Annotated in this window: 56 protein-coding genes and 1 tRNA gene (2 of these 57 running past the window's edge); 34 read left to right on the forward strand and 23 right to left on the reverse strand. The window is 59.5% G+C overall.

Annotation, left to right across the window (positions count from 1 at the left end; all coding sequences use genetic code 11):
* The 7 genes from gltS to glmM form a co-directional block, all read left to right on the forward strand.
* Nucleotides 1–363 carry the 3' portion of a sodium/glutamate symporter gene (gltS, locus tag ACR3E4_RS14660; protein WP_480533050.1) on the forward strand. It extends 846 nt beyond the left edge of the window, so only the last 363 of its 1,209 coding nucleotides appear in the window; its start codon lies off the left edge, out of view; its stop codon occupies nt 361–363.
* Nucleotides 364–372: 9 nt separating this feature from the next.
* The gene (gene glyS, locus ACR3E4_RS14665) at nt 373–2,592 is read left to right on the forward strand and encodes a glycine--tRNA ligase subunit beta (RefSeq protein WP_480533048.1); all 2,220 of its coding nucleotides are present in this window, start codon (nt 373–375) and stop codon (nt 2,590–2,592) included.
* Nucleotides 2,593–2,628: 36 nt separating this feature from the next.
* Nucleotides 2,629–5,190 carry a putative PEP-binding protein gene (locus ACR3E4_RS14670; RefSeq protein WP_480533046.1) on the forward strand — a complete coding sequence of 854 codons (2,562 nt, stop codon included), beginning with the start codon at nt 2,629–2,631 and terminating at the stop codon, nt 5,188–5,190.
* Between the two features lie 186 nt (nt 5,191–5,376).
* A complete protein-coding gene (locus ACR3E4_RS14675; protein WP_480533044.1) occupies nt 5,377–6,015 on the forward strand; it encodes a cell wall hydrolase in 639 nt (212 codons plus the stop codon).
* A gap of 139 nt (nt 6,016–6,154) precedes the next feature.
* Nucleotides 6,155–7,075 (forward strand): dihydroneopterin aldolase, encoded by a 921-nt coding sequence (locus tag ACR3E4_RS14680; protein WP_480533042.1) that lies wholly within the window; start codon nt 6,155–6,157, stop codon nt 7,073–7,075.
* Nucleotides 7,072–8,070, forward strand: a complete 999-nt coding sequence (gene folP / locus ACR3E4_RS14685) for a dihydropteroate synthase (protein WP_480533040.1) — start codon at nt 7,072–7,074, stop codon at nt 8,068–8,070. Before ACR3E4_RS14680 ends, folP begins: the two co-directional genes overlap by 4 nt.
* A 34-nt stretch (nt 8,071–8,104) precedes the next feature.
* A complete protein-coding gene (gene glmM / locus ACR3E4_RS14690) occupies nt 8,105–9,448 on the forward strand; it encodes a phosphoglucosamine mutase (protein ID WP_480533038.1) in 1,344 nt (447 codons plus the stop codon).
* Here the strand turns inward: glmM and ACR3E4_RS14695 are convergent.
* On the reverse strand, nt 9,445–10,347 hold the full coding sequence (locus ACR3E4_RS14695; RefSeq protein ID WP_480533036.1) for a DMT family transporter: 903 nt from the start codon (nt 10,345–10,347) through the stop codon (nt 9,445–9,447). The genes glmM and ACR3E4_RS14695 overlap by 4 nt on opposite strands.
* Before the next feature lie 78 nt (nt 10,348–10,425).
* Here ACR3E4_RS14695 and ACR3E4_RS14700 point away from each other — a divergent pair, with 78 nt between their 5' ends.
* Both ACR3E4_RS14700 and ACR3E4_RS14705 read left to right on the forward strand, forming a co-directional pair.
* Nucleotides 10,426–10,737, forward strand: a complete 312-nt coding sequence (locus ACR3E4_RS14700) for an ArsR/SmtB family transcription factor (protein WP_480533034.1) — start codon at nt 10,426–10,428, stop codon at nt 10,735–10,737.
* Nucleotides 10,734–11,189 (forward strand): SRPBCC domain-containing protein, encoded by a 456-nt coding sequence (locus ACR3E4_RS14705; RefSeq protein ID WP_480533032.1) that lies wholly within the window; start codon nt 10,734–10,736, stop codon nt 11,187–11,189. The genes ACR3E4_RS14700 and ACR3E4_RS14705 overlap by 4 nt, the downstream gene beginning before the upstream one ends.
* Nucleotides 11,190–11,235: 46 nt before the next feature.
* Here the strand turns inward: ACR3E4_RS14705 and ilvC are convergent, their stop codons facing one another.
* Nucleotides 11,236–12,258 carry a ketol-acid reductoisomerase gene (ilvC, locus tag ACR3E4_RS14710; RefSeq protein ID WP_480533030.1) on the reverse strand — a complete coding sequence of 341 codons (1,023 nt, stop codon included), beginning with the start codon at nt 12,256–12,258 and terminating at the stop codon, nt 11,236–11,238.
* Between the two features lie 131 nt (nt 12,259–12,389).
* Between ilvC and ACR3E4_RS14715 the strand changes: the two genes are divergently transcribed.
* Nucleotides 12,390–12,845 (forward strand): Lrp/AsnC family transcriptional regulator, encoded by a 456-nt coding sequence (locus tag ACR3E4_RS14715; protein ID WP_480533028.1) that lies wholly within the window; start codon nt 12,390–12,392, stop codon nt 12,843–12,845.
* Nucleotides 12,842–13,300 carry an Lrp/AsnC family transcriptional regulator gene (locus ACR3E4_RS14720; RefSeq protein ID WP_480533026.1) on the forward strand — a complete coding sequence of 153 codons (459 nt, stop codon included), beginning with the start codon at nt 12,842–12,844 and terminating at the stop codon, nt 13,298–13,300. The genes ACR3E4_RS14715 and ACR3E4_RS14720 overlap by 4 nt, the downstream gene beginning before the upstream one ends.
* Before the next feature lie 6 nt (nt 13,301–13,306).
* Here ACR3E4_RS14720 and ACR3E4_RS14725 read toward each other — a convergent pair whose 3' ends face one another.
* Complete coding sequence (locus ACR3E4_RS14725) at nt 13,307–14,008, reverse strand: GntR family transcriptional regulator (RefSeq protein ID WP_480533024.1); 702 nt, start codon at nt 14,006–14,008, stop codon at nt 13,307–13,309.
* A 232-nt stretch (nt 14,009–14,240) separates the two neighbouring features.
* On the opposite strand from ACR3E4_RS14725, the gene ACR3E4_RS14730 reads away from it, so the two are divergent.
* Entirely contained in the window at nt 14,241–15,368 is a 1,128-nt protein-coding gene (locus ACR3E4_RS14730) for an aminotransferase class V-fold PLP-dependent enzyme (protein ID WP_480533022.1), read from the forward strand.
* Nucleotides 15,369–15,379: 11 nt separating this feature from the next.
* Here ACR3E4_RS14730 and ACR3E4_RS14735 read toward each other — a convergent pair whose 3' ends face one another.
* The 3 genes from ACR3E4_RS14735 to ACR3E4_RS14745 form a co-directional block, all read right to left on the reverse strand.
* The gene (locus ACR3E4_RS14735; protein WP_480533020.1) at nt 15,380–16,576 is read right to left on the reverse strand and encodes a UbiH/UbiF family hydroxylase; all 1,197 of its coding nucleotides are present in this window, start codon (nt 16,574–16,576) and stop codon (nt 15,380–15,382) included.
* Nucleotides 16,577–16,648: 72 nt separating this feature from the next.
* Complete coding sequence (locus ACR3E4_RS14740; protein ID WP_480533018.1) at nt 16,649–16,897, reverse strand: hypothetical protein; 249 nt, start codon at nt 16,895–16,897, stop codon at nt 16,649–16,651.
* Between the two features lie 87 nt (nt 16,898–16,984).
* On the reverse strand, nt 16,985–17,629 hold the full coding sequence (locus ACR3E4_RS14745; protein WP_480533016.1) for a pyrimidine 5'-nucleotidase: 645 nt from the start codon (nt 17,627–17,629) through the stop codon (nt 16,985–16,987).
* Between the two features lie 100 nt (nt 17,630–17,729).
* On the opposite strand from ACR3E4_RS14745, the gene ACR3E4_RS14750 reads away from it, so the two are divergent.
* The gene (locus tag ACR3E4_RS14750) at nt 17,730–18,377 is read left to right on the forward strand and encodes a GntR family transcriptional regulator (protein ID WP_480533014.1); all 648 of its coding nucleotides are present in this window, start codon (nt 17,730–17,732) and stop codon (nt 18,375–18,377) included.
* Here ACR3E4_RS14750 and ACR3E4_RS14755 read toward each other — a convergent pair.
* Both ACR3E4_RS14755 and carA read right to left on the reverse strand, forming a co-directional pair.
* Nucleotides 18,334–20,244 carry a glycosyltransferase gene (locus ACR3E4_RS14755; RefSeq protein WP_480533012.1) on the reverse strand — a complete coding sequence of 637 codons (1,911 nt, stop codon included), beginning with the start codon at nt 20,242–20,244 and terminating at the stop codon, nt 18,334–18,336. The genes ACR3E4_RS14750 and ACR3E4_RS14755 overlap by 44 nt on opposite strands.
* A gap of 80 nt (nt 20,245–20,324) precedes the next feature.
* Nucleotides 20,325–21,491, reverse strand: a complete 1,167-nt coding sequence (carA, locus tag ACR3E4_RS14760; protein WP_480533010.1) for a glutamine-hydrolyzing carbamoyl-phosphate synthase small subunit — start codon at nt 21,489–21,491, stop codon at nt 20,325–20,327.
* A gap of 183 nt (nt 21,492–21,674) precedes the next feature.
* Here carA and ACR3E4_RS14765 point away from each other — a divergent pair, with 183 nt between their 5' ends.
* Entirely contained in the window at nt 21,675–22,157 is a 483-nt protein-coding gene (locus ACR3E4_RS14765) for a GatB/YqeY domain-containing protein (RefSeq protein ID WP_480470127.1), read from the forward strand.
* Here ACR3E4_RS14765 and ACR3E4_RS14770 read toward each other — a convergent pair whose 3' ends face one another.
* From ACR3E4_RS14770 to ctaD, 3 genes are all read right to left on the reverse strand, one after another.
* Nucleotides 22,158–22,643, reverse strand: a complete 486-nt coding sequence (locus ACR3E4_RS14770; protein ID WP_480533008.1) for a DUF2244 domain-containing protein — start codon at nt 22,641–22,643, stop codon at nt 22,158–22,160. It abuts the gene before it with no gap.
* A gap of 46 nt (nt 22,644–22,689) precedes the next feature.
* Nucleotides 22,690–23,289 (reverse strand): DsbA family protein, encoded by a 600-nt coding sequence (locus ACR3E4_RS14775; protein WP_480533006.1) that lies wholly within the window; start codon nt 23,287–23,289, stop codon nt 22,690–22,692.
* A 147-nt stretch (nt 23,290–23,436) separates the two neighbouring features.
* Complete coding sequence (ctaD, locus tag ACR3E4_RS14780) at nt 23,437–25,095, reverse strand: cytochrome c oxidase subunit I (RefSeq protein ID WP_480533004.1); 1,659 nt, start codon at nt 25,093–25,095, stop codon at nt 23,437–23,439.
* A 280-nt stretch (nt 25,096–25,375) separates the two neighbouring features.
* On the opposite strand from ctaD, the gene ACR3E4_RS14785 reads away from it, so the two are divergent.
* Nucleotides 25,376–25,795 (forward strand): HIT family protein, encoded by a 420-nt coding sequence (locus ACR3E4_RS14785; protein ID WP_480533002.1) that lies wholly within the window; start codon nt 25,376–25,378, stop codon nt 25,793–25,795.
* Between the two features lie 402 nt (nt 25,796–26,197).
* Here ACR3E4_RS14785 and lipB read toward each other — a convergent pair whose 3' ends face one another.
* Together lipB and ACR3E4_RS14795 are read right to left on the reverse strand one after the other, a co-directional pair.
* A complete protein-coding gene (gene lipB, locus ACR3E4_RS14790; protein ID WP_480533000.1) occupies nt 26,198–26,854 on the reverse strand; it encodes a lipoyl(octanoyl) transferase LipB in 657 nt (218 codons plus the stop codon).
* A gap of 39 nt (nt 26,855–26,893) precedes the next feature.
* On the reverse strand, nt 26,894–27,553 hold the full coding sequence (locus ACR3E4_RS14795; protein ID WP_480532998.1) for a DsbA family oxidoreductase: 660 nt from the start codon (nt 27,551–27,553) through the stop codon (nt 26,894–26,896).
* A 129-nt stretch (nt 27,554–27,682) separates the two neighbouring features.
* Here ACR3E4_RS14795 and ACR3E4_RS14800 point away from each other — a divergent pair.
* The 4 genes from ACR3E4_RS14800 (at nt 27,683) to ACR3E4_RS14815 (ending at nt 31,983) form a co-directional block, all read left to right on the forward strand.
* Nucleotides 27,683–27,769, forward strand: a tRNA-Leu gene (locus ACR3E4_RS14800).
* A gap of 499 nt (nt 27,770–28,268) precedes the next feature.
* A complete protein-coding gene (locus ACR3E4_RS14805) occupies nt 28,269–29,231 on the forward strand; it encodes a sulfotransferase (RefSeq protein WP_480532996.1) in 963 nt (320 codons plus the stop codon).
* Between the two features lie 462 nt (nt 29,232–29,693).
* On the forward strand, nt 29,694–30,755 hold the full coding sequence (locus ACR3E4_RS14810) for a hypothetical protein (RefSeq protein WP_480532994.1): 1,062 nt from the start codon (nt 29,694–29,696) through the stop codon (nt 30,753–30,755).
* Nucleotides 30,756–30,918: 163 nt separating this feature from the next.
* Nucleotides 30,919–31,983: a DegT/DnrJ/EryC1/StrS family aminotransferase gene (locus ACR3E4_RS14815; RefSeq protein WP_480532992.1), complete on the forward strand. Its 1,065-nt coding sequence runs from the start codon at nt 30,919–30,921 to the stop codon at nt 31,981–31,983.
* Nucleotides 31,984–32,059: 76 nt separating this feature from the next.
* Here the strand turns inward: ACR3E4_RS14815 and ACR3E4_RS14820 are convergent, their stop codons facing one another.
* From ACR3E4_RS14820 to ACR3E4_RS14845, 6 genes are all read right to left on the reverse strand, one after another.
* The gene (locus ACR3E4_RS14820) at nt 32,060–33,055 is read right to left on the reverse strand and encodes an ABC transporter ATP-binding protein (protein ID WP_480532990.1); all 996 of its coding nucleotides are present in this window, start codon (nt 33,053–33,055) and stop codon (nt 32,060–32,062) included.
* Nucleotides 33,052–34,086 carry a Gfo/Idh/MocA family protein gene (locus ACR3E4_RS14825; RefSeq protein WP_480532988.1) on the reverse strand — a complete coding sequence of 345 codons (1,035 nt, stop codon included), beginning with the start codon at nt 34,084–34,086 and terminating at the stop codon, nt 33,052–33,054. Before ACR3E4_RS14825 ends, ACR3E4_RS14820 begins: the two co-directional genes overlap by 4 nt.
* Nucleotides 34,083–34,922, reverse strand: coding sequence for a carbohydrate ABC transporter permease (locus ACR3E4_RS14830; RefSeq protein ID WP_480532986.1), 840 nt, complete (start codon nt 34,920–34,922; stop codon nt 34,083–34,085). Before ACR3E4_RS14830 ends, ACR3E4_RS14825 begins: the two co-directional genes overlap by 4 nt.
* A gap of 10 nt (nt 34,923–34,932) precedes the next feature.
* Nucleotides 34,933–35,847 carry a carbohydrate ABC transporter permease gene (locus ACR3E4_RS14835; protein ID WP_039534942.1) on the reverse strand — a complete coding sequence of 305 codons (915 nt, stop codon included), beginning with the start codon at nt 35,845–35,847 and terminating at the stop codon, nt 34,933–34,935.
* A 67-nt stretch (nt 35,848–35,914) separates the two neighbouring features.
* Nucleotides 35,915–37,165: an ABC transporter substrate-binding protein gene (locus ACR3E4_RS14840; protein ID WP_480532984.1), complete on the reverse strand. Its 1,251-nt coding sequence runs from the start codon at nt 37,163–37,165 to the stop codon at nt 35,915–35,917.
* Complete coding sequence (locus ACR3E4_RS14845) at nt 37,162–38,085, reverse strand: N-acetylmuramic acid 6-phosphate etherase (RefSeq protein ID WP_480532982.1); 924 nt, start codon at nt 38,083–38,085, stop codon at nt 37,162–37,164. Before ACR3E4_RS14845 ends, ACR3E4_RS14840 begins: the two co-directional genes overlap by 4 nt.
* Before the next feature lie 147 nt (nt 38,086–38,232).
* On the opposite strand from ACR3E4_RS14845, the gene ACR3E4_RS14850 reads away from it, so the two are divergent.
* Genes ACR3E4_RS14850 through nagA form a run of 4 tightly spaced genes read left to right on the forward strand, consistent with a single transcriptional unit; the run spans nt 38,233 to nt 42,022 of the window.
* Nucleotides 38,233–39,120, forward strand: coding sequence for a glucosamine kinase nucleotide-binding domain-containing protein (locus ACR3E4_RS14850; protein WP_480532980.1), 888 nt, complete (start codon nt 38,233–38,235; stop codon nt 39,118–39,120).
* Complete coding sequence (locus ACR3E4_RS14855) at nt 39,107–39,862, forward strand: GntR family transcriptional regulator (RefSeq protein WP_480532978.1); 756 nt, start codon at nt 39,107–39,109, stop codon at nt 39,860–39,862. Before ACR3E4_RS14850 ends, ACR3E4_RS14855 begins: the two co-directional genes overlap by 14 nt.
* Nucleotides 39,863–39,875: 13 nt before the next feature.
* On the forward strand, nt 39,876–40,904 hold the full coding sequence (locus ACR3E4_RS14860) for an SIS domain-containing protein (RefSeq protein ID WP_480532976.1): 1,029 nt from the start codon (nt 39,876–39,878) through the stop codon (nt 40,902–40,904).
* Nucleotides 40,901–42,022, forward strand: a complete 1,122-nt coding sequence (nagA, locus tag ACR3E4_RS14865; RefSeq protein WP_480532971.1) for an N-acetylglucosamine-6-phosphate deacetylase — start codon at nt 40,901–40,903, stop codon at nt 42,020–42,022. The genes ACR3E4_RS14860 and nagA overlap by 4 nt, the downstream gene beginning before the upstream one ends.
* Here nagA and ACR3E4_RS14870 read toward each other — a convergent pair.
* Complete coding sequence (locus ACR3E4_RS14870; RefSeq protein ID WP_480532969.1) at nt 42,019–42,321, reverse strand: DUF6476 family protein; 303 nt, start codon at nt 42,319–42,321, stop codon at nt 42,019–42,021. The genes nagA and ACR3E4_RS14870 overlap by 4 nt on opposite strands.
* On the opposite strand from ACR3E4_RS14870, the gene ACR3E4_RS14875 reads away from it, so the two are divergent.
* The 5 genes from ACR3E4_RS14875 (at nt 42,320) to ACR3E4_RS14895 (ending at nt 46,760) form a co-directional block, all read left to right on the forward strand.
* Nucleotides 42,320–43,354: an RluA family pseudouridine synthase gene (locus ACR3E4_RS14875; RefSeq protein ID WP_480532967.1), complete on the forward strand. Its 1,035-nt coding sequence runs from the start codon at nt 42,320–42,322 to the stop codon at nt 43,352–43,354. The genes ACR3E4_RS14870 and ACR3E4_RS14875 overlap by 2 nt on opposite strands.
* 147 nt (nt 43,355–43,501) lie before the next feature.
* The gene (gene rpoH / locus ACR3E4_RS14880; RefSeq protein ID WP_480532965.1) at nt 43,502–44,398 is read left to right on the forward strand and encodes an RNA polymerase sigma factor RpoH; all 897 of its coding nucleotides are present in this window, start codon (nt 43,502–43,504) and stop codon (nt 44,396–44,398) included.
* 149 nt (nt 44,399–44,547) lie between these two features.
* Complete coding sequence (locus tag ACR3E4_RS14885) at nt 44,548–45,522, forward strand: Gfo/Idh/MocA family protein (RefSeq protein ID WP_480532963.1); 975 nt, start codon at nt 44,548–44,550, stop codon at nt 45,520–45,522.
* A gap of 56 nt (nt 45,523–45,578) precedes the next feature.
* Nucleotides 45,579–45,848, forward strand: coding sequence for a DksA/TraR family C4-type zinc finger protein (locus tag ACR3E4_RS14890; RefSeq protein WP_480532961.1), 270 nt, complete (start codon nt 45,579–45,581; stop codon nt 45,846–45,848).
* 15 nt (nt 45,849–45,863) lie between these two features.
* The gene (locus ACR3E4_RS14895; RefSeq protein WP_480532959.1) at nt 45,864–46,760 is read left to right on the forward strand and encodes a DMT family transporter; all 897 of its coding nucleotides are present in this window, start codon (nt 45,864–45,866) and stop codon (nt 46,758–46,760) included.
* 28 nt (nt 46,761–46,788) lie between these two features.
* On the opposite strand, the gene ACR3E4_RS14900 is transcribed toward ACR3E4_RS14895, so the two are convergent.
* The 3 genes from ACR3E4_RS14900 to ACR3E4_RS14910 all read right to left on the reverse strand — a co-directional run bounded on the left by ACR3E4_RS14900 (nt 46,789) and on the right by ACR3E4_RS14910 (nt 49,950).
* Nucleotides 46,789–48,609: a M3 family oligoendopeptidase gene (locus ACR3E4_RS14900; RefSeq protein WP_480532957.1), complete on the reverse strand. Its 1,821-nt coding sequence runs from the start codon at nt 48,607–48,609 to the stop codon at nt 46,789–46,791.
* A 79-nt stretch (nt 48,610–48,688) separates the two neighbouring features.
* Complete coding sequence (locus ACR3E4_RS14905; RefSeq protein WP_480532955.1) at nt 48,689–49,660, reverse strand: alpha/beta fold hydrolase; 972 nt, start codon at nt 49,658–49,660, stop codon at nt 48,689–48,691.
* A complete protein-coding gene (locus ACR3E4_RS14910; protein ID WP_010439389.1) occupies nt 49,660–49,950 on the reverse strand; it encodes an SCP2 sterol-binding domain-containing protein in 291 nt (96 codons plus the stop codon). Before ACR3E4_RS14910 ends, ACR3E4_RS14905 begins: the two co-directional genes overlap by 1 nt.
* A gap of 30 nt (nt 49,951–49,980) precedes the next feature.
* Here ACR3E4_RS14910 and ACR3E4_RS14915 point away from each other — a divergent pair, with 30 nt between their 5' ends.
* The 6 genes from ACR3E4_RS14915 to ACR3E4_RS14940 form a co-directional block, all read left to right on the forward strand.
* On the forward strand, nt 49,981–50,589 hold the full coding sequence (locus tag ACR3E4_RS14915; RefSeq protein ID WP_480532953.1) for a tetratricopeptide repeat protein: 609 nt from the start codon (nt 49,981–49,983) through the stop codon (nt 50,587–50,589).
* A 23-nt stretch (nt 50,590–50,612) separates the two neighbouring features.
* Nucleotides 50,613–53,420 (forward strand): helicase-related protein, encoded by a 2,808-nt coding sequence (locus ACR3E4_RS14920; RefSeq protein ID WP_480532951.1) that lies wholly within the window; start codon nt 50,613–50,615, stop codon nt 53,418–53,420.
* Between the two features lie 6 nt (nt 53,421–53,426).
* Nucleotides 53,427–53,792: an RNA-binding S4 domain-containing protein gene (locus tag ACR3E4_RS14925; protein WP_480532949.1), complete on the forward strand. Its 366-nt coding sequence runs from the start codon at nt 53,427–53,429 to the stop codon at nt 53,790–53,792.
* A 65-nt stretch (nt 53,793–53,857) separates the two neighbouring features.
* Complete coding sequence (fdxA, locus tag ACR3E4_RS14930) at nt 53,858–54,196, forward strand: ferredoxin FdxA (protein WP_010439399.1); 339 nt, start codon at nt 53,858–53,860, stop codon at nt 54,194–54,196.
* Between the two features lie 285 nt (nt 54,197–54,481).
* The gene (locus ACR3E4_RS14935) at nt 54,482–54,991 is read left to right on the forward strand and encodes a CarD family transcriptional regulator (RefSeq protein ID WP_170792284.1); all 510 of its coding nucleotides are present in this window, start codon (nt 54,482–54,484) and stop codon (nt 54,989–54,991) included.
* A gap of 121 nt (nt 54,992–55,112) precedes the next feature.
* Nucleotides 55,113–55,507, forward strand: partial view of an ion channel gene (locus ACR3E4_RS14940; protein ID WP_480532947.1) — the 5' portion only. 367 nt of this gene lie beyond the right edge of the window; the window shows 395 of its 762 coding nt (coding positions 1–395); it begins with the start codon at nt 55,113–55,115; its stop codon lies beyond the right edge, outside the window.

Below are 55,507 nucleotides of genomic sequence, written 5' to 3' on the forward strand. Positions count from 1 at the left end.
CTGATCTCGGAATTTGCGCTGGGGGCATTTCTGGCGATGTCGCTGATGAGCCTGCAATTGTGGACCATTGCCGAGCTTGGCCTGGCGATAGCGGTGATCATGACCGCCCAGACCCTGTTCGCGGTGGTGTTCGTGCTGTGGGTCCTGTTCCCGCTGATGGGTGCGAATTACCGCGCTGCCGTGCTGGCCGCCGGTTTTGGCGGCTTCGCTTTGGGCGCAACCCCGACCGCGATTGCAAATATGACCGCTGTGACCAAGCGATATGGCCCATCGCCTATTGCCTTTATCGTGCTGCCCCTTGTATCCGCCTTCTTCGTGGATATCGCCAATGCCATCGTCATTCAGGCGATTGTGAATTTCTAAGGACCGACTATGCCCGACCTGCTGATCGAACTGTTTTCCGAAGAGATCCCCGCGCGCATGCAAGCCCGCGCCGGGGAAGACCTGAAAAAGCGGATCACCGACGGTCTGGTCGAGGCTGGTCTGACCTACGCCCACGCCGCCGCTCTGACTACGCCGCGCCGCCTGACACTGGCCGTCGAAGGGTTATTGGCAGAAAGCCCCACCATCCGCGAGGAACGCAAAGGCCCCAAGGTCGGTGCGCCGGACAAGGCCATCGAAGGCTTTCTACGTGGCGCGGGCCTGACCCGCGATCAGTTGGAAGAGCGTGAGACGCCCAAAGGCGCGGTCTATTTTGCCACCATCGAAAAGGCAGGGCGCCCGGCGGCTGAGATCATTGCCGAGGTGCTGGACGCCACAATCCGCAATTTCCCTTGGCCCAAGTCGATGCGCTGGGGCAGTGGGTCGATGCGGTGGGTGCGGCCTCTGCATTCGATCCTGTGTATCCTGAGTGATGAGGCAGGCGCGCAGGTCGTGCCGCTTGAGGTCGAAGGCATCACATCCGGCGACACCACCGAGGGGCACCGTTTCATGGCCCCAAACCGGTTTTCTGTCACCTCTTTCGAGGATTATGCCGCCAAGCTGAAGCGCGCCTTTGTGGTGCTGTCGCCCGAAGAGCGCGCCGAGCATATCTGGAATGACGCCCAGAACATGGCCTTTGCCGCCGGTCTGGAAGTGGTTGACGACAAGGGTCTGCTGGCCGAGGTGGCCGGTCTGGTCGAATGGCCCGTAGTGCTGATGGGGCAGATCGACGAAGAATTTTTGGAACTGCCGCCCGAGGTGCTGCAGACCTCGATGAAGGAGCATCAGAAGTTCTTTTCCGTGAAGAACCCCAAAACGGGCCGGATCGAACGCTTCATCACCGTCGCCAACCGGGAAACCACCGACAACGGCGCGACCATTCTTGCGGGGAATCAGAAGGTGCTGTCGGCGCGTCTGGCCGATGCCAAATTCTTCTGGGAGAACGACCTGCGCGTTGCCAAATCGGACATCGCCCAATGGACCCGCGCGTTGGAGAATGTGACTTTCCACAACAAGCTGGGCACTCAGGCGGAACGCATCGACCGTATCGCCGCGCTGGCCCGAGAACTGGCCCCGGTGGTCGGAGCGGATGCGGGTCAGGCTGAGAAAGCCGCGCGTTTGGCCAAGGCTGATCTGAGTTCTGAGATGGTCTATGAATTCCCTGAACTACAGGGGCTTATGGGGCGGTATTATATCGAAGCGGCTGGCGAAGATGCTGCCGTTGCGGCTGTGGCGCAAGAGCATTACTCGCCGCTGGGGCCGTCAGACGACGTGCCGACCGCGCCGCTGTCGGTGACCGTGGCGCTGGCCGACAAGCTGGATACCTTGACCGGGTTCTGGGCGATTGATGAGAAACCAACCGGCTCGAAAGACCCGTTTGCCCTGCGTCGCGCGGCGTTGGGGGTTATTCGCTTGAGCCTCGAAAATGAAGTTGTTTTCAGGTTGAGGGAACGGTTGCTGAATCCTCTTCGATTTGCACGTGTACACGCCAATATGGCGGAGCAACGACATTTGAACGCGAGCGGCAACGTTAGTGAAAACGAAGCTAATTCAAAGCGTTTCGCAGAGCTTGCAGTTGAAGCGACGGAGATTGGGAACCGTTTACGCTTTGGAGCTGGCGCGCAAGCAGACGAAGCAGGTTTGATCGCAAACCTCCTCTCCTTCTTCCACGACCGCCTCAAAGTCTTCCTCCGCGACGAGGGTATCCGCCACGACATCATCGACGCCTGTATCGCGATGGAGGGCAATGACGACCTCAACCTGCTGGTCAAACGCGCCCGTGCTCTGAACGCGGTAATTGCGACCGAGGATGGCGAGAACCTCGTGCAAGGGTTCAAGCGCGCCAACAACATCCTGTCTCAGGCGGAAGAGAAGGATGGAGTCGAATACTCCTATGGCGCGGATGTAAAATTTGCCGAGACCGACAGCGAAAAAGCACTGTTTGCTGCGCTCGACGCGGCAGAGGCCAAGATCGATTCCGCGTTGAAGGCTGAGGATTTCCCCACGGCGATGGCGGCCATGGCCGCTCTGCGCGCGCCGGTGGATGCGTTCTTTGAGGATGTGCAGGTCAACACCGACAATGACATCCTGCGCCGCAACCGTCTGAACCTGCTGAGCCAGATCCGCAAGGTCTGCTCCAGCGTGGCCGATCTGAGCCTGATCGAAGGATAACGCCCTTGCGCCAAAGGCGCAGGGGCTTATGCTGCGGTGAAACCAAAAGGTGCCGCAGTGCAGAATAATCCGCATACCACGCTTATCACATCGAAAGCGCCCGTTGCCGCCAATACCCATGGCGGACGGGCGAAATGCCTGCAACGGCTGGTCCGGCTGGATATGCCGGTGCCGCGTACCGTGGCGCTGTCCTTTGACGCGGTGCAGCAAATCGCCGAAGGGCAGGTGCCCGATCTCGCGGCCATTCTGGAACAATTCGACGCCGAGGCGCTGTTGTGTGTACGGCCCAGTTCCGAGGATCCCGACTGGGGCGGTCCGGGGGCGGTTCTGAACATCGGCATGAACGATGCGCGCTATCTGGACCTGTCGTCGGATATGGGGCGTGATGCGGCAGCGGCGCTTTATCGGCGGTTCGTGCAAAGCTATGCCCTCCATGTGGCGCGTCTGGACCCGGATGTTTTTGATGATATCGAAGCGGATGGGCGCGAAGGGCTGAGCCTGTCCTTGCGCGCCTATGAGGATGAAACCGACGAGGCGTTTCCTCAGGACCGGGGCGAGCAGCTGATCGGTGTGCTGCGGTCGATGGCGCGGGCGTGGGACGGGACCTCGGCCCGGCTGTTGCGGCAGGCCAAGGGCGCGCCGGCAGATGCCGGGCTGGGGTTGGTCATACAAGAGATGATCCCGGGCGTCGGGCAGGGCGAATGCGGCTCGGGCGTGTTGCAGTTGATCGACCCGGCGACGGGGATGCCCCAGATCACCGGCCGTTATCTGAGCCAGAGCCAGGGACGCGATGCGTTGGGTGAGGGGGTCTCGGCGCTCTATCTGGAAAAAGATGAACGCGGGCAATCGCTTGAAGATGTGGCGCCCGAGGCCTTTGCCGATCTCAAGGCGCACGCCGCGCTGATGCGGGAAAAGCTGCGCGAAGAGATGCAGGTCGAGTTTGTAGTTCAGAATGGCGACGTGCATATTCTGGACGGCGTACGGGTGCAGCGCGGTTCGCGTGCGGGAATGCGGATCGCGGTGCGGCTGGCCGAAGACGGGATCATCCCACAGCAAGAGGCGGTGATGCGGATCGACCCGCACTCGCTGAACGAACTTCTGCACCGTCAGGTCCACCCCGAGGCTGAACGTGACGTGCTGGCCAACGGTATCCCGGCCAGCCCCGGCGCGGCAACGGGCCGGATCGTGTTTACCGCCGCCGAGGCGCAGGCCAGCGCGGCGCGGGGCGAGCCGTGTATTCTGGTGCGCCGCGAAACCTCGCCCGAGGATGTGCGCGGCATGCACGCCGCTGTCGCGGTGCTGACGGAAAAGGGCGGCATCACCAGCCATGCTGCCGTGATTGGCCGGGGCCTGGGCCTGCCTTGTATTGTTGGCGCGTCCGAGATGCGGTTTCAGACCAAGAAACGGCAACTGACGGCCCCGGACGGGCGTGTGTTCAAGACCGGGGATGTTCTGACCATCGACGGAACCTCGGGGCAAGTGCTGGTCGGAGAGCCCGCAATGCTCGAAGCCGCTTTGGACGATTGTTTTCAGACGCTGATGGGTTGGGCCGATGCCGAGCGTGACATCGCCATCCGCGCCAATGCCGATACGCCCGCCGACGCGCAGACCGCGCGGAATTTTCAGGCAGAGGGCATCGGCCTTTGCCGGACCGAGCATATGTTCTTTGATCCCGGTCGTCTGACCGTGATGCGCGAGATGATCTTTGCCCAGACGCCCTCGGGCCGGGCTGCGGTGCTGGAACGTCTGCTGCCGATGCAACGGCAGGATTTCGTGCAGCTGTTCCGCATCATGGAGGGGCAGCCGGTCTGTATCCGCCTGTTCGACCCGCCGTTGCACGAGTTCCTGCCAACGACCCGCAGCGGTCAGCGCGAAGTGGCCGAGGCGCTGGACATTCCGGTCTCGGATGTCGAACGCCGGGTGGCGGCCATGAGCGAATACAACCCCATGCTGGGGCTGCGCGGTGTCCGGCTGGGCGTTACCGTGCCGGAAATCTACGACATGCAGGCGCGCGCGATCTTCGAGGCGACGCTGGAGGCCTCGAAGGACGGCGATCCCGTGGTGCCAGAGGTGATGATCCCGCTGGTCTCGGCCAATCGCGAGGTGGAACTGGTCAAGGCCCGCATCGATGCGGTCGCGGCCGAGGTGGCCTCGGAGCGCGGGCAGGAGCTGGAGTATCGTCTGGGCGTCATGGTCGAAACGCCCCGGGCCTGTCTGCGCGCGGATGAGATCGCGCCACATACGGCTTTTCTGAGCTTCGGGACCAATGACCTGACCCAGATGACCTATGGTTTGTCCCGCGATGATGCGGGTCGGTTCATGTCGGCATATGTCCGCCTAGGCGTGTTTGGCGAAGATCCATTTCACGTTCTGGATGCGGACGGGGTGGGCGAATTGCTGAAACTTGGGGCTGAACGCGGGCGTCAAGCTCAACCAGACGTTACACTTTCTGTCTGCGGTGAGCATGGTGGCAATCCCGAATCAATCGCCATCTGCCGGGCGCTTGGGTTTGACTATGTGTCCTGCTCACCCTTCCGGGTGCCCGTCGCTCGGCTGTCTGCCGCTCAACTGGCGATTTCGTCCAAACTTGGGGGTTGACTAACTGTCTCCTACCTAGAAATAGTGGCGTAGGAAACGTTCCGCTGTCGATGAATATTGGCGGCGTGGGCGGTTTTTTTCTTGCCTTCTTAAGAATACTGGACGTCTGCCCCTTGGTAGGGTATTAGCCTCGTCGCGCCCGCCGGGGGAGGGTTAGGCGCGTATGTGCCTGTGCGAGGTTATCTGATGAGACGCTACATATTGGCTGTTGCCGTGGGGGCCGCAGCCTTGCTGCCAAGTTTGGCGTACGCTGAGAAAGCGCGCGTCGATACATCTGATCAACTGGTTGCCCGTAACGAGTTGCCAGGACAGAGTTTCCGCGACTACCTGAAGCTGTTCCAGCCGCGCCAGGCGCCGGAAAAGATTGAAATTTCCTATACCAAGGATTGGCTGGACAAGCAGCCCAAGGCGACCGGAGATGAAAATTTCCGCTGTCTGGCCGAGGCGCTGTATTTCGAGGCGCGCGGTGAAAGTGTGCGCGGCCAGTTCGCGGTTGCCGAGGTGATCCTGAACCGTGTCGAAAGCGGCCGTTTCCCGGATACACTGTGTGGAGTGATCAAGCAGGGCACCGGAAAGCGGTATCAGTGCCAGTTCACCTATACCTGCGACGGCCAGAAAGAAGTTATCCACGAAAAACGCGCCTACGAGCGCGTGTCCAAAGTGGCCCGCGCCGCAATTGACGGAGTCGCCGAAGAGATGACCTCGGGGGCGACGCATTATCACACCAAAGCGGTGCGCCCGTCCTGGGCACGGGTTTACAAAGAAACGGCCCGGATCGGCGTACATATTTTCTACAGGCACAATTATCGGACCGCGAGCAAGTAAATGTTGGCGCAGGTGGTCCCTTGCCGGGATCGCCTGACGCCGCATTCGATGGCTGGAATGGCGTTTGCTGCGGTGCTATATGCCCGCTCATCACGTAAATTGGGTTGATCAGCCCACCAAGTCCGAGAAGGTCCATCAGATGAGCTCTGAAATTCGCCTTGCGTTCGCGCATCCGTCTGAACGGTCCGAAGCGACCGCTTCACGCGGGCCGCTGGATCGTATCTCGTTGCGGGACCATATCGTCGAGGTCGAGATCGGGGCCTTTCAGGCCGAGCGCGGCACCACCCAGCGCATCTGTTTCAACATTGTGGTCGAGGTACGCCCGCTGACCGATCCCATCGACGATGATGTGGATCGCATCCTGTCCTATGACCGGGTGACCGAAGCCATTGCGTTCGAACTGGCGGCCGAACGGCTGAACCTGCTGGAGACGTTGGCCGACCGCGTGGCGGAACGTATTTTGCTTGAGCCTCAGGCTGTAAGAGCCTTTGTTCGCATTGAAAAACTGGATCGTGGGCCCGGTGCGCTTGGGGTCGAGATCGTGCGCGGCAAAGATGCGATGCATCATGATGTGACCGAAGAACAGCGGCCTCACCCCCGGCTGGTTTTCCTGTCGAACGAAGCGATTGTGTCGGGCAATCTGACCGGCTGGATTGACCAGCTTGAGAACCGGCAGCGCCCGCTGATCCTGTGCGTCGGGGCCGCGGATCTGGATGTACCGCAGACCGGCCACGCGATGACCCAGCGCCGGATCGACCTGCTGGCCATCGAGCAGAACGCCTGGGTTCTGGCAGCGCGTGATCATCGTTGTGTTGTCGTTTCGACCCGGACCGAACTGGATTGGGCGATGAAAAACGGCCAGATTTGTGTTTGGGCCCCGTCCAAGATCGTGCTGGATGCGGTGGATGGCCCCTCGGCGGCACCGTCGGACGCGGTCGCATTGGCGGCCTGGTTCGCCGCGACCTTCGAGGCCAGCGAGATGTTGGTGATTGGCGGCGAACTGCCCGAAGCCCCGAAAACGCCACTGCGTGCCGTTCCGGTGGATCAGGCGCAGTTGTGACTGTCTATTACCGTCCGCTTGTTCAGCACGGGCCTGTGCGCCCGTCAGGCGCCGCGTCGCTGGCAGGTCAGTCGCTGTGGTTTACGCAGGCTGAAATGCTGCAGCGTGGCAAATCCTCACAGATTGTGAAAATCAAAGATATTCCAGGTACATACATGGAGTATCTCACCCGTCCACGCGCGCCCATTGCCGGGCTGGACATGGCGCAGCCGCAGATCATGGGCATTCTGAATGCCACGCCCGACAGCTTCTCGGACGGGGGTTTGCACAACTCGGTTGACGCGGCCCGCGCAGCCGCTGCCGAGATGGTGGGCCACGGGGCCAGCATTCTGGACATCGGCGGAGAATCCACCCGCCCCGGCGCCGATTTCGTACCTGCTGAGGAAGAGATCGCCCGTACCGAGCCCCTGATCGCAGCAATCCGGGCCGAGACCGATGCGCTGATCTCGATCGACACGCGCAAGGCCAGCGTCGCAAGGGCGGCGCACGCGGCGGGGGCAGGGCTGATCAATGATGTGTCGGGCTTTACCTTCGATCCGCTGCTTGCTCCGTTTTGTGTCGGGATCAGCGCGCCAGTCTGTGTGATGCACATGCAAGGTGATCCGGCGACGATGCAGGATGATCCGCAATATGACGACGTGCTTCTGGACGTGTTTGACTTTCTTGAAGCGCAGATCGCACATCTGGAAGGTCTTGGCCTCAGCCGGGATCTGATCCTGGTCGATCCCGGCATCGGGTTTGGCAAAACCACCGATCACAACCTGACGCTGTTGCGCAATCTCAGCCTGTTCCATGGTCTCGGCTGTCCGATCCTGCTGGGCGTGTCGCGCAAGGGGATCATCGGCGAGATCGGCAAAGAGCCGCGCAAAGATGCCCGTGCGCCGGGATCAATCGCGGTTGCTCTGGCAGGATTGTCTCAGGGCGTGCAAGTTATACGCGTTCACGACGTGGCCGAGACCGCTCAGGCCTTGCGTCTGTGGGCCACCGTCCGGTAATCCGGGCACCAGGAATTTTCAGGAGTATTGACATATGCGCAAGCTGTTCGGAACCGACGGGGTGCGGGGCACCGCTAACACGCATCCGATGACGGCAGAAATGGCCTTGCGCATAGGGGCCGCCGTGGGCCGATATTTCCGCCGGGATGCCTCGGGCGTGCACCGGGTTGTCATCGGCAAGGATACGCGGCTGTCGGGGTACATGCTGGAAAACGCGCTGACGGCGGGGCTGACCTCGACCGGGATGAACGTGTTGCTGCTGGGACCGGTGCCGACTCCGGCGGTCGGACTGATGACCCGGTCGATGCGGGCGGATCTGGGCGTGATGATTTCGGCCAGTCACAACCCGGCTGAAGACAATGGGATTAAGTTTTTTGGGCCTGACGGTTTCAAACTGTCCGATCAGGCCGAACTGGAAATCGAGCGTCTGATCGAAGAGGGCGTGCGCCCGGCACAGGCGCAGAATATTGGCCGAGCGCGCAGGGTCGATGACGCCCGGTTCCGCTATGGCGAGCGGGTCAAATCCTCGCTGCCGCGCGATGTGCGGCTGGATGGGTTGAAGGTTGTGATCGATTGCGCCAATGGTGCCGCGCACCGCACCGCGCCCGAAGTGTTGTGGGAGTTGGGTGCAGATGTCATCCCCATCGGCATTGCGCCGGACGGCAAGAATATCAACCTTGACTGCGGTTCCACCAAACCGCGCGTCGCAGCGGAAGCCGTTGTCGCGCATGGCGCGGATGTCGGCATCTGTCTGGATGGCGATGCCGACCGCGTCGTTGTGATTGACGAGACGGGCAAGGTGGCAGACGGCGATCAGTTGATGGCTTTGCTTGCCGGGGCCTGGTCGCGGGCAGAGCAGCTGAAGGGCGGCACCCTGGTGGCGACGGTGATGTCCAATCTGGGTCTTGAACGCCATCTGCAGGGGCAGGGCCTGCGTCTGGAACGCACCGCAGTCGGTGACCGATACGTGGTAGAACGGATGCGCGAGGGCGGTTTCAATCTGGGCGGCGAACAATCCGGCCATATCGTGATGAGCGACTATGCTACCACCGGCGATGGATTGATGGCCGGCTTGCATTTTCTGGCCGAGATGGTGCTGTCCGAAAGGAAAGCCTCGGAGCTGTCGCGCCAGTTCGAAACGGTTCCGCAATTGCTAAAGAATGTGCGATTTACCGCCGGGCAGACCCCGCTGGAGGCTGCCAACGTCAAGACGGCCATATCCGAGGCCGAAGCGCGGTTGAACGGGCAGGGGCGTTTGCTGATCCGCAAGTCGGGCACGGAGCCTCTGATCCGGGTGATGGCGGAATGCGAAGACGCTGCTCTGCTCAATCAGGTGGTTGACGGAATCGTCGCCGAGGTCGAGGCGGTCGCGGGCTAATACCCGATCAGCATCTTACGCAGGCTGAACCATTGGCTGAGGGCCATGCCGGCCAGAATCAGCGCAAGCGCTATGAAAAAACGCAGCGGCAGTGCTTCGGACAGGATCCAGGCGCCAAAGACCATCGACCAGATCGGCACCTGATAGTTTACCAGCGTCAGAAAGACCGATCCGGCGCTGCGTGTGATCGAGACCCGCAGCAGGGTGGCAAAGGCGGTGGGCAACAGGCCCAGCACGATCAGCGCCACGGTCGGGCGGGGGCCTTGCCAGGTCGGCAGCCCCTCGGTCAGCAGCATGATTGGCACCAGAAGAGAGGCCCCCACGACCAGCGTCAGAGCTGCAAGGACCAGCGGATCAATTGGTGGGCAACGGCGCGTCATGACCGATGAACTGGCGTAGCACAGGGCGGCGCAAATGCACGCCAGTTGCGCCAGAGGCTCGGTCCCTTGACCCAATTGCGCAAGGCCCGGCCCGATCAGGACCAGCGCACCAGTGAACCCGAGGCAAACCCCGATCAGGCGGCGCAGGTTCAGGGGCTCATCCGAGAAAAAATGTGCCAGCGGCAAAACCATCAGCGGGATCGCCGCCATGGACAGCCCTGCGAAGGCCGAGGGGACGAACTGTTGCCCCCAGCTGAGCAGCATGAAGGGAACGGCGGTGGACAGCAGACCGATCAGGATGATCGAAACACCCAATGCAGGGGTCAACGCAGGCACGCGGCGGCCCGTCAACCGCATCAGCACCAGCAAGGTCACTGCACCCAATGTGGTGCGCGAGGTGGCAACCGTAATGGGGCCGTAGCCTTCCAGCGCCATGGCCACGACCATGAATGTTGCGCCCCAAATGAGGCCCAGAATGAAGACGCCGCTCCAGTCTCGTGTTGAGGGTTGTTCAACCATTCCACCCCCTTATCCCGCGTGGGTGAACATGTCACGAGGCGAAATTGACATTCCGTTAGTAATGATTTACCGTAAGTAATGACTTACGAAAAGGCTCTGACAGCGTTAGGCGACACAACCCGCAGGCAGGTGTTTGAAGCAGTCGCACACACGCCCCGATCTGTGGGCGAGATCGCCGCCGAATTGCCGGTCAGCCGCCCTGCGGTGTCGCAGCACCTGAAGGTGCTGTCGGATGCAGGGCTGGTGATGTGCCGCGCGCAAGGTACGCGGCGGATCTATGCTGCGTGTCCGGATGGGTTGGATGCGCTTCGCTCGTGGCTCGACCAATATTGGACGGATGTCATGAGCCGATTTGCGGATGAGGTGAATTCAGAGGGAGAGGGCTCGTGACCGATCCGATCGTCAAAACCGTAATAGTAAACGCCGACGCTACGCGTGCCTTCGACATTTTCGTGAACCGGATTGCGAAATGGTGGCCATTGGACGGGCACGCCGTGTCTGCCACCGGCGGCAAACCGGCCCTTGCGGTGGTGATCGAACCTCGGGTCGGCGGTGCGATCTATGAGACCATGTTCGACGGCGCGCGCGCCGATTGGGGCGAGGTTCTGATCTTCGAAGAGGGCAAGCGACTGGCCTTCACGTGGCACCCCGGCACGAACACGGAAAAACCGACGCGGGTTGAGGTGCTGTTTGAGGCGCAGGACAGCGGCAAGGCCAAGGTAACGCTGATCCATTCCGGGTGGGAGGTCTGGGCAACCGAGGCAGCAGACAAGCGCGCGAACTATGACAAAGGCTGGGATTTTGTCCTGGGTGACTGTTATGCAAATGCCGTTGCACAATGAAAAAGGGCGGCCACCGGGGCCGCCCTTTCGCTGACAAAGGCCAGTCTTAGTTCTTTTCTTTGTCGACCATTTTACCGGCCGAGATCCAGGGCATCATGCCACGCAGCTTGGCGCCGGTTTCCTCGATCATGTGCTCGTCATTGGCGCGGCGCGACGCTTTGATGGTCGGCTGGCCAACGGCGTTTTCCAGCATGAAGTCTCGGACGAATTTGCCCTGCTGGATGTCGTTCAGGACCTCTTTCATGCGCGCTTTGGTCTCGTCGTATTTCAGGATACGCGGGCCGGTGACGTACTGACCGTACTCGGCAGTGTTCGAGATCGAGTAATCCATGTTCGCGATGCCGCCTTCATAGATCAGGTCAACGATCAGTTTCACTTCGTGCAGACACTCGAAATAGGCCATCTCGGGCGCATAACCGGCCTCAACCAGAGTTTCAAAGCCGCAGCGGATCAGTTCGACCAGACCGCCGCACAGAACGGCCTGCTCGCCGAACAGGTCGGTTTCGCATTCTTCGCGGAAGTTGGTTTCGATGATGCCGGAACGACCGCCACCGATGGCCGAGCAGTAGGACAGGCCGATTTCCAGCGCTTTGCCAGTTGCGTCGCTGTGAACCGCCACCAGGCAGGGCACGCCGCCGCCTTTGGTGTATTCGCCGCGCACGGTGTGGCCGGGGCCTTTGGGGGCCATCATGATGACGTCGACGCCCTCTTTCGGCTCGATCAGGCCGAAATGCACGTTCAGGCCGTGGGCGAACGCGATGGCGGCACCGGGCTTGATGTTGTCATGCACGTATTTTTTGTAAGTCTCAGCCTGCAGTTCATCGGGCATGGTGAACATGATGACGTCGCACCATGCAGCCGCTTCCGAGATTTCCATGACCTTCAGGCCTTCGCCTTCGGCTTTCTTGGCCGAGGGCGAACCTTCGCGCAGGGCGACGACCAGGTTCTTGGCGCCCGAGTCGCGCAGGTTTAGCGCGTGGGCGTGACCTTGGCTGCCATAGCCCAGGATGGCCACTTTTTTGTCTTTGATCAGGTTGATGTCGCAATCGCGATCGTAATAGACGCGCATGTCGCTGGTCCTTTCAGTTTCGATTGCTGCGCTTTTATCCCGAGCGTTTGGTATTGGCGATAGGGTTGGGATCGAGTAACTGGAAAAAAGATGAAGAGTAATTCGTGTAAATCAAAACATGCGAAAAAATCATGCTTGATGATATTGATCGCCGCATCCTGCGCCATTTTCAAGCCGAGCCGAGCCTGACCACCGCCGAACTGGCCGAGCGATGCCGGATCAGCGCGGGTGTGTGCTGGCGCCGGATCGAAAAGATGCAGGCGGCCGGGATCATCGAGAGGCAAGAGGCCGTGATCGATTGGGCGGCGCTGGGCTATGCGGTCGAGGTCTCGTTGCGGGTGACGCTGGACAAAACCCAGGCGCGGGCCTTTGACGATTTCACGGCGGCGGCGCGTGAGGTGGCCGAGGTGATCGAGATTCAGACCTTTCTGGGCCGGGTCGATGTGCGCCTGTCCGTGCTTGCCCGCGACATGAGCCACTATCAGCAGGTCTATCGCGACCGGATTCTGACCCTGCCGCATATCGCGGATATCGAGGCGCTGATGCATATCGCGCGGGTCAAGCGGGACGAGGTGCTGCCAGTATGACCGAACTGGACGAGATTGATCGCAAGATCCTGCGCGCGTTGGTTCAGGACGCGACCCAAAGTGCCGGTGCGCTCGGGCGTCGGTTTGGCTTGTCACAGCCCGCGACCTGGCGGCGGATTCGCCGGTTGGAAGAGGCGGGCGTGATCAAGGGGCGGCGGCTGCGCCTGAATGCTGAGGCGCTGGGATTCGGCGTGACCGTCTTTCTGGGCGTCAAGCTGGCGCGCAAGGGGCAGGTCAGCCTTGAGGATTTCGAGCGCGCTGTCAGCGCCATCCCCGAGGTGCAGACCGTCGAGCATGTCCTGGGGCTTTATGATTACCGCCTGCGCGTCGTGGCACGGGATCTGGCCGATTTCGAGCGGGTCCTGCGGCGGCGGGTGATGACCTTACCGGGGGCCGGTGAGGTCGAGGCCAATGTCTTGCTGAGCGAGGAACGCCTGCCGGGGCCGATTGGCTGATTCTGGTCAGTATTTGGTGTGAATGCGGAAGCCCGGATGATGGGTCATGCGCGCGAATGTCATCGGTAACCCGTCTTTCCACGTCGTCCGTTCCAGTTGAATCATCGAAGTGCCTGTGGTTGTTCCCATGAAGTCGGCCAGACGATTGTCGGCCGAGATTGCACAAAAGGCGATCTCGGCCTCGGTGAAAGGCGCGGCGTTCAGCAGCCATTCATGTGGGCCGCTCGCGTTGAGATCGGCATGCTCAACATCAGGCACGGCATCGATGTTGATCCAGCGTTCTTCCAGTTGAAAGGGGCGGTTGTCGGCATAATGCATGCAGATCACGTGCAGAACCCGCGCGTCGGGTTCGACATTCAGTTGCGAGGTCAGCCAACCGGGGCTGTGCACCACATTCCGTTCGACCAGAGCATAACGATAGACCGAGTTCTGATTCTCGACCGCCTGACGAGCCAGCGAAATCTCAAGCTTGGCCTGTTTGCGAGGCTCTTTCTTGACCCGCGTTCCGCTTTTTCGTTTGCGTTCGACAAAACCCTGATCGGCCAGTTCGCGCAACGCCCGGTTTACGGTGGCACGGGCACAGTTGAACTCTTCCGCAAGTTGGGTTTCGGTGGGCAGAAGTGAGCCCTGAGGCCAGATGCGGGATTCAATCCGACGTTTAACTTCGTCCCGGACGACTTGGAAACTAATCCGTTTTTGCGCAGTCACGAGGTATTTAATCCATTCTTGTTCTAAGTGAATGTATCTGTTCAGAAACACCTAAGGGTGTAAAGAGAGGCTGACTCTAATTGGCGTCATTTCTGGCAATTGTTGCACGTAAAATCTCAAAATAAAACTTAAGGTTGCAATTGACCTCAGGTCAAGCGAGGCGCGGGTTTGGTGCTTTACCGGGCCTGCGAGACAGGGCAGAAGTAGAGGGAACAACTAAAAAGGACATGTCATGCCTGCATTGCTGGAAACTGTTGATCCGGATGGCCTCGAAGAATTCTCGGTGGTCTTCACGGATCGTTCGCTCAACCATATGTCGGCCAGCTTTCAGCAGGTGATGCGCGATATCTCGGGGATGCTGCGCGAGGTCTATAACGCTGACGGTGTGGCCGTCATTCCCGGCGGTGGCACCTATGGGATGGAGGCCGTAGCGCGCCAGTTCGCCCGCGATGCCAATGTGCTGGTGGTCCGTAACGGTTGGTTCTCCTATCGCTGGAGCCAGATTATCGAGTCTGGTGCGCTGACCGCTCAGACGACGGTTCTGAAGGCGCGTGAGACGGGGAATGCCAGCCCGTCGCCCTTTGCTCCGGCCCCGATTGATGAGGTTGTGGAGGCAATCCGCGAGAAGCGTCCGGATATCGTCTTTGCCCCGCATGTCGAGACATCTGCCGGAGTGATTCTGCCCGATGACTATGTGACGGCGATGGCCGCTGCGGCGCATGAGGTGGGGGCGTTGATGGTGCTGGACTGCATCGCCTCGGGCTGCGCGTGGATCGATATGAAAGCGACCGGTGTCGACGTTCTGATCTCAGCCCCGCAAAAGGGCTGGAGCGCGACGCCCTGCGCCGGTCTGGTCATGTTGTCCGAACGGGCCGAGGCGCGACTGGAGCAGACCAGCTCGGACAGTTTTGCCATTGATCTGAAGAAATGGCGCCAGATCATGCAGGCGTATGAGAATGGCGGTCACGCCTATCACGCGACCATGCCCACGGATTCGCTGCGCGCTTTCCGGGATACCATGGCCGAAACGCGGGACTACGGGTTCGAGAAGCTGCGGGTGGCGCAATGGGCGCTGGGGGATGGCGTACGGGCCTATCTGAAAGGCAAGGGCGTCATGTCGGTTGCCGCTGACGGGTTTGGTGCCCCCGGCGTGGTGGTCAGTTATACCACCGACCCCGAGGTGCAGAACGGCAAGAAATTCGCCGCCCTCGGTATGCAGATCGCCGCTGGTGTGCCGCTGCAATGTGATGAGCCCGAAGGGTTCAGCACTTTCCGTCTGGGCCTGTTCGGGCTCGACAAGCTTTATGATGTGGACGGCACGATTGGGCGCCTGAAACGGGTGCTGGATCAGGTGCTTTAATCAGCAGGGTCTCAGCGCACGCCGAGACCCATCTGCATCAGCGTCTTGCGCACGGGCGGCAGGGAATAGAGCGCATTCAACCCCATCGCCCGCGCATCGCGCAGCGGTCGCGCCTCGATCATCGAGGCGCGGTTGAGCAGGTCGATGCCTTTGACGCGCAGTTCGATCTCGGTATGGCGGGCCTTGTGATAGGCCTCCAGCATCTGCGCATCGCCCAAGCCTTCGGGGCGGGCTTGCGCCAGTTCCAGCAGGCTGCGCAGATCACCCAGCGACATGTTCAGGCCTTGCGCACCGATGGGGGGCACCACATGGGCGGCCTCGGCCATCAGCGCGATGCGTTCGCCCGACAGCCGGTCCGCCGACTGGCTGATGATCGGCCAGATCGTCCGGCGCGAGGCCAGCTTCAGCGGCCCCAACAAGCCGCAGGAGCGTTCGGTCATCGCTGCCTCGAACGCCTCGGGTTCAAGGTTCAGCAGTTCGACGGCGCGCGGGCCGCGTTCCATCCAGACAATCGCCGATGACGGCTGACCCTGCCAGTCGGGCAGGGGGACCAGGGTGAACGGTCCGCCCGAGCGGTGAATCTCGGTCGAGACATTTTCATGCGGGATCGGATGGGTGACCGCAAAGGCCAGCGCCTTCTGACCATAGCGCGTGGTGTGGACGTTAATCCCGACGGCCTCTCGCATCGGCGAGCTGCGCCCGTCTGCGGCGATTACAAGTTTGCAGCGGACGCGAGTTCCATCGCTCAGGCCCACGCGGGCCTCGGCGGTGCGGGTGAACAGGCTGACAGTACCGGTGCCGGGGCGGAAGTCGACATTGGGCAGCTCGGCCAGCCGCGCCACCATTTCGCGTCGCAACAGCCAGTTGGGCAGGTTCCACCCGAACGGCTGGTCCGAGATATCGGCGGCGTTGAAGTCACGCACCACGCGGGGTTCGGGCACATCGCCGCCTGCATCCACGATGCGCATGATCTGCAAGGGCGCGGCATGGGCGTCCAGCCGGGCCCAGAGGCCGCATTGTTCCAGCAACCCATGTGCAGGCTGCAGGAACGCAGTGGTGCGCAGGTCCGAGCCGTCTACGTCGCGTTCGGTGATCGGCGGGGTGGGGTCGACGCAGATCACGTCGAACCCGGCGGCGCCAAACGCGGCGGCGGCGGTCAGGCCGGCAATGCCGCCGCCGGAAATCAGGATGTCACAGCTATCAGTCATGGGCAGTTCTCCGTTGCCGCAGACCCTAGTGCCGTTCCGTGGCAGGTGCCAAGTGACATCCTGTCTCGTATCCTAGCCCCGCGAGATCAGAAGCAGGATCAGGAACATCACCGGCACCATCATCAGGGCAGGGATGTAAAGGCCGGGAACGCCGAACAGCATGATTGAACAGCCCCACATGCTGATGATGGCCGCGGCGGTATAATACAGGTCCTCGGCCTGAGCATTGGACACATCGCGGGCCATCCAGCCAAACAGGGGCACTGCAAACAAGAGGCGCTGCCAGATGGGCGGGCGCGCATGGATATCGAGCGCGGTCATTGGGGTCTCCGATTCTGTTCGTCGCTGGGGTGCATATGGAGATTATGCTGCACCTGCGAAACGCACAGATCGTCGCAGTGTGACAGCCTATCGCAGGCGGCCCAGAAAGCCGGTCAGATCGTCGGTGTGGTGATGAATGTGATCAGCCTCGTGCGGGTCGGGTGCGACATGCACGGTACGCATTCCCATCTCATGCGGGGCGGCCAGATTGCGCGGATCATCCTCGAACATGGCAGCCTTTTGGGCCTCGATCCCATCCTGCGCAAAGATCGCCTCGAACGCGGCTTTTTGCGGCTTGGGGCGATAGCCTGCATGTTCGACCCCGTAGATCGCATCGAACAGGCCATCCAACCCGCGCGCGGACAGAACCCGTTCGGCATAAGGCGCTGATCCGTTGGTATAGACAATGCGCCGCCCGGGCAGGGCGCGGATATGGTCGGCCAGTGCGGCATCGGGCTCCATATGGCTCATGTCCACCTGATGCACGGCGTGCAGATAGGGGTCTGGGTCCAGATCATGCTCGGCCATCAGGCCCGCCAGCGTGGTGCCGTATTGCCGCCAATAATGCGAGCGCAGCCGGTCGGCCTCGGGGCGGTCGACGCCGATGGCCTGCACCACGTAATCCGTCATCAGCACCTCGATCTGATCGAACAGGCGCATATGCGGCGGGTACAATGTATTGTCGAGGTCGAACACCCATTGGGTGACATGAGCAAAGGCCGGTTTCACCATGCTTTGGGTTTAGGGCGGTAGGCTGCGGTTTTCAATGCTGCACTTGATTGGGGGGGCGTGTGGCGGATAGACAGGGCCGAACGAGGAGAGAAAACAGCCGATGCCCCATTCCAAACAGTCCAACAAGGATGCCTACAGTCTGATCCTCGAAGCGATTGATGTGGGGGTCTACAAACCCGGTGACCGGCTGGTGGAAAGCGAACTGGCCGAGCGTTTCGGCGTATCGCGCACCCCGATCCGCGAGGCTCTGCAGCGGCTTGAGACGCAATCGCTGCTCGAGCGGGACGGGCGATCCCTGATCGTAGCATCGCTGGACCACAACCAGATGGCCGAGCTGTACGTGGTGCGGCGCGAGTTGGAGGGGCTGGCCGCGCGGCTGGCAGCCAAGCACGCCACCGAAGAGGAAATCCGCGTGTTGCAGGAGATGGTAATTGCCGACAATAAGCTGCTGGGCGATCCCTCGGCGCTGTCGCGGGCCAACCGGCGGTTTCATGAACAGATCCATCTGGCCTCACACAACCGCTATCTGGTGCAGCAACTGGATCTGGTGCACCGGACCATGGCGCTGATGGCGACCACGTCGCTGGCGGCGGAGGGGCGGGATGAGATCGCCCAGAACGAACATGACGGGATCATCAAGGCCATCGCTGCGCGTGATGAGGATGCTGCCGCGAAGGCGTTGCAGGACCATATCTCGGTCGCGTTCATGACCCGGCTGAAACAGGATGCGATCCAGCGCGAGAAATAGCCGCGTCGGATTCCTCGGCCGCGTGTCCGTGCTGGGTTTTGTCCCAGAAGAACGGGTTGACTGCCAGTTCCCACAGACCTTTATACGCCGCCAGTACACCCAGCGGGTAATACAGTACCATCGTCGGCACCCATGGCAGCAGAAACTTGCGGTTTCCGGCGATGACGCCCAGCATGCCCACCAGAATGTTGGCGGCTTCGGCTGCCAGGAACAGATAGACACAAGCGGTCAGGAAACCGGGTGTCAGAATAGGTTGGAACGGGTGCGGCAGGCCGAAAAAGGCGAGCCAGAACAGCCACAGCACCGGGGCCAACAGGAACTGCCCCAACGTTCCCAGAAAAAAGGCCTGCATCCCCAGAAACTTCAACACCCCCAGATCGCGCAGCAGCTGTCGGGGCGCGCGCATATGCACCAGGTAGGTCACCATGAACCCCTTGAGCCAGCGCGAGCGTTGTTTGACCCAGGGCCAGGCGCGAAAATTGGCCTCTTCATAGGTGGCGGTGTTCACGATCTCGGTCCGATATCCGGCGCGGCACAGGCGCACGCCCAGATCGGCATCTTCGGTGACGTTATGGGCGTCCCAGCCGCCCAGTTCCAGAAGCTTGTCGCGGCGGAAATAGAACGTCGTACCGCCCAGTGGCACGACCAGACCCAGGCGGGCAATGCCTTTCAGGATCACGCGGAACCAACCGCTGTATTCGATAGTGAAACACCGTGACCGCCAATTGGTGCGGGGATTGTAATAGTCCAGAATGCCCTGCAGACAGACCACATCCTCGGGCGCTGCGGAGAATTGACGGACAACCGTTTCGATCTGGTTCGCCGCCGGCGCGTCTTCGGCATCCCAGACGCCCAGAATGTCCCCCCGGCAAAAATCCAGCGCATAGTTCATCGCGCGCGGCTTTGTGGTCAGCTTACCGCGTTGCGGAACCACAATGGCGCGCATCCAACTTGGCAGCTCGATCTGCTTCAGCACCTCTTTGGTCACGTCGTCCTGTTCTTCCAGCACCAGAATGACGTCGAGCAGCGCTTTGGGATAGGTCAGGCGGCGCAGACGGGCGATCAGGACGTCCGCAATCTCACGCTCTTTGTATAGAGGGACAAGGATCGAGACACAGGGCAGGCGGACCGGTTGTTCTGTGTCCGGCTCTTTCCGCGTTTTTCCGGGCCATAGATAGGCGATCAGACCCGAAAGTCTGAGGATCAGGAACAGGCCCAGCGTCAGCAAGGTTGCGCCCAGAAGAAAACTGAGGCCAGAGACCGGAAAGAGAGCGAACAGGATCACGAGCATCAAAGCGGCTGCAATCGGACCCATCCGCGCCTTGGCCGACCAGTTGCGGCAGCTTTGCCGCGCGTCCACACGGGTCTCGGCTGCTTCCGCCAGTGGCTGTCCATAGTGACGGGCGATGGCGGCGTCGATCTGCTCGGTCCCGGCCAGAACCGGGACGATGGTTTGGCCGGTATCCTGCAGGGCCTCGATGATGGCAGGGAAACCGTCGGGCCGGGCAGTGGCAACCAACAGGATAGGACCAACCCGCATCCAGGGCAGCACATTATGCTCCAGCCAGAACTCAATCGGTTTCAGCGCACACAGCTCTGGGGGTGGCGGAATCTGATCAAGGTCGGCGATCTGCAGGCCGGTTTGTTCGGAAAGGGCCGAGAGTACCTGAGCCCGACTGGCCCAGCCTTCCCCGACCAGTATTTCCCCCAAGGGCGCATTCTGGCGCGCCTGCATCCGCAAAGCCTGCGCCAGTTGGTCCGAGGTGATGACACCCTGATCAAGCAGACAGGTTCCAAGCGGTTTACGCGAATGCGGGCCGGGCACAGGCCGCGCCAAGGTCTGACGCTGGAGATTCAGTTCTACCATAAGAAAACCCTGCCGAAAGTCACGCTCGGCAGGGTTGCTTGAACAGGGTTAACGCGCGGTTAACGTTGTTGAATTCCGTATTAAGCTTGTGCTTTTTGGTCCGCCATGGCTGCAGCGAAGCGTTCGAACAGGTAGAAACTGTCCTGTGGGCCGGGCGACGCCTCGGGGTGGTACTGCACCGAATAGACCGGGCGGTCCGTCATGCGGATGCCGCAGTTCGATCCGTCAAACAGCGAGCGGTGGGTTTCCACCACGCCATCGGGCAAGGTCTGCGCATCAACGGCAAAGCCGTGGTTCATCGAGGTGATCTCGACCTTGCCGGTGTCCAGATCCTTGACCGGGTGGTTGGCGCCATGGTGGCCGTGGTTCATCTTGACGGTCTGTCCGCCCAGTGCCAGCGCCAGCATCTGGTGACCCAAACAAATGCCGAAAACAGGCAGGTCGGTGGTGTCCAGAACCTCTTTGATCATCGGCACCGCATATTCGCCAGTTGCCGCCGGGTCGCCGGGGCCGTTGGACAGGAACACGCCGTCAGGGTTATGCGCCAGAACCTCGGCCGCCGTTGCGGTAGCGGGCAGGACGGTCACGTCGCACCCGGCTGAGGCCAGGCAGCGCAGAATGTTGCGCTTGGCGCCGAAGTCGAGCGCGACGACCTTGTGCTGAGGCGCTTCCTGCCGCGTGTAGCCGTCCGGCCAGGCCCAGCGCATCTCGTCCCAGCGATAGCTTTGGGCGCAGGTGACATCCTTGGCCAGATCCATGCCTTCCAGCCCGGCAAATCCACGCGCCGCGGCGACCAGCGCCTCGATATCGAAATTGCCCTCGGGGTCGTGGGCCAGCGCTACGTGTGGCGCGCCCTGCTGACGGATGGCGCGGGTCAGGCGGCGGGTGTCGACGCCACCGATTGCGATGCGACCACGCCGAGCCAGCCAGCTTTTCAGTTCTTCGGCCGAGCGCCAGTTCGACGGCTCGGTCGGGTCCCATTTGACCACCATGCCTGCGGCCACCGGATCGCCGGTTTCGTCATCCTCGGGGTTCACACCGACATTGCCGATATGCGGGAAGGTGAAGGTGACGATCTGGCCCGCGTAAGAGGGGTCGGTCATGATTTCCTGGTAACCGGTCATGGCGGTGTTGAAGCACAGCTCGGCCACGGTCTGGCCGGTTGCGCCGAAGCCAATTCCGTAGAACAGCGTTCCGTCGGCCAATGCCAGACATGCGGTGGGCTTTGACGGGGCGTTCTGGGCCATGGCGCGACTCTCCTGCAAGGTAAACCGGCGCATACCTAAGGGGGTTGCACGCTTTGGTCAAGCCTGTTCAAATTTTGGGCTATTGTTGAAAATCAATAGTTTAGCTGCATTGGTCCCCTGTTGTGCCTGCCTTTTTGTTTCGATATGGTCGGGGTTCCTTTGCCATGGGGATGGACAGACCATATGGATATGCGATCACGGGTGAATGCCGCCCTGAAGCAAGCAATGAAAGACAAAGCGGCCGAGCGTCTGTCGACGCTGCGTCTGATCAACGCCGCGATCAAGGATCGTGATATCGCCTCGCGCGCCTCGGACAATGAAGAGGCGAAAGGCTGTGGCGATGCCGAGGTGCTTGAAATCCTTGGGAAAATGACCAAGCAGCGCAAGGAAAGCGCGCGCGCCTATGAAGAGGGCGGACGTCTGGATCTGGCCGAGCGTGAATTGCGCGAGGTTGAGGTGATCGAGGAGTTCCTGCCCAAGCAGCTGGACGACGATGAGGTCAGCAAAGCGATTCAAACCGCCATCACGGCCACGGGCGCGGGGTCGATCCGCGATATGGGCAAGGTGATGGGAGAGCTGAAAACGCGCTATACCGGTCAGATGGATTTCGGCAAGGTCGGGCCGATGGTCAAGGATCATCTGTGCGCCGCCTCGAACGGCGGCTGATCACGCGGGTTCGCGCAGTTTCCGGTTCAGATCATCGTAAAGCGCGATCCGCTCATCCTCGGACAGGAACGCGCCGATTTCAACCTCGCGCCCATCACCGATCAATGTCACGTAATGCGGCACAGGTCCGCCGCTCGTGTGCATCTCGGGGCGGGCCCAGTAACGATTGCAGGACCATTCCTGATCACCCCTCAGCGGGTGGTGATGCACAAGCCGCGCCTGCGTCTTGTCCAGCGTCAGCACCTCGAACACGCTGCGCGCGCGATAGTTTGTCTGGATCGCCAGCCAGAGGCCCAGCACCGTCAGCAGCAGGAAGGGCAGCAAGCCCCACAGGACGACAGAGCCCAGCATCGCCAGCAGCGGAATCAGCCCGAACAGGAACACCGACAGGATGACGATCATGGCGCCGCGCGGGGGAAGGGAGTTGTGCGGCCACAGGCGCAACTCTTGTCTGGAATCCGAGGTTTGAGTCCATCGATAAGGCATGGCCGGAACCTAGCTCAGAAAACGACAAAGTCGAAGCCCAAAACTGTCAGATCACGTGCCCGACGCGCGCCCAGGACAGCGCGTCGTCCAGACGATCATCGCCCCAGAACACCTCATCACGTACGACGAAGCTGGGCGCGCCGAATACACCCAATTGAAGTGCGGTGTTGGTCTCGGCCTCCAGTGCCTCAACCATGTCCGGACTTCGGGCGCGGGCAAGGGCCAGGCGCGGGTCCTGTTGGGTGCGATGCAGGGCTTCGGTGATGGCGGTCTCAGATCCCGCCTCGATCCCCTCTTCGAACCAGATACTGTAAAGTACCTGGGTATACGTCTTGCCCCAGCCTTCGGTCATGCCCAGCAAGGCAACCTGATTGGTCAGCGCAAGGTCTGAAACCGGGTAGGGGGCAGGCAGGTTGGCGTGGATGTGATACTTTGCCGCCCGACGTTCGATATCGCGCCACATATAGGCGGATTTGACCGGCTTGCCGGCAAAGGGGATGTTTTGCTGTTCGGACATGACAGTGCGCACGTTGAACGGACGCCATTTCACAGTGGCATCATGTTCCGCGCACCAGTCGTCCAGCCGTTTGATGGTCAGGAAGCTGTAGGTGCTGCCGATGGAGTACCAAAAGTCGATCTCGGGCATCGCAAACCCCTCCGGTTGGCCGGATACATCGCGCGAACCAGAATAGCCTATTTTTGCTGTTCTGGCGACTGCCCAGCCTGTCCAAGCCGCTCCGGAACGAAAAACCCCGCCTCGATGGGCGGGGTTATCCAGTCTCTCAGGTCGGGATCAGTGCGCGTGGCCCTTGTCCCAATCTTCCTGCTTGGGCAGCTGCTCGAACGTGTGCTCGGGCGGCGGCGAAGGCAGGGTCCATTCCAGCGTATCCGCGTATTCGTTCCAGTAGTTGTTCCGGGTTTCACGCGCGCCACGTGTCAGGGCGTAGATCACGATACCGAAGAACAGCAGGAACGAGGCGAAGGAGATGAAGGCGCCAATCGACGAAACAAAGTTCCACTGGGCGAATGCCTCGGGGTAGTCGATGTAACGGCGCGGCATGCCCTGACGGCCCAGGAAGTGCTGCGGGAAGAAGGTCAGGTTGGCGCCGATGAAGAACAGCCAGAAGTGAACCTTGCCCCAGAATTCCGAGTATTGGCGACCGGTCATCTTGGCGAAGTAGAAGTAGATCCCTGCAAAGATCGCAAAGACAGCACCCAGGCTCATCACATAGTGGAAGTGCGCAACCACGTAGTAGGTGTCGTGATAGGCACGGTCCACGCCCGCCTGCGACAGCACAACGCCGGTCACACCGCCAACGGTGAACAGGAACAGGAAACCGAAGGCAAACAGCATCGGCGTCTTGAACTCGATGGAACCGCCCCACATGGTCGCGATCCACGAGAAGACCTTAACCCCTGTCGGAACCGCGATGACCATCGTGGCCAGCATGAAGTAGGCCTGCTGACGCAGCGACATGCCAACGGTGTACATGTGGTGCGCCCACACGACGAAGCCCAGAACACCGATTGCGATGATCGCCCAAACCATCGGCAGGTAACCGAAGATCGGCTTGCGCGAGAAGGTGGCGATCACGTGGCTAATGATGCCGAAGCCGGGCAGGATCACGATGTACACTTCCGGGTGGCCGAAGAACCACAGGATGTGCTGATACAGGATCGGGTCGCCACCACCGGCCGGGTCAAAGAAGGTGAAACCAAAGTTGCGATCCATCAGGAGCATGGTGATCGCGCCTGCCAGAACCGGCAGCGACAACAGAATCAGCCACGAAGTGACGAAGATCGACCAGCTGAACAGCGGCACCTTGAACAGGGTCATGCCCGGGGCACGCATGTTCAGGAAGGTGGTGATCATGTTGATCGCGCCGAGGATCGAGGAGGCGCCCGATACGTGCACGGCAAAGATCGCAAGGTCCATGGACATGCCGCCCTCGGTCGTCGACAGCGGCGGGTACAGAACCCAGCCGACGCCAGAACCGAGCTGGTCATTGCCACCTGGGCTCAGCAGCGATGCGACGCCCAGCGAGGTGCCGGCAACATACAGCCAGAAAGACAGGTTGTTCATCCGCGGGAACGCCATATCCGGCGCGCCGATCTGCAACGGCATGAAATAGTTGCCAAATCCGCCAAACAGCGCGGGGATGACCACGAAGAACATCATCAGAACACCGTGATAGGTGATCATCACGTTCCACAGATGTCCGTTAGGGGTACAAGGATCGGCCATGAAGCCTTCGAGGCACATGTACTGAACACCGGGGTGCATCAGCTCGAGCCGCATGTAAACGGTCATCAGAACCGAGATCAGACCGGCAAGTGCCGAGAAGATCAGGTAAAGAATCCCGATGTCCTTGTGGTTGGTCGACATGAACCAGCGCTGGAAGAATGTGCGCTGGTCTTCATGGTCGTGACCATGAATGGCTGCGTCTGCCATTAGGTGCCTCCTGTTGCAACTACACCGCGCAGCCGGACCTCTCCAACGCGCGGGATTCCTGCTGGTTTTAGATTGCGAAGGGGCGACCTTCAATGGTCGAGTTTGATCTGGATCAAGAATAATTGTCGCGGGCTGGCATTGCTGCCCGACAAACAGACCTTGGATACGAGTGATTTGGGAGTTCCATCCGTGATTTCAAGTGAGGCTGGAGGGAAACCCGCTTGACCCGCATCTGGCGGCGGCTCAGAACAACAGCAAAGTTCAACACCGGAGGCCCGAGATGACCGCTTATGATCCCGAAAACGTCTTTGCCAAGATCCTGCGCGGGGAAATCCCGTCGAACCGTGTGTATGAAGACGATGATACAGTCGCTCTGATGGATATCATGCCCCGGTCGGACGGCCACCTGCTGGTCATTCCGAAAACTCCCTGCCGCAACATGCTGGATGCCTCGGCTGAACAACTGATTGCGGTTATGGCGACGGTGCAGAAGATGGCGCATGCTGTCAAAGCTGCCTTTGATGCCGACGGAGTCACCATTCAGCAGTTCAACGAAGCCGCAGGCGGGCAGGAGGTGTTTCACCTGCATGTCCACGTCTTGCCACGTCACGAAGGTGTCTCGATGCGTCCGCCGGGCAAGATGGGAGATTTCGACCAGATCGCCGAGCATGCTGACAAGATTCGCGCTGCATTGGCCTGAACCTGATGGGATCCGCTTGCGATCAAGTTCCAAGCAAACGGGAAACGCCGTGCGGGCCTGCCTTTGTCCGGCTGTTCCGAAAAACAGATACCCCAAAATGAGAATTGCCGTTCCGATATGGGGTCGGAACGGCAGACTCGTAACCAAGCACTTCTCGGATTTCGCGGGAGCAGCCCCGTGATCACCGGTTAACACACCACTCACTCATGAACGGTAACTCTATACTATGTGGTTAGATGGCGTTTGTAAGGAGGGGATGTGAAGAATCCCTGAATTTAAGGCGAATTGGGGCGATTCAAAGGAAACGGCTGTATGGTTTGAGAAACAGAATGACGGGATTCCGGGCATTGTTGTTTCGGACTTTTGATCTGGTCGCCTCGGGTACGTGGAATCACTTATGCGTCAGACACCTTCGGCGATGAAGATTTCATTGAAGGTCTTTTTGAGCGCCACATCGACGTCATCCATCGTCACCGGCAACCCCAGATCGACCAGAGACGTCACCCCGTGTTCCTGAATGCCGCAGGGAACGATACCAGAGAAATGGGACAAGTCGGGCTCAACATTGATCGAGATGCCGTGAAAACTGATCCACTTCCGCAGGCGGATCCCGATGGCCGCGATCTTGTCCTCGGCGGTCTGTCCGCTCACCGTCAGCGGCTTGTCCTGTCGCTGCACCCAGACACCCACACGGCCTTGGCGAATTTCGCCGGTGACGTTGAATTCGGCGAGGGCTGCGATCACCCATTCTTCAAGCTGTTGAACGAAGCGGCGCACGTCGTGGCCGCGTTTTCCCACGTCCAGCATGACATAAACCACGCGCTGACCCGGCCCGTGATAGGTGTATTGACCGCCACGTTTGCTTTCATAAACCGGAAAGCGGTCCGGGTCTGTCAGGTCTTCACGCTTCGCGGATGTTCCTGCGGTATAAAGCGGCGGATGCTCCAGCAGCCAAATACACTCGTCCGCCTCGCCTGCCGCAATTGCGGCAACGCGCGCCTCCATGAACGCCGTGGCGTCTTCGTAATTGATCAGCCCGTCAGTGGTCTTCCATTCCATGACAGTTCCTTAGACCGTCTGCGGGGCAGGGGGAAGGGGTCAGGCGGCCTCGGCCAGGCAGCGTTGCAGAACTTGCGCATAGGTGCCGGTGCCCTGCGCACCGGTCAGCAGATATTTCCCGCCGAACACCATCGACGGCACGCCCGAGATGCCCCGGCTGGTCCAGAATTGCTGTTTCTCACGCACCGGCTGAACATGCGCGCCTGAAACGAGCGCCATGCGCGCCGCTTCCGGGTCCAGCCCGGCAAGCTCGACCGCGCCCAGCAACACCTCCGGATCAGAGACATCCTGCTGATTGGTGAAATAGGCCTCGAATAAAGCCAGTTTCAGCGGATGCTGCCGTCCCTGCGTTTCCGCCCAGTCCAGCAACTGATGCGCGGCAAAGGTATTCACGATGCGGCTGTCATCAGTGAAATTGAAGATGAACCCAAGCACAGCCCCCAAGGCGGTCAGCCGATCCCGCGCCTGCTGGCTTTGCTCCGGGGTCGAGCCATATTTTTCGGCGATATGCTCGCGCAGGTTCTGCCCCTCAGGTCCCATTGTCGGGTTCAGTTCGAACGGATGCCAACGCAGGCGGGCCAGTACATTCTCCTGCTTCAGCGCAGCATCGAGTTGACGAAAGCCCACGATACACCACGGGCAGACCACATCCGAGACGACATCAATCTGTAAGGTCGGGCGATGATCAGGCGAGGACATGGGCGGCTCCGGGCTGGTTCGTCTTGCGCTAAGATATGGCCTGCACAGGCGATTTCAATCCACCGCGTTTTGCCTCTTCACATCGTGCGATTCAGCGTCTATACGCCCCTCTACCAAGTCATTGGCAGTGCGGTCGTGGCGGAATTGGTAGACGCGCAGCGTTGAGGTCGCTGTGGGGTAACACCCGTGGAAGTTCGAGTCTTCTCGACCGCACCAGAACCAACTTGACCATCTGGTTGTGGGCCTCAAAAACAAGGACAATCGGCATTTTCCGAGTGTGTCGCATAACACAAACAACACACACGGACAGCACGCAATAGTCTTAGAGCGACGATCAAGTACATCGACTTCATTTTCTGACAATCACCACCGGGCGTTTTCTGATGGACGCGCTATTCGAAGCGGGTCCGGTCAAACCCGATCCGGTTTTTGGTGTCACAGCGTTGGAATGTGTCGATATCCAAACCTACGCGGTAATGACGAGCGAGATCAGCGAGGCATGGGAGGCAAAGGCTTTACGCTCTGCGAGACGGCCCTTAAACTGTGACTGGATGAGTGCGCCAGTCCATGCTGCGAAGTGCCGAGTGAGAAGGGGCAGGACAGGCAGGCTTGAAATTGAGTGAGCTTTGATATCTGTTGTTGTGCCAACAACAGATAGATAGTTTATCGCGACAAAAACATCCATACGCATTGTATGCCGTCAAACGAGTAGTTTATGAACAAGACCTTTTTGCTCGGCCTCGGAGCCCAAAAATCGGGGACAACGTGGACCTTTGATTATCTCAGAAGTTGCGACGAAGTAAATTTCGGCTTCATGAAAGAATACCATATCCTTGACGCGCACTTCGTTCCGTTGTGCAAAAAACAAGAAAAAAGGAAAAAAGCGAAATTCTTAGATGCAGAAAAAAAAGTTGACCAACTAACATCTGGGAAGATTGAAAACATCAGGAACGCCCGCGCGTTTTATGATGATCTAGATAAGTACTTTGACTATTTTAAGCATCTTATTGCTGGTGATAGCGGAAAAAGTGTAACCGGTGATCTGACTCCTACGCACTCAGCCTTGGAGAAAGATCACCTTGAATACGTAGATGAATCGTTTGCGCGTCGTGGTTTCGAAGTTAAGGCTATTCAATTGGTCAGGGATCCAGTGGAGCGTCTGATCTCTGCCGTTAGAATGCGGGAAAGGAACAAGAGACGTCGTAATAACGATAATTCGAATAGCCCCACATCACTGCATGACGAGTTGCTGGGGATTTATCGAATGCATGACCATCCTCAAACTCTGATTAGAAGTAATTATAAGGATATTCGAGAGGCAGCGAAATCTGTTTTTGAAAACAGATATATGATTATTTTTTATGAGGAGCTTTTTGAAGAAGAAACCGTAAGGGGAATTTGCGACTTTCTTGGGGTTTCCTATCGACCTCCAAATTTTGATAAATTTGTTAATCCAAGTAGGACCAAAAACGAAATTCCGGATAGGTTTCGAAGGAGTTTGTTTGGGTTCTACAAGGAACAGTATGACTATTTTGTGAGTGAGTTTGGCGAAAGGAAAATAGGCAGTGTCTGGCAAACTTACCGAGATTTTTGCCGCGAAGATAAGCCCTACGAACGCTTGAATTTGAATCTTGTCAATTCGTTTTCTGAAGAGAAAATGCGCCTGAAAGAAGAATAAAGGCAAATAAAGAAGCATTTCTGAGCGCGATTCCGGGTCAGATAGTCTATTGGTTTGCTACACTGATAGCGTCCCAGACCTCTTCGCCTCTAGAAGTCACACAGAATTGACCGACACAGACAACAACCGTCTATACAGCATACATTCGGGGGGACCTGAAGGCTGCCCTAAGGTATTCCTCCTTTAAAATATAGGGTCAGAGAAGTTGGTTCGAAGTCACCGCATGCTTCTCGACCGCAGCAAACAAGCCTGACTGGTCTACTCGCTCTCACATATGACCGATCAATTGTGCCGACCGGGCATGCTTGAGAACATTTCAGATGCGCCCTAAGCTCGCTTCCAGATGAATATTTGTATTGGAGTGATCTGATTTTTTAGGGTGTGAGTGATATGTTAACGAGTGTCAGGCGCTTTAACGCGCTTTTGGTTTGTTTTGTTTTTCTTTGCTCGGTGCTGCTTTTGTTGCGGCGTCTCGTTTATCTGACCAAGTCGGGCGGCGGCGGATTTCAGCACGCGGACTGGTTGGTGAACTATTCCAGCGGGATCGTGCGCCGAGGTATCTCGGGCGAGTTCTTTCTATATCTGTCGCAGCTATCGGGGGTCAGTGCCCTGTGGCTGGTCAGTGCGGTTCAGGCCGCTTTGACGTTGCTGTTGATTGGGGTTCTTTTGATCAAGGCGCTGCAACTGAAGATGCCGGACATGGTGGTGATCCTGTTACTCAGCCCAGCGCTGGTGCTGTTCTGGGTCAATGACACCACCTCCGCCTATCGCAAAGAGCTGTTGGGACTGGTGGCGTTTCTGCCGCTGCTGTTTGCCCGGACAAGCGGCCAGTTGGGTGTCGTGGCAGCCGTCGTTATCTACGGTGTTTCCGTCTTCTTTCACGAAGGTAATCTGGTCTTGGCCCCGGGGTTGAGCGCGGCGCTATACCTGCGTTGCAGGCGTGACAGCGTGGTCTTTCCTGTACTGACACTGTGGCTGATCACGTTTGCGGCGGCGGTGTTCTCGGTCATTTATGTCAGCGTGCCCGATACAGATGCCATGTGCGCGCGTCTGGTGGCGGCGGGGCTGTCTGATAGTTTGTGTATCGGGATTTTCCCATGGTTGGTTGACGGATTTGACGGCACGACCTCGGCGGTCAAGGTCATTGTTCTGGATCGCGTCAATATTGCGGTCGTCACCCTGATGACTGTGCTGCTCTTGCTGCCGGGTCTCTGGGCAGCACGCCGGGTTTTGAAGGGGCGTTTTGAATGGGCTGTGTTCCTGTTCTGCGCGGGGACGCCTTTCGTGCTCTACCCGATAGCAACGGACTGGAGCCGCTGGCTGTCGATGCAGGTCTTTGTCATGACCTTCCTGCTGTTGATCCTCGCCGAAACGCGGGCAGGGCTGAGCGCGCCGGTGCACAAGATTACCTACGCGCTGGTTCTGTGTTTCTGCCTGCTGATAGGTATCAATCAGATCGCCCCGGAACCGGTTGGGGGATTCGTTCATAATTTTATGCGTGCAGTAAGTGTCGTGTTGAGTTGAATTGGCCTTAAGGTAAATTGTTTTGAAGAAGTGAACAGTATGTGGGGTGGCGATGTAATTATGCCCGCTTTCTCTACCATAGTGGCGCATCACATAATTTTTCTACGCATGCCTACGGCGATCGGAATAGGGTTGAAGTGTTCCCCAGAGGTGGCATGACAGGATGCAGGGTCACAAGGTTCAATTCGTAGAAGAAAAGCAGCCAGATATGGATCGCGTGGCCGAATTGCTTGGGCAATGCGTCGGTCAAAGCAAGTGGGCCAATCAAGGGCCGCTCTATCACGCGCTGCGGGCGCTGTGTGTTGAACATGTCGACTTGCCGGAGACCTGGGATATTGTGCCGATGACCAATGGGGGCATGGCGCTTGAGGCGCTGGCTGCCCTGCAATCCTGCCGTGCGGGTCGCCCGCTGAAGTGGGTGGCCTCTGCCTATACGTTTCAAAATCTGGGGCGGGGACGGTTCAACGAGGTCCTGTTTATCGATTGTGATGAAACTGGGCGTTTGGACCTGCAGGCGCTCGAGGCTCTGGATCCTGTCAGCTATGATGGAATTATTGTGACCAATCCGTTTGGTCTGCACAGCGATTTCTCGGATTATATGGCCTTTGCGCAGCGAGCCGGTAAGCGGCTTTTGATGGACAATGCGTCGGGCTTTCATACAAGTCTTCCGGACGTTCCATGGCAGGCCATCAGCCTGCATCATACCAAACCCTACGGGCTGGGTGAGGGCGGTCTGGCGATCCTGCCCCGGGATCAGGCTGAACATCTTGTTGAACTGATCAGCTATGGGCTGGATCTGCGTGACGGCCCATATTGGGTCGGAAACAGCAAGATTTCAGACGTGGCCTGTGCTTTCCTGATCGATCGGATCGAAGGCGTTGATCGCTGGGGGCCGCCATCGCTGGAACAACGTGATCGGGTCATCGCAATTGCAACCGATCTGGGGCTGAAACCACTAAGCGCTCCGGTCGGTACAATTCCGCTGACCAGCATTCCCTTTCTCGCGCCTTGCGAGGTGCCCTATGAACGGTTGCTGCATGCGCGTTATCTGACCTTGCAAAAATATTATGTGCCTGCAGCGCCTCTGCCGCGCGCGATGGATATTTTCAGCCGGGTCGTGAACATACCCTGCCACAAGGACGTGGCGCGAATATCCGACGAGGAAATCCGCGAAGACATCCGCCTGGTTTTGGGAGGGTTGGAAATAGCAACGCTTGCCAGCGGATGAGGGCGGCGTAACGCTTTCGTCAAAGGTTCGTCGGCTCTTTCTGGTACACAGGCTCGACGCCGCCCACCGGGTCTCCTCACGTCATCCGCGCGCCACCGGGATCAAAGCGATATGTGCGGTCGGAGGAATAGCCCATGCGGACAGTCTGACCTGTTGTGACGCTGTGTTGGCCGAACAGACGCGCGGTGATCTGGTGATCCTGCGTTCTGGCGATTACATTGGTGTCGCCGCCAAGGTGTTCAACATGGGTGACATGCGCGGTGATCGGGCCATCATCGGACAGGAACAGGTCTTCCGGGCGGATGCCGACGGTGGTGTCTGCGCCTTCACCTAACAGGCTGGCCGGGAAGAAATTCATCGACGGCGCTCCGAGGAACCCCGCGACGAACTGGTTGGCAGGGTTGTTATACAGCTCCATCGGGCTGCCGACCTGTTCAACGCGCCCGTCGCGCAGGACAACGATCTTGTCGGCCAGCGTCATCGCCTCGGTCTGGTCGTGGGTGACGTAGATCATCGAGGCATCAAGCTGCTGGTGCAGATTGGCGATTTCCAATCTAGTGTTCATACGCAGAGCGGCATCCAGATTGGACAGCGGCTCGTCAAACAGGAACAGTTTGGGTTCGCGAACGATGGCACGACCGATGGCGACGCGCTGGCGTTGGCCGCCGGAAAGTTCCGAAGGGTAGCGGTCGATATAGGGCTCAAGGTTCAGCATCTTACTGGCTTTGGCGACGCGTTCTTCGATGACCTGTTTGCTCTGACCTTCCTGTTTCAGCGCCAGCGACATGTTCTTGCGCACGTTCAGATGGGGGTAGAGCGCGTAGCTCTGGAACACCATCGCGATGCCGCGTTTCGACGGAGGGGTGAGGTTCATCAGCTCGCCGCCAATGCGCACTTCGCCCGAAGTCACGTCTTCCAAACCGGCGATCACGCGCAGAAGGGTGGACTTGCCGCAGCCCGATGGCCCAACGAAGACGACGAATTCGCCATCTTCCACCTCGATATTGATATCCTTGAGAACCTCGACGGAGCCGAAGGATTTGTTCACGTTCGTAAGCGTCAGGGCGGTCATGTGTGAGCCTCTTTCAGCGAAATGGGTTGGCCGGTGCGGATGCTTTCGTCCGCGGCCAGACAGATGGCCAGCGATTGCACGGCGTCGTTCATGTGGCGGGTCAGGTCGATATCCTCGGCGATGGCGCGCAGCATATAGGCTTGCTCAGCATCGCAGAGCTCCTGATGGCCGGGCTCGTCGGGCATATCGATTTGAGTATCACCTTCCGGGCGATGGATCAGAAGGCCACCGACCTTGGTGTGGCCGTCGATATCCGCCGATGCGCCCTTATTGCCATCGGTGATCGAGACCGAGCCATTGGGCGAAACGATGTCTTTTACGAAGAACGCAGTCTCGGACATCATCGGGCCCCAACCGGCCTCATACCAGCCCACAGAGCCATCCTTGAAGACCACCTGAAATTGGCCGTAGTTGTACATGTCTTCGGCGATCTCGTTGCTCAGGCGTAGGCCCATGCCGTGGACGCGCACGGGGTCGGAGTCAGTGATCTGGCACATCACGTCGACATAATGGACGCCGCAATCGACGATGGGAGAGGTGGTCTGCATCAGCGCCTTGTGCGTTTCCCACTCGGCCCCGCTGCTTTGCTGGTTGAGGTTCAGGCGGAACACATACGGCCCGCCAAGACCGCGCGCCTCGGATATCAGGCGCATCCATGAGGGGTGATGCCGCAGGATGTAGCCGATCACCAATTTGCGGTTGGTCTCGATAGCTTTCGAAACAACGCGCTTGGCATCGGCCACGGTGGTTGCCAGTGGTTTTTCCACGAACGCATGTGCCCCGGCTTCCATTGCCGCGCAGGCGAAATCGGCATGGCTGTCGGAATAGGTGGCAACCACCACCAGATCGGGGTTCGTCTCTGCCAGAGCAGCGTGAAAATCGGAATAGGCCGGATAGGCTGACAGATCAGGATGATCCACACGGCCGGAGCGGTTCACCAGTCCAACAATCTGCGCGTCCGGATGATTGTGATGGGCCAGGGTGTGGCTCAGGCCCATATTGCCGAGGCCGGCGATCAGAACACGGGTCATTTGACAGCTCCTGATGTGATGCCCCGGATCAGCTGGCGCGAGAAGATGACGTAGAGCACCAGCACCGGCAGGATTGCCATGCTGAGCGCCGACAGAACCGCGTTCCAGTCGGTGACGAACTGGCCGATGAAAACCTGGCTGCCCAGCGTCAGGGTTTTGGTCTCTTCAGATGGGGCGAGGATCAGTGGGAACCAGAGGTCGTTCCAGATCGGGATCATGTTGAACACAGCGACCGTCGCCATGGCCGGGCGGACCAGCGGCAGGACCAATCGGAAGAAGATCGTGTATTCTGACAACCCGTCGACGCGACCTGCGTTTTTCAGATCGTCCGAAACCTGCCGCATGAACTCGGACAGGATGAACACAGCCAGCGGCAGACCTTGAGCGGTATAGACAAGGATCAGGGCCCAGAGGGTGTTCACCAACCCGGTTGCGACCATCATCTCAAGTATTGCAACGGTGCCGATGCGGATCGGGATCATGATCCCAAGCGCCAGATAGAGGCCCATCAGGGTATTGCCCTTGAACTTGTACTCGCTCAGCGCAAAAGCAGCCATTGCGCCGAACAACAGAACAAAAGCCAGCGATACCACGGTCACGATCAGCGAGTTCTGGAAGTAGAGGAAGAAATCCCCTTGTTTCATCACCGTCTGGTAGCCGATCAGCGAGAAGCTTTCGGAATCGGGCAGGGCGAGTGGCTCGCGGAAAATCGAGCGGCGCGTTTTGAAGCTGTTGATGATGATCACGAAGACCGGGAAGAGGGCGATCAATGTGTAGAGGATCAGCGCCCCATGCATGGCGGCCGTGTTCAGCGGGTTATGGCGTGCTTTGTTCATCCGGCGATCCTCACAGCTGATACCGGCGCATCCGGGTCTGGATGCCGAAGAGGTAGATACAGACACCCACAAGGATGATGGCAAACATGGCGCCAGCGATGGCGGAGCCCATATGCGGGTCGCCCAGTTGCAGCTGGAAGCCAAAGAAGGTGCGGTACATGAAGGTGCCCAGAATATCAGTTGAGAAATCCGGCCCTGCCAGCGCGCCTTGCGAGACGTAGATCAGGTCGAATGCGTTGAAATTGCCTACAAAAGTCAGGATTGAGATGATTCCGATTGAAGGAATGATCAACGGCAGTTTGATCTTCCAGAATGCCGAGGCTCCGGTGATGCCGTCTATTTCTCCGGCCTCAAGGATCTCTTCGGGGATCGACAGCAGGGCGGCATAGATCAACATCATCGGGATGCCGACGAATTGCCAGACCGAGACAAGTGCCAGTGTCGTCAGCGCGTATTCTTCCTTGCCCAGCCATGGTGCAAACAGAGACTTAAGACCAACTGCGTCCAGCATCGAAGGTGCAATGCCCCAAAGCGGGGACAAGATTAATTTCCACGCGAATCCGACAATGACAAAGCTCAGAATGGTCGGAATGAAAATCGCGGACCGGTAGAGCGCTGCAAACCGCAGGCGGGGATGCGAAAGTAGTGCAGCGAGTGCGATGCCAATCGGGTTCTGCACCAGCATGTGGATCAGGAAGAACCAGAAGTTGTTGCCCAAAGCGTTCCAGAACTGCTCGGACCAGATTGGATCGAAGAATAGGGTGCGGAAATTCTGCAGGCCCACGTAGATACGTGTCTGATCGACCTCGGTGAACAGTGCGAGGCGCAGAGTGTTGAACAAGGGGAAGATCATCACCGCCGTATAGACCAACACCGCAGGGGCGAGGAAAACGGCAATGTGCCAGCGTATGCGGCGGGTCTGCATGGGAATCTCCGGGGAAAAAGGTTCGGACGCGACGCGGTGGCCGCGTCCGGTGTGAGTGGCCTGGGTGTTACTGATGCGGTGCGTACCAGCTGGCCAGACCGTCTTGCAGTTGCTGACCCAGCGCTTCGGGTGTCTCGGCACCCTTGATGGCTGCAACGGATGCACCCCAGGTCTCGTTTTCCAGGTTCGGCGTGCCGCGCGACAGGATTTGGTAGGTCGAGCGGATCGTGCTTTCGCATTCCTCACGCCAGCCGACGATTTCCTTGGCCAATGGGTCTTCCAATTCAACCGGAGTGCTGGAGAGCGGGAAGAAGCCGGGCAGGGCATTGCCAAAGATGCTGGCGAATTCGGGGCTGGCGACCCAGGCCAGGAAGGTGCGTGCAGCTTCCTGATTTTCGCTCGCGGCGTTCATACCGATGCCGATATCGGTGTGATCCGAGATATAGCAGGTGTCGCCCGCGTTCTGGACTGGCGGCTTGAATGCGCCCATTTCGAAATCGGCCTGTGTATTGAAACCCGAAATCTCCCAGCTACCTGCCGGATAAACCGCGGCGCGGCCCAGCGTGAACAGATTCTGGCTGTCGGGATAGGTCTGTGCCTCATACCCGTCACCGAGATAGTCGGCCCACTTGGCGAGGGTCGCATATGGCGCAACCCACTGAGGATCGGTCAGCTTTTGCTCGCCCTTGATCAGTGCCTGACGGCCTTCTTCACCCTTCCAATAGTTCGGGCCGATGTTGTTATAGCCCATTGTCGCGGCTTCCCACTGATCATTGGTGCCCATCGCCATCGGGATATAGGTGCCGTCTTCTTTGATCTTGTCCAACGCGGCAAAAAACTCCGCTTCGGTGGTGGGGGCTTCGATGCCCAACTCGTTGAAGGCGTCCTTATTATAGATAAAGCCGTGGATCACCGACGCCATCGGTACGCAGAAGCTGGCCGATCCGTCATCTGTCTGCCATGCTGATTTCGCAACGTCCGAGAAATTGCCCATCGCCTCCAGATCGGACAGATCGGTCAGATGTCCGCCTTCATACAGCGCCAGCGAAGCATCAAACGGGCGGCACGTGATCAGATCACCAGCCGATCCGGCCTCGAGTTTCGAGTTCAGCACGGCGTTGTATTCAGCCGGAGCGGAGGGTGAGAAGATCACTTTGATGCCGGGGTGCTCGGCCTCGAACGCCGGAATGATCTTTTCCTGCCACAAGGCCAGATCGTCGTTACGCCAGCTTTCGATGGTCAGCGTGGCCTCTTGCGCATAGGCGCTTGTGACCAGCGCCGTGCTCATTAAGGCAAGGCTCAGAACTTTGCGTGTCATTTGGTGTCTCCCAGGTTGATGGTTTCTTGGTTTTGCATAATTCGCTCCAGCGCAGGGCGGAGGTGATCATTGGTGTCGCGCAGCATCGCCTGCGCTGCGTCCCGTGTCGCAGCGCCCGCCGCCAGCAGGGCCGCGCACTTTAAGTTGCCATCCGCTGCCGTCAGCGCCGATGCGGCCAGTTCGGGGCGGACGCCCGTCAATTGGCACACGATTCCGTTGGCGCGGGCGCGCAGCTTGTCATTGTCTGCGCGCAGGTTGATCATCATGCCGTCCTGAATATGCCCCAGTTGCATTGCCATCAGGGTCGACAGCATGTTCAGCGCGATTTTCTGCGCGGTGCCTGCCCCCATCCGGGTCGATCCGGAAACCAGTTCGGGTGGCGTTGGCAAATGGATGGCGTGATCCGACAATTGCAAAAGCTCGGTTCCCGCGTTGTTGGCGATTCCGATGACTGTAACGCCCTTGTTACGTGCGATCCGGGCGGCTGCGATGGTGTAGGGGGTTGTCCCGCTGGCCGAGACGGCGATCAGCGTGTCCTTGGTGGACAGATCGGCAAGTTCATCCGATAGGGTGGCCGAGATATCCTCGACACCTCCGGGCATTTCCACACCGGACGGCAGGCCACCAGCCATGTGAATGCGAATTTGGTCAGCGGGGATCGAGAATGTACCGCCAAGCTCCAGCGCGTCCGCTGCAGCCATCAGACCGGAAGAGCCCGCAGCCAGGTAACGCAGAATGCCACCTGCCCGGATTGTTTCGGTCATGGCGAGCGCTCCGGCGCAGATTGGTTCCGCAGCGGTCAAAGGCGCAGAGGCGGCGGCGGCCTGGGATTGAGCCAGAAGCGCGGCAACTTCCGCCAGCGGGCGTGCGTCGAGTCCGATCGCATCCTGATGCAGCTGTTCTGTCACTGGTGTGTTCAAGTGATTCTCCCCCGGTGTCTCAGTATCATACCTTTTAGATACCATTAGTCTACCATTTTATTTTAGGCGCCATATTTGGGGAATAATTGCAGCTTTGGTTTCATTTGGGTCTTCTAAATGTGAAAAAGGTATTGTAAAGGTATTTTCATGACTCTTTCTTCCGATACACTTGCTCTGGCAGTCGATGGGGGTGGCACGCGGTGTCGCCTTGCGTTGTCTACTGGTGGGCGGGTCTGGCAGGTCGAAGTCGGAGCGGCGAATGTGTCGACTGATTTTGAAGCCGCCTGCGCCGAACTGATGCGGGGCCTTACTGCCGTTCGAGGTCAGGCCGGTATTGACCAGATTCAAATTGCCAAGGTGCCCGCGTATCTGGGGCTGGCAGGGATCACCGGGCCGGTCATTGCGGATCGCCTTGCACAGGCGCTGCCATTTGCGCATGTGCGGATCGAGGATGACAGGCCGTCGGCCCTGCGCGGGGCGTTGGGGCCGGATGACGGGTTTGTGGCCCATTGCGGCACCGGGTCATTCCTGGCGGCGCAGCGCGATGGGCGCGCGCGTTTTGCCGGGGGCTGGGGGCCGGCTCTGGGGGATCAGGCCTCGGCCCAATGGGTTGGTCGGCAGGCATTGTCCCGCGTGTTGGACTGTGCCGATGGGCTGTGTGCATCGTCCGAACTGACGGCGCAGCTTTTGTCTCGGTTCAACGGGACGGCTGGCATCGTCGAAGCCGCCTCCGTCCTGTCCCCGACTGAATTCGGCGCTCTGGCACCTGTCGTTACACATCTTGCCGGGCAGGGGGATGAACATGCGGCGTCAATCATGCAGGCGGGCGCGGACTATTTGCGGGATCGGATGGAAAAGATGGGCTGGGCACCGGGCCTTCGGATCTGTCTGACCGGGGGAATCGGGCCGCATTATGCCGCCTATCTGCCAGACCCCATGCGGCGGGACTTGATACAGCCATCAGGTGACCCGCTGTCGGGTGCAATCGCGCTGGCCCACGCCTTCAAGGAGGAGATCGAACATGAGCGTTGCTGATTTCCTGAGGCCCGAAGGTTGGTTGGGACAGACCGCCGGTCCGCGTTATGTGCAGTTGCGTCAACGGCTTGAGCAGGGGATCGCGGAAGGTATTCTGCCGCCCAACAGCTCGCTTCCGCCCGAGCGTGAGATCGCAGAAATCACCGACTTGTCCCGTGTCACTGTGCGCAAGGCCATTCAGGAGCTGGTGCGCAAGGGTACGATCGAACAGCGGCAGGGCTCGGGTTCATTCGTGCGGGAACCGGTCACGCGGGTCGAACAGTCGCTGTCGCACCTCACCTCGTTCACCGAGGACATGGAGCGGCGCGGGTTCGAGACGACCTCGACCTGGCTGGAGCGGGGGATATTCCTGCCGTCGCCGGATGAGATGCTGGCGCTGGGCCTGTCGGCCAATGATCAGGTCGCCCGCATCCACCGTTTGCGCGCCGCCGGAGGGCGCCCGATGGCGTTGGAACGCGCGGCGCTGCCGCTGGATATCCTGCCCAACCCGACCGAGGTCACAGGTTCGCTCTATGCGTTTCTGGAACAGTCGGGCCATCGCCCGGTGCGCGCGATCCAGAAAATCTCGGCCATCAACCTGGAAGCCCCCGAGGCGCGCCTGCTGGAGGTTGCCGAAGGTACCGCCGGGCTGCGCATTCAGCGCACGTCCTACCTGGAAAGCGGGCGTGTCGCGGAACTCACCCGATCCATCTATCACGGCGATGCCTACGATTTCGTGGCAGAGCTGCGTCTGTCAAACTGAAAGGCCGCGTGCGATGTCCGCTTCAAACACGCAAATGCGTCATGAAATCAACGAGATACCGCACGCGGTTGATCGTCTTTTGACCAATGGTGCAGAGACAATCGAACAGGCTGCGAAAGCGGTCCGGGCGCATGATCCAAGTTTTCTGATCTCGGTCGCGCGGGGGTCATCCGATCATGCCTGCAGTTATCTGAAATACGCTTCGGAACTGTTGCTGGGGCTGCCAATGGCTTCGGTCGGTCCAAGCGTCAAATCGATCTATGGTGTGGATATGCGTTGCCCCGGCGCGCTGTGTATCTCGGTTTCGCAATCTGGCCAAAGCCCCGATATCGTGCGCTTGACCCAATCGCTGACGCAGGGCGGAGCCTATTCGGTTGCGATTACAAACAACACGGAATCGGCGCTGGCAGGTGTGGCCTCGGCCGCGCTGCCCATCCATGCGGGGCCGGAACTGAGCGTGGCGGCGACCAAGACCTTCGTCACTTCGCTGGTTGCAGGGCTGTGGCTGCTGGCTGAGGTGAAGGGCGATGGTGCATTGCTGTCGGCGATCCGCAAGCTGCCCGAAGATCTGGCGCAAGCCATCACCTGTGATTGGGGCAGTGTGGTCGAGGCGATCAACGGCCAGTCGCTGTATACGTTGGGGCGTGGGACATCCTGGGCCATTTCGAACGAGGCCGCGCTGAAATTCAAAGAGACCTGCCAGATTCACGCCGAAAGCTATTCGTCCGCCGAGGTGCTGCACGGGCCGGTCTCCATCGTGGATCAGGGCTTTCCGGTGCTCGCGATTTCCTCGGGCGACGCGGCCGAGGCCAATATTGCCGAGGTTGCCGACGCGCTGGCCGCCAAAGGCGCGAAGGTCTTTGCAACGACCGACCGCGTGAAGGATGCGGTCTCGTTACCGCATGTCCGGACAGCGCATTGGATGACCGACCCCGTTGCGTCGATCGCGTCTTTCTATGGCATGGTCGAAACCGTCGCCACGGGTCGCGGCATCAATCCCGACACCCCGCGCCACCTGCGCAAAGTGACGGAAACGGTATGAGCGTGCCGACCATCACCTTCGCGGGCGGCCCGATCTTTGACGGAGAGGCCCTGTTTGCCGACCACGCCGCACGGTTCGTCGATGGTGTGCTTGATGCAATCGTGCCGAGGGCCGATCTGCCGTCTGACACCGAGATCGAGGACCTTTCCGGCGATATCCTCAGCCCCGGTTACGTCGATCTGCAAGTGAACGGTGGGGCCGGTGTGATGTTCAACGATGATCCCTCGGTCGCAACCCTGCAGCGGATCGCGGAGGCGCATCGCGGATTGGGGGCGGTGTCGATCCTGCCGACGCTGATCACCGACACGCCCGAAAAAACCACCGCCGCCATTGAGGCCGCGACCGAGGCTGCTCAGCGTGGGGTTCCCGGCATTGCGGGCTTGCACCTTGAAGGGCCGCATCTTTCAGTCAAGCGAAAGGGGGCACATGATGGTGCCCTGATCCGCCCGATGCAGGATCGCGACCTTGACCAATATCTGGCGGCGGCCCGCGCGTTGCCCGCCCTCATGATCACTCTGGCGCCCGAAAATGTGACGGTTGATCAGGTTGAGGCTCTGACCCGGGCCGGTGTAATCGTCTCACTTGGCCACACCGATGCGCCCTTCGACATTTGTATGGCTTATGCAAAGGCTGGCGCGCGCTGCGCGACACATCTGTTCAATGCGATGAGCCAGTTTGGCAGCCGCGAACCCGGTCTGGTCGGCGCGGTCTTGTCCAGCGGAGACCTTTCGTCCGGTTTGATCGCGGATACCGTGCACGTCCATCCTGAATCAATGCGCACCGCTTTTGCAGCCAAACGCGGCCCCGGTCAGATTTTCCTTGTCAGCGACGCGATGGCCGTCGCAGGCACTGATCTGCAGGAATTCCGCTTGGAAGGGCGGCTTATCCGTCGAGAGCAGGGCAGGTTGACGCTGCAGGATGGCACACTGGCCGGGGCCGATCTTGACCTGACCACAGCGGTCAGGGTGCTGACGCAAGAGGTGGGTGTTCCCTTGGCCGATGCATTGGCTGCGGCCACGAGCGTTCCCGCCCGGTTGATCGACGCTGATCCCGCACCCATGACGCTCGGAGACACAATTCGGATTGCCCCTGACTTAAGCAAAGCGCGTCCGGTTTAATCCAGCGCAATTTCCTGACGCTGTTTTCCGGTCGTCTTGTCGAAGATCAGGATGCGATTGTCGTCGGTCACAACCGCATACCAGTTGCCGCCGATGGTCAGGGCCTGAGCGCGTGCGCCATCGGGCAATTCGATCTGATCCGGCAGGGTCGGGGTGCGGTCCGATAGGCGGATGACAATCAGGGCAAATGTCACTAGAACCCCGCCAATCATTACCGCGGTCAACAGCATGACCATGCGCCGCAGCAGTCGCAGCTGCGGTGTTTCCTGCGGTTCCTGAGGTTCGGAAGGGACAGTCATGGGCACCCGCCTGATAGAGTTTCACATTGCGGCCGCTCCGCCGCCCCGCCTTGATAAGGCGCTTGCGCGGGATGTGCCAGCGGAAGAGAACCTGTCGCGCACCCGGCTGACCCGCCTGATCGGCGATGGCGCGGTGACGGTCAATGGTTCGATTGTCAATGACCCCAAGGCCCGGATTGCCGAGGGTGCGCAGGTCGGGATCACCGTGGCCGAGGCCGAAGACAGCCATATCGGCCCCGAGGATATCCCGCTGGATGTCGTCTATGAGGATGATGACCTGATTGTGATCAACAAGCCTGCGGGGATGGTGGTGCATCCTGCGCCGGGCTCTCCGAACGGGACGCTGGTCAATGCGCTGCTGCATCACTGCGGCGATGATCTCTCGGGTGTGGGGGGCGTCAAACGTCCGGGTATCGTGCACCGGATCGACAAGGAAACCAGCGGCCTTCTGGTGGTAGCCAAGTCGGACGCGGCGCATCATGGGCTCGCCGCTCAGTTCGAGGCGCATAGCGTCGAACGCTATTACCGGGCCGTTTGCTATGGTGTGCCCGATGCCAATGATCCCCGCTTGCGGGGGATAAAAGGTGTCAGTTTTGAGCCGGGCAACATCATGCGCCTGACCACGCAACTGGCGCGGCACAAAACCGACCGGCAAAGGCAGGCCGTGCTGTTTCACGGTGGCCGCCACGCAGTGACGCGGGCGCGGATCGTTGAGGTTTTTGGCGCGCCCGGAGGCATCTCGTTGATCGAGTGCTGGCTTGAGACCGGCCGTACCCACCAAATCCGGGTCCACATGGCCCATGCGGGGCACAGCCTGATCGGCGATCCTGTCTATGGCGGCAAACGCAAACTGGCCGCACGCGCCTTTGCGCCCGAGGCCGCCGAGGCCGTGCGGATCTTCCCGCGGCAGGCGCTGCATGCTGCCGTTTTGGGCTTTGAACACCCGGTCTCGGGTCAGATGCTGCGCTTTGAGGCGCCGCTGCCCACGGATATGGAAGACCTGCTTACCGCGTTGCGGGAGCCAGTGACATAAAACGCAAAGGCTTGTGATTTGGCCAATTTTAGCTTTTCTTTACATCAGGTTAATTTCAGACTGGTAACTGATCCTCTTGAATGTATCGGGTCTGGTACCCATATCCCATGTTAAGGGCTTAAACATTTGTCCAAGGGGCAGAAATAAATGGCAAATTACTCAAATCTTCCGGCACCGACACCCGAGGGTGGTCTGAACCGCTATATGCAGGAGATTCGCAAGTTTCCCCTGCTGGAGCCGGAGGAAGAATATATGCTGGCCAAGCGCTGGGTCGAGGAACAGGATACCGAGGCTGCGCATAAGATGGTCACGTCGCACCTGCGTCTGGCGGCCAAGATCGCCATGGGGTATCGCGGCTATGGCCTGCCGCAGGCCGAGGTGATTTCCGAGGCTAATGTGGGCCTGATGCAGGCGGTCAAAAAGTTCGACCCCGAAAAGGGCTTCCGTCTGGCGACCTATGCCATGTGGTGGATTCGCGCCTCGATCCAGGAATATGTCCTGCGGTCGTGGTCGATGGTGAAGCTGGGCACGACCTCGGCGCAGAAGAAGCTGTTCTTCAATCTGCGCAAGGCCAAGGCCCGTATCGGTGCGTTGGAAGAGGGCGATCTGCGCCCTGAAAACGTCGCCAGAATTGCGGAAGACCTCGGCGTGACCGAGGATGAAGTAATCAGCATGAACCGCCGGATGTCCGGGGGCGATGCCTCGCTGAACGCGACCGTCGGGTCCGAAGGCGAAGGCACCATGCAATGGCAGGACTGGTTGGAGGACGAGGATGCCGACCAGGCTGGTGATTATGAGGCGCGCGATGAGCTTGAGGCCCGGCGCGAGTTGCTCGCCGCTGCGCTGGATGTGCTGAATGATCGGGAAAAGGACATTCTGACCCAACGCCGGTTGATGGATCAGCCGGTCACGCTTGAGGAACTCAGCACGCAGTACAATGTCAGCCGCGAGCGTATTCGCCAGATCGAAGTGCGCGCGTTTGAGAAACTGCAGAAAAAGATGCGTGAACTGGCGCGAGAGAAGGGCATGCTGGGCTCGGTTTGATCCGTCCGCTCTGCCGAACTCTGAATACCGGTCTGATACTTGTCAGGCCGGTTTTTCCTGCGCCAGATCAATACCGATGGGCATGACAGAGTGGATCTGTGCTGATAAGGATACGATAGCGCTAACGAAGTATGGGCGAGGGGGCATTCATGCAAAAGCCGGTTCAGTGGGGCATTCTGGGGGCCTCGAAATTCGCCCGTCAACAGATGGGCCCTGCCATCCACGCCGCTGACGGCGCGCGCCTTGCCGGGTTGGCGACCTCAGACCGGGCCAAGGCCGAACCGTTTCAGACATTTTGTCCCGATCTCAGCGTTTATCAAAGCTACGATGACTTGCTGGCCGATCCCGGCATCGACGCGGTCTACATCCCGTTGCCCAATCATCTGCACGTTGAATGGAGCCTTGAGGCACTGGACGCAGGCAAGCATGTGCTGTGCGAAAAACCGATGACGATGCGGGCCGGTGAGTTCGACCTGTTGATCGCCAAGCGGGATCAGACCAGGTTGCTGGCGGCCGAGGCCTATATGATCGTGCATCACCCGCAATGGCAGCTGGCCCGCAAGCTGATCTCGGACGGGGCGATCGGCAAGCTTGTGCATGTGACCGGCGTCTTCAGCTACGACAACCGTGCCGATACGCATAACATTCGCAACCGACCGGAAACCGGCGGGGGCGGGTTGCGCGACATTGGCGTCTACGTGATCGGCAGCGCGCGATATGCCACCGGGCAAGAGCCGGCCGTTGTCAGCGGTGCGATCCGGTGGGAGAATGATGTCGACGTTTTCACCGAAATTCGCGCGCAGTTTCCGGGCTTTACCTATTCGGCCTATGTTTCGACCCGGATGCACCCGCATCAAGAGATGGAGTTTCATGGCGAAGGCGGTGTGATCCGTCTGACCGCGCCCTTCAATGCGCGGGTCTTTGGCGAAGCGCGGGTTGAACTGCATCGCCCGGGGCTTGAGGTTCAGGTGACCCGTTTTCCCGGCGATGATCACTATAAGCTGCAGGTTGAAGCATTCTGCCGGACGGTGCGGGACGGGGCCGAATATCCCTATCCGCTTGAATTCGCACGCGGCACACAAGAGGTGATCGATCAGGTCTTTGACAGCGCCATATCGCTGTAACTTGCCACGGACGGGACGTCTCGATTATTCTGCTCTGACCGGATCAGGAGGGTTCCATGGCGGGCGGTTGGGCGCGCGACGGCGCGGTAAGCGAACAGATCGAAGCGTCAATATCCGACGAACTGGCGCGGATGCAGGCGCAAAAGCGCCCTGTCGGCGAAAGCCTGACCCATTGCGCCGAATGCGAAGAACCGATTCCCGAGAAACGCCGCGCCGCTCTGCCAGGTGTCAAGCTATGCCTGGACTGCCAGCAGGAGCGTGACAGCAGTTTCAAGGCCCGTGGTGGGATAAATCGGCGCGGATCGAAGGATAGCCAGCTGAAGTAACGCGCGGAGCCGCCGGTGCAGGATCAATCGCAGAAATCATCGTTACTGCACAATGGGTTGGTTCTTGGCTTTCTTGCTGCGTTTTTGTGGGGCACGCACAGCGTAATCGTAAGATATCTGACCAGTGATCTGGGTGGGTTGCAGATTGCCGTGTCGCGGCTGTTTATCGCGGCCCTTGCCATGTATTGCATGTTGCGCCTGATGGGCGCGCGGGTTTCGATCCAGTTTGGCGACTGGAACTTCCGGCTGGCAGTGTTGTCAACGGTGGTGAACTACATCCTCTTCCATATCGGTCTGGAACATACAGGTGCTGCAAATGCGATGGTGCTTGAAAATACCGCCCCGTTTTTCGTTTTGATATTCCTCTATTTCTTTGCTGATACCCCTGTCAGTCGCACCGAGGTTCTGGCGACGGCCTTGGCCATATTCGGTGTATTTCTGACTGTTTACCGGGATTTTGAAGGCGGAGGGGACCCTCTTTTGGGCGACTTGATGGAGATTGGCGCAGGGCTGAGCTGGGCAGTGTTTCTGATCTCCAGCAGCCGGGCTATGCAATCGTCGGAAACAACGGTTGAACGGCTGAACTTTCTGTTCGGGATATTCTTGTGCGCCGGTGTTCTGCTGATGCCTCTGGCGGCGTTTTCTCTGCAGATGCCCTCGGCAAACGATGTGGTATTCCTGATCCTGTTGGGCGTGTTGCCAACGGCGCTGGCCTACTACTTTTGGTATGAGGCTGCAGCCCGGGTCTCGACACTGACTGCAACCCTGATGTTTGCCGCCTCGGTGGTGTTCACATTTGTGAATTCCGCGCTGTTTCTGGGAGCAACGATCACATCGCTGGCCATTGTTGGGGCGGTCTTGATTGTGGCGGCCATCTTCATGACGTCGATGAAGCCTGCCAAGGGAAAATGAGGCAGCCTGATCCGGCTGCCTCGCTGCATCAGCTTTCCATCGCTTCCAGTTCGTCAATGAAGCCTGAAATCATCGACAGACCCTTGTCCCAGAATTCCGGGTCGCTGGCGTCCAGACCGAACGGGGCCAGCAGTTCCTTGTGGTGTTTGGAACCACCGGCGCGCAGCATCTCGAAATACTTGTCCTCGAACCCCTCGGCGCCGCTTTCGTAAACCGAATACAGCGCATTCACGAGGCCGTCGCCGAAGGCGTAGGCGTAGACGTAGAAGGGCGAATGGACGAAGTGGGGGATATAGGCCCAGAAGGTCTCATACCCGTCCATGAATTCGAATGCGGGGCCAAGGCTTTCGGCCTGAACGCTCATCCAAAGGGCGTTGATATCGTCCGGGGTCAGTTCGCCCTCGCGGCGGGCAGCGTGGAGCTTGCATTCAAAATCGTAGAAGGCGATCTGGCGGACCACCGTGTTGATCATATCCTCGACCTTGCCCGCCAGCAGCACCTTGCGCTGTTCGGGGGTCTCGGCCTGATCCAGCATCTTGCGGAAGGTCAGCATCTCGCCAAACACGCTGGCAGTTTCGGCCAGCGTCAGCGGGGTGGAGGACAGCATCTCTCCCTGATCGGCGGCCAGCACTTGATGCACGCCATGACCAAGCTCATGCGCCAGCGTCATCACATCGCGCGGTTTGCCCAGATAGTTGAGCATCACATAGGGATGAACCTCGGTGACGGTGGGGTGGGCAAAGGCGCCGGGTGCCTTGCCGGGCTTCACCGCCGCATCGATCCAGCCTTTCGAGAAGAACGGGGAAGCGATTTCGCCCATGCGGGGATCGAAGGCATTGTAGGCGTCCATCACCGTCTTTTCGGCCTCATCCCAGCCGACAATGCGGGTGTCTTCCATCGGCAGCGGCGCGTTGCGGTCCCAGACCTGCATCACGTCCAGACCCAGCCATTTGCGTTTCAGCTCATAATACCGATGGCTCAGCTTGGGATAGGCGGCCACGACGGCCTCGCGCAGGGCTTCGACCACCTCTGGTTCAACATCATTCGACAGATGTCGTCCGGTCTGCGCGGTCGGCATCTGACGCCAGCGGTCGACGATCTCTTTTTCCTTGGCTTGCGTGTTATGAACGCGGGCGAAGGTTTTGATATTGTTTTGGAAAACCGTAGCCAGCTCTCGTGCAGCGGCCTCGCGCTTGGCGCGGTCCTGTTCCGTCAGCAGGTTCAGAGTACCTTCGATATTCAGCTCTTCGCCATCGACGGTAAAGGTAAGGCCCGCGATGGTTTCGTCGAACAGGCGTTCCCAGGCGTCGCCGACAACACCCAGATCATGCAGGAATTTCTCAAGCTCATCCGACAGCTGATAAGGCTTCATCGCGCGGATGCGGCGGAAGACCGGCTCGTACCGGGCCAGATCGGCATTGGCATCGAAATGCGTCTTTAGCACGTCATCTTCGATGCGGTTGATCTCAAGCGTGAAGAACACCAGCGGAGTGGTGAAAACGGTGATCTTTTCCTGCATGTCCGACAGGAACTTGGCGCGATCTGCATCGGTGGTCAGCTGGTAATAGCGCAACCCTGCAAATGACATGATGCGGCCCGCGATGGCGTTGATCTTTTCGTTGCGATGCACGCAAGTCAGCAGGCCTGCAGCGTCAAGATCAGCCAGCTTACCCTCGTAATCCGAGGCAAAGGCGGCGCATTCTTCTTCCAGCCAGTCCAGATCGCGGGACAGTTCCGCGGCATCCTCGGACGTATACAGATCGGTCAGATCCCATTCCGGCAGGTTGCCCAGATCATCGGCGCCGCCGCCTGCATTTGCGTCACGGACAGGGAAGGGAAGGTCGCGCATGGGTCACCTCGAATAAACTGCGTTCGCAAACATTTAGGCGCGGCGCGCCCGGATCACAAGCAGCCCGTCGACCCAGACCTTAATGACAGGGCTCGGGCCTGGGTTTTGCGTTGGCTGCCAGAAAATGAGCGGCCAGTTGGTCTAAGACAGGGCCCCGTACCTCGGGCGCTTCCATCAGAACCTCGTGTTCGCCGTCTGGAATTTCGACAAGTGTCCCGCTGGGCCAGTTCGCCATACGTGCCCGGATCGCCTTGCGATCCACGATCTGTTCGTGGCTGCCCAGAAACGTCAGCGCCGGGGTATCAGGCGCGGTCTGTTCCATCAGCCAGGTACATTCATCCAGCGCCTCGCGCAGCCAGATCGTGGATGGCGCGCCCAAAGCCAGTTCAGGATGCGCCGCCAACTGATCCCGCATCATTTGATACATCGCGGGATCACGGGTCAGCACATTACCTTCAAAGGGCTGCGAGACCACATAGCTTTCCAATGAGGTCGTGGGCGGTGTTTTCTCACCCAGTCCCAGACGCGGCCCCCAATAGGCGGTCAATTGGCTGAGCGGTTTCATGATTGGAGAAAAATAAATTCCCCACATCGGCCCGGTGAAGGCGCAGGCCGCAAAATCAGCCCCTTCAAGGATAGCGCGCAATGCGATGGCCCCGCCCATCGAATGGCCAATCACGTACCAGGGTTTGGGCAATTTCAGTTTATCGGCAAGCTCCAGAGTGGACCGCACATCATGCTGGTAATCGGTAAACTGACCAACATGACCGATCCGTGGATCCTCCAGCAGGCGATCTGCAAGACCTTGCCCGCGCCAGTCGACCGACAGGCTGGCAAAGCCACGATTTGCAAACTCTCTGGCTGTATCTCCGTATTTTTCGACATATTCCGTGCGGCCGGGAAACAGCATCACCGTGCCGCGTGTGTCGCCATCGGGGCGCCAATGCGCCACCCGAATGCGTTTGCCGTCTTGCGTGGTCAGCCAATGGGCCGCACCACCGGCAGGGCCGCCGGCCACGTCTTCGAACAAGGGGGCCGGCGAGAACTCCATCAGGCCAGCACCGAGGCGAGTTTCATGGCAATACCCATGTCTCCGTCAACGCTCAGCTTACCGGACATGAATGCACCGGTTGGGTTCAGGTCGCCGCTGAGGATTTGTTCAAAGGTATCCGCATCGGCGCTGAGGGTCACATCAGCCTCATCATCGCTGACGCGCGCACCGCTTGCATCCAGGATGATAGACCCCAGATCGGCAATGGCAAACTTTGCTGACGCGTCGAAATCGCCGCCCGACAGTTTCTCATTCAATGCCGCCGCGGCTTTTTCCAGAATATCGCTCATGGTCTTCCTCATATTGTTCATGCGCCGTGAATGGACATCCCCGGTCGCAACGCTACACTGACCATTGTTATGGGTATTGCAATCACCAATCTCAAACGTACCGTCGCGGCACTCGCCGTCATAGTCACGTTTTCCACCACTTGCGCCGCGCAGCAGGCGGATTCGCGGGACGAAACCGTGCTGTTGCAGCAACTCGCGCAATCGACGCCCGAACAGGCCATCGGTCTGGATCGGCAGTTGCAGGCGCTGTGGTCGCAGTCGGGATCGGCCTCGGCGGATCTGCTGCTGGAGCGGGGGCGAGAGGCTCTGGAGGATGGCGATGTCGAAGCCGCCCTGGATCATCTGACGGCGCTGACGGATCACGCGCCGGAATTTGCCGAAGGCTGGCATGTGCGCGCTTCGGCTTTCTTCGGCATCGACCGGTTTGGCATGGCTGCGGCCGACCTCGAACACGCGCTGACCCTCAACCCGAACAATTACGAGGCCATTTATGGTCTGGGTCTGATATTCGAGATCGTGGGCAAGCCCGAACAGGCGCTTGAGGCCTATTCGCGGGCGTTGGCTATACATCCCCATCACGAAGAAGTAACCAATGCCGTGAATCGGCTGAAGCCTCAGGTTGAAGGCAAGGCGCTGTAAGTCTCAGGGCGCAGGGGGCAAAGGTGAGCGGGTCTTCCCGAATAGTGGCCGTACTCGGCCCGACCAACACAGGTAAAACCCATTACGCGATCGAACGCATGCTGGGGCACCGCACCGGTGTCATCGGTCTGCCGCTGCGTCTGCTGGCGCGCGAAGTTTACGACAAGATCGTCGCAATTCGCGGGCCGTCCGTGGTGGCATTGGTCACGGGTGAGGAGCGCATCGTGCCGCCGCGTGCCCAGTACTGGGTCTGCACGGTCGAGGCGATGCCCGAGGGCATGGGGGCCGATTTCGTCGCCATCGACGAAATCCAGCTTTGTGCCGATCCCGAACGCGGCCATGTCTTCACCGACCGCCTGCTGCGCGCGCGCGGTACGCATGAAACGCTGTTTCTGGGCTCCGACACCATGCGCGGCCCCATCGCAGCGCTGGTCCCCGAGGCGCAGTTCGTCCGGCGCGAGCGGATGTCGCAACTGGTCTATTCCGGCTCGAAAAAGATCAGCCGTATGCCCGCGCGCAGTGCCATCGTCGGATTCTCGGTGGATAACGTCTATGCCATCGCCGAATTGCTGCGCCGTCAAAAGGGCGGGGCGGCTGTGGTCATGGGCGCGCTCAGCCCGCGCACGCGGAACGCGCAGGTGGAGCTGTATCAGAATGGCGAGGTCGACTATCTGGTTGCCACCGATGCCATCGGCATGGGGCTGAATCTGGATGTGAACCACGTCGCGTTTTCCTCCCTGACCAAATTTGACGGGCGGCGGATGCGGCCTCTGGCCCCCAACGAACTGGCGCAGATCGCAGGCCGGGCCGGGCGCGGCATGTCCGACGGCACCTTTGGCGTCACCGGTGAGGCTCCGCCGCTGGACGAAGGCACGGCGCAGGCGATTATGGACAGCCGCTTTACGCCGATGAAAAAGCTGAACTGGCGGAATGCTGCCCTTCGCTTTGGCTCAATTGACGCGCTGATCAACTCGCTTGAGGTCTCGCCGAATGACGAACATCTGATCAAGGCCCGGCCTGCCGATGATCTGAATGCGCTGAAATCGCTGTCGCAAGTGGCCGAGGTCGGGGCCCGCGCCAGCGATGGTCCGTCGATCCGTCTGCTGTGGGATGTGTGCCGAATTCCCGACTTTCGCGGCATCAGTCACGCCGAACATGCCAGCCTGCTCGAAGTGATCTATGGCCACCTGCATGAACGCGGCTCCATCCCCGACGATTTCATGGCGCGGCAAATCCGCCGGATCGACCAAACCCATGGTGACATTGATGCATTGTCCAAAAGGTTGGCATATATTCGCACCTGGACATATGTTGCGCAACGAAACGGTTGGGTGCGTGACGAATCGCATTGGCGTGAGGAAACGCGCATTGTAGAAGACAGGCTGTCGGACGCGTTGCATGAGCGTTTGACTCAGAGATTTGTGGACCGGCGCACATCCGTGTTGCTGCGCCGGCTCAAACAGAAGGAGGCCCTTTTGGCCGAAGTAAATGACAAGGGTGAAGTGACCGTCGAAGGCGAATTCGTCGGTCGTCTGGAAGGGTTCCGGTTCTCGCCGGACAAAGCTGCGCAGGGAACCGAGGCGAAAGCTCTGAAATCGGCCTCACTGCAGGCACTCGCGCCGCAATTCCATCTGCGTGCCGATCGCTTCTACAATGCGCCCGATACCGAAATTGATTTCACCGATCAGGGTGGCCTGATGTGGGGCGAATATGCCGTCGGCAAACTGGTTGCCGGGGCAGAGCCGCTCAAGCCGATGGTCGAGGTTTTTGTGGATGAGGCCGCAGGGCCGGATGTCGAGCAGAAAGTGCAGCGCCGATTGCAGCATTTCATCGACCGCAAGGTCGCCGCGCTGTTCGAACCGCTGCTGAACCTGTCGCGGGATGAGGAACTGTCTGGTCTCGCCAAAGGTTTCGCCTTCCGCATGGTCGAGGCGCTGGGCGTATTGCCGCGCGCGCAGGTCGCGCAAGAGGTCAAGGATCTGGATCAGGACGCCCGTGGCGCACTGCGCAAGCACGGTATCCGCTTTGGTCAGTTCACCATCTTCATGCCGCTGCTGCTGAAACCCGCGCCGACGCGCCTGCGTCTGGTGCTTTGGGCGCTGTCCAGCGGCCTGCAGGAATTCCCCGAGGCACCGCCTCCGGGTTTGGTCACTGTGCCGGTCGCCAAAGATGCACCGCAGGGCTATGACACCATGTGCGGCTACCGCGACGCGGGCGAACGCTCGATCCGGATCGATATGCTGGAACGCCTGGCCGACATGCTGCGCGCCGAGGACAGTCGGGGCGGGTTCGAGGCCAAGCCCGACATGCTCTCGATCACCGGCATGACGTTGGAGCAATTCGCCGATCTGATGCAGGGTCTGGGCTACAAAGCCGAACGTGGCGAGCGTGAGAAGATCAAACCGGCACCGGTCGAGACCGCGCCCGAAACTGCGACAGACGCGCCCGAGCAACCTGTCGCCGAAGAAACCGCCGCGCCGGAAACCCCGACCGAAGAGGTCGCCGCACCCGCCGAGGCGCCAGCCGAGGCCACCGAAAGCACCGAGGCGGCAGCCGAGGCTCCCGCTGCGGAAGAACCCGAAGCCGAGGTGTTCTACACCTTCACCTGGGGCCGTCAGCGTCAACCCAACCGTGGCCCGCGCCGCGAGCAGGGGCAGGGCAAGGGCAAACCGCGCGGCAAGCCTCAGGACGGTCGCAAGCCGCAGGGCAAGAAGGGCGGCAAGCCGCAGGGTGCCAAATCCTTCTCGTCGCGGCCTCCGAAAAAGGAAAAGGCCATCGATCCCGACAACCCGTTCGCGGCGGCGCTGATGGGTCTGAAGGACGGTAACTGATCCGTCATGGATCAGGCCAAGCTGCGGATCGATAAATGGTTGTGGCAGGCGCGGTTCTTCAAGACCCGTAGCCTGGCCGCCAAACAGGTCAGCGGCGGCCATGTCAGGTTGAACGGAAATCGGGTGCTAAAACCGGCGCAGGCCGTGGCCCCCGGTGACGTTCTGACCTTCCCGCAGGGGCGGATCGTCAGGGTCGTTCGCATCGAAAAGCTGGGCGAACGCAGGGGCCCGGCCCCTGAGGCGCAAACGCTGTACTTTGATATGACCGAAAAGCAGGACGCACCGCCCAAAAATCCGGGTTTTGAGGGAAAAGGTCGTCCGACCAAGAAAGAACGGCGCGCGCTTGATCTTTCTCGCACCCCAAAGGGATGATCTGACCTTGAAGATGGTCCCTGTCTGGATTAGCTAGGCGCCAAAGCGTAAATGGGAACCAAACAATGACCTATGTCGTCACCGAAAACTGCATTGGCTGCAAATACACCGACTGCGTCGAGGTATGCCCGGTGGATTGTTTCTACGAAGGCGAGAATACGCTGGTCATTCATCCCGACGAATGCATCGATTGCGGCGTGTGCGAACCCGAATGCCCTGCCGACGCCATCCGTCCCGACACCGAACCGGGGATGGAGCAGTGGGTCGAGTTTAACCGGAAATACTCGGAAATGTGGCCGGTGATCGTCACCAAGAAAGATCCATTGCCCGAGGCCGAGGAACGCGACGGCGAAGAAGGCAAGATGGAGAAGTATTTCTCGGAAGCGCCGGGCGAGGGCGGTTAAGCGATTCGGGGAACAAGCTTCGCAGGATTGATGCCCGCTGACGCCTTATCCTGTTGAGATAATGCGTGATTTCCTCCTTTGCCGGAGGATGCTCTTTTGGGTGTCGCATTTTTGTGATATACTCAATACCTGAATGATGACTGTGATGGGGATGTGCTCCGTAAGTATGATCACTTTGGAGTCCTGATTTTGTGACAAAAGAACCGCCTGACGGGGCCGTATCGGACCTCGGCTGGGGTGTTTTTGTCGTCTTATGTCCCGGTCTGTAACGAAGGATGTATCTGAATGTCGAAGTCGAAGAAGCTTGAGTTCCGCCCGAACGATTATGTTGTCTATCCCGCCCATGGCGTGGGTCAGATCATATCGATCGAGGAACAGGAGGTCGCGGGGTTCTCGCTTGAGCTGTTCGTGATCTCCTTTGAGAAGGATAAGATGACCCTGCGGGTGCCGACCAACAAGGTTACCGAATCCGGTCTGCGGTCGCTCAGCTCGCCGGATGTGATCAGCCAGGCGATGAAGACGCTGAAGGGCAAGGCCAAGGTCAAACGCGCCATGTGGTCGCGCCGGGCGCAGGAATATGAACAGAAAATCAACTCGGGCGACCTGATCTCGATCGCCGAGGTGGTCCGCGATCTGCACCGCACCGACGATCAGCGTGAGCAGAGCTACTCCGAGCGCCAGCTGTATGAAGCCGCGCTTGAGCGTTTGACCCGCGAAGTGGCCGCCGTATCGGGCGCGGATGAAATTTCTGCTGCCAAACAGGTGGATGAGGTGCTGACCTCGCGCGCCGCCTGATCCACATACCAACCGTTTCAAAGCCGCCCTGTCACCGGGGCGGCTTTTTTCATGGCCGGTGCTTGGTATCGCGTCACTTGTCGGGTATTTTTCAGTAACTGCAGGAAGATACGGGGTCGTGATGAAGCAGACTGTGAAGTATCTCTACATCAGTCACGAGCCTGTTTCGGTCTGGTTCCGTTATGGGCTGATCCTGTTCGACATCGCCTCGATCATCTTTTTTGTCGCCACCGCGAACATTCCGCACGGGCCGGGACTTACGGCTGCAAGCCTAGGGGTTGGGCTGATCATCCTGCTGGATTTCTGTGCCCGGTTGTGGATCGCCAAAGATCGCTGGAAACTGTTGCGCCAGATTTACACGCTGGCCGACATCGTGGTGATCGTATCCCTGTTGCTCGATCCATTTTTGACCGGGAACCTGGCATTCGTGCGGATATTGCGCGCTTTACGGCTGATACATTCCTATCATCTGCTGCGGGACTTGCGCAGGGACAGCCCGTTTTTCCGCACTCATGA

It is taken from the genome of Ruegeria sp. AP11, from assembly GCF_056535865.1.

What these genes read in the sequence shown, in the direction of transcription:
- ACR3E4_RS14815 (WP_480532992.1), top strand. Translation starts at nt 30,919, where the DNA reads ATGCAGGGTCACAAGGTTCAATTCGTAGAAGAAAAGCAGCCAGATATG.
- glmM (WP_480533038.1), top strand. Translation starts at nt 8,105, where the DNA reads ATGCGCAAGCTGTTCGGAACCGACGGGGTGCGGGGCACCGCTAACACG.
- ACR3E4_RS14935 (WP_170792284.1), top strand. Translation starts at nt 54,482, where the DNA reads ATGTCGAAGTCGAAGAAGCTTGAGTTCCGCCCGAACGATTATGTTGTC.
- ACR3E4_RS14875 (WP_480532967.1), top strand. Translation starts at nt 42,320, where the DNA reads ATGGGCACCCGCCTGATAGAGTTTCACATTGCGGCCGCTCCGCCGCCC.
- ACR3E4_RS14890 (WP_480532961.1), top strand. Translation starts at nt 45,579, where the DNA reads ATGGCGGGCGGTTGGGCGCGCGACGGCGCGGTAAGCGAACAGATCGAA.
- ACR3E4_RS14885 (WP_480532963.1), top strand. Translation starts at nt 44,548, where the DNA reads ATGCAAAAGCCGGTTCAGTGGGGCATTCTGGGGGCCTCGAAATTCGCC.
- ACR3E4_RS14745 (WP_480533016.1), bottom strand. Translation starts at nt 17,629, where the DNA reads ATGGTGAAACCGGCCTTTGCTCATGTCACCCAATGGGTGTTCGACCTC.
- ACR3E4_RS14785 (WP_480533002.1), top strand. Translation starts at nt 25,376, where the DNA reads ATGACCGCTTATGATCCCGAAAACGTCTTTGCCAAGATCCTGCGCGGG.
- fdxA (WP_010439399.1), top strand. Translation starts at nt 53,858, where the DNA reads ATGACCTATGTCGTCACCGAAAACTGCATTGGCTGCAAATACACCGAC.
- ACR3E4_RS14770 (WP_480533008.1), bottom strand. Translation starts at nt 22,643, where the DNA reads ATGCCTTATCGATGGACTCAAACCTCGGATTCCAGACAAGAGTTGCGC.
- ACR3E4_RS14905 (WP_480532955.1), bottom strand. Translation starts at nt 49,660, where the DNA reads ATGGAGTTCTCGCCGGCCCCCTTGTTCGAAGACGTGGCCGGCGGCCCT.
- ilvC (WP_480533030.1), bottom strand. Translation starts at nt 12,258, where the DNA reads ATGCGCGTCTATTACGATCGCGATTGCGACATCAACCTGATCAAAGAC.
- ACR3E4_RS14700 (WP_480533034.1), top strand. Translation starts at nt 10,426, where the DNA reads ATGACTTACGAAAAGGCTCTGACAGCGTTAGGCGACACAACCCGCAGG.
- nagA (WP_480532971.1), top strand. Translation starts at nt 40,901, where the DNA reads ATGAGCGTGCCGACCATCACCTTCGCGGGCGGCCCGATCTTTGACGGA.
- ACR3E4_RS14835 (WP_039534942.1), bottom strand. Translation starts at nt 35,847, where the DNA reads ATGCAGACCCGCCGCATACGCTGGCACATTGCCGTTTTCCTCGCCCCT.
- ACR3E4_RS14750 (WP_480533014.1), top strand. Translation starts at nt 17,730, where the DNA reads ATGCCCCATTCCAAACAGTCCAACAAGGATGCCTACAGTCTGATCCTC.
- ACR3E4_RS14775 (WP_480533006.1), bottom strand. Translation starts at nt 23,289, where the DNA reads ATGCCCGAGATCGACTTTTGGTACTCCATCGGCAGCACCTACAGCTTC.
- ACR3E4_RS14860 (WP_480532976.1), top strand. Translation starts at nt 39,876, where the DNA reads ATGTCCGCTTCAAACACGCAAATGCGTCATGAAATCAACGAGATACCG.
- ACR3E4_RS14830 (WP_480532986.1), bottom strand. Translation starts at nt 34,922, where the DNA reads ATGAACAAAGCACGCCATAACCCGCTGAACACGGCCGCCATGCATGGG.
- ACR3E4_RS14855 (WP_480532978.1), top strand. Translation starts at nt 39,107, where the DNA reads ATGAGCGTTGCTGATTTCCTGAGGCCCGAAGGTTGGTTGGGACAGACC.
- ACR3E4_RS14925 (WP_480532949.1), top strand. Translation starts at nt 53,427, where the DNA reads ATGGATCAGGCCAAGCTGCGGATCGATAAATGGTTGTGGCAGGCGCGG.
- ACR3E4_RS14910 (WP_010439389.1), bottom strand. Translation starts at nt 49,950, where the DNA reads ATGAGCGATATTCTGGAAAAAGCCGCGGCGGCATTGAATGAGAAACTG.
- lipB (WP_480533000.1), bottom strand. Translation starts at nt 26,854, where the DNA reads ATGGAATGGAAGACCACTGACGGGCTGATCAATTACGAAGACGCCACG.
- ACR3E4_RS14695 (WP_480533036.1), bottom strand. Translation starts at nt 10,347, where the DNA reads ATGGTTGAACAACCCTCAACACGAGACTGGAGCGGCGTCTTCATTCTG.
- ACR3E4_RS14915 (WP_480532953.1), top strand. Translation starts at nt 49,981, where the DNA reads ATGGACATCCCCGGTCGCAACGCTACACTGACCATTGTTATGGGTATT.
- ACR3E4_RS14675 (WP_480533044.1), top strand. Translation starts at nt 5,377, where the DNA reads ATGAGACGCTACATATTGGCTGTTGCCGTGGGGGCCGCAGCCTTGCTG.
- ACR3E4_RS14715 (WP_480533028.1), top strand. Translation starts at nt 12,390, where the DNA reads ATGCTTGATGATATTGATCGCCGCATCCTGCGCCATTTTCAAGCCGAG.
- rpoH (WP_480532965.1), top strand. Translation starts at nt 43,502, where the DNA reads ATGGCAAATTACTCAAATCTTCCGGCACCGACACCCGAGGGTGGTCTG.
- ACR3E4_RS14840 (WP_480532984.1), bottom strand. Translation starts at nt 37,165, where the DNA reads ATGACACGCAAAGTTCTGAGCCTTGCCTTAATGAGCACGGCGCTGGTC.
- ACR3E4_RS14755 (WP_480533012.1), bottom strand. Translation starts at nt 20,244, where the DNA reads ATGGTAGAACTGAATCTCCAGCGTCAGACCTTGGCGCGGCCTGTGCCC.
- ACR3E4_RS14680 (WP_480533042.1), top strand. Translation starts at nt 6,155, where the DNA reads ATGAGCTCTGAAATTCGCCTTGCGTTCGCGCATCCGTCTGAACGGTCC.
- carA (WP_480533010.1), bottom strand. Translation starts at nt 21,491, where the DNA reads ATGGCCCAGAACGCCCCGTCAAAGCCCACCGCATGTCTGGCATTGGCC.
- ACR3E4_RS14730 (WP_480533022.1), top strand. Translation starts at nt 14,241, where the DNA reads ATGCCTGCATTGCTGGAAACTGTTGATCCGGATGGCCTCGAAGAATTC.
- ACR3E4_RS14850 (WP_480532980.1), top strand. Translation starts at nt 38,233, where the DNA reads ATGACTCTTTCTTCCGATACACTTGCTCTGGCAGTCGATGGGGGTGGC.
- ACR3E4_RS14870 (WP_480532969.1), bottom strand. Translation starts at nt 42,321, where the DNA reads ATGACTGTCCCTTCCGAACCTCAGGAACCGCAGGAAACACCGCAGCTG.
- ctaD (WP_480533004.1), bottom strand. Translation starts at nt 25,095, where the DNA reads ATGGCAGACGCAGCCATTCATGGTCACGACCATGAAGACCAGCGCACA.
- ACR3E4_RS14825 (WP_480532988.1), bottom strand. Translation starts at nt 34,086, where the DNA reads ATGACCCGTGTTCTGATCGCCGGCCTCGGCAATATGGGCCTGAGCCAC.
- glyS (WP_480533048.1), top strand. Translation starts at nt 373, where the DNA reads ATGCCCGACCTGCTGATCGAACTGTTTTCCGAAGAGATCCCCGCGCGC.
- ACR3E4_RS14900 (WP_480532957.1), bottom strand. Translation starts at nt 48,609, where the DNA reads ATGCGCGACCTTCCCTTCCCTGTCCGTGACGCAAATGCAGGCGGCGGC.
- ACR3E4_RS14765 (WP_480470127.1), top strand. Translation starts at nt 21,675, where the DNA reads ATGGATATGCGATCACGGGTGAATGCCGCCCTGAAGCAAGCAATGAAA.
- ACR3E4_RS14735 (WP_480533020.1), bottom strand. Translation starts at nt 16,576, where the DNA reads ATGACTGATAGCTGTGACATCCTGATTTCCGGCGGCGGCATTGCCGGC.
- ACR3E4_RS14795 (WP_480532998.1), bottom strand. Translation starts at nt 27,553, where the DNA reads ATGTCCTCGCCTGATCATCGCCCGACCTTACAGATTGATGTCGTCTCG.
- ACR3E4_RS14820 (WP_480532990.1), bottom strand. Translation starts at nt 33,055, where the DNA reads ATGACCGCCCTGACGCTTACGAACGTGAACAAATCCTTCGGCTCCGTC.
- ACR3E4_RS14740 (WP_480533018.1), bottom strand. Translation starts at nt 16,897, where the DNA reads ATGACCGCGCTCGATATCCATGCGCGCCCGCCCATCTGGCAGCGCCTC.
- ACR3E4_RS14805 (WP_480532996.1), top strand. Translation starts at nt 28,269, where the DNA reads ATGAACAAGACCTTTTTGCTCGGCCTCGGAGCCCAAAAATCGGGGACA.
- ACR3E4_RS14720 (WP_480533026.1), top strand. Translation starts at nt 12,842, where the DNA reads ATGACCGAACTGGACGAGATTGATCGCAAGATCCTGCGCGCGTTGGTT.